Origin of the sequence: Pseudomonas sp. NFACC41-3 (assembly GCF_900109505.1) — a bacterium.
Classification (GTDB): Bacteria; Pseudomonadota; Gammaproteobacteria; order Pseudomonadales; family Pseudomonadaceae; genus Aquipseudomonas; species Aquipseudomonas chlororaphis.
On the sequence record NZ_FOAE01000002.1, the window covers coordinates 843336 to 900817 of the forward strand.

At 54.6% G+C, this 57482-nt stretch carries 51 protein-coding genes (1 of these 51 only partly in view); 43 read left to right on the forward strand and 8 right to left on the reverse strand.

The window, feature by feature from the left end:
• The 27 genes from serC to BMY68_RS13480 form a co-directional block, all read left to right on the forward strand.
• On the forward strand, positions 1-90 hold the end of the coding sequence (gene serC, locus BMY68_RS13345; RefSeq protein WP_029527103.1) for a 3-phosphoserine/phosphohydroxythreonine transaminase. 996 nt of this gene lie to the left of the window's left edge; 90 of the gene's 1086 nt are visible here — the last part of the coding sequence; its start codon lies off the left edge, out of view; it ends in the stop codon at positions 88-90.
• Positions 90-1184, forward strand: coding sequence for a prephenate dehydratase (gene pheA, locus BMY68_RS13350; protein WP_009045010.1), 1095 nt, complete (start codon positions 90-92; stop codon positions 1182-1184). The genes serC and pheA overlap by 1 nt, the downstream gene beginning before the upstream one ends.
• A gap of 10 nt (positions 1185-1194) precedes the next feature.
• Entirely contained in the window at positions 1195-2307 is a 1113-nt protein-coding gene (hisC, locus tag BMY68_RS13355; RefSeq protein ID WP_009045009.1) for a histidinol-phosphate transaminase, read from the forward strand.
• Between the two features lie 28 nt (positions 2308-2335).
• Positions 2336-4543, forward strand: coding sequence for a bifunctional prephenate dehydrogenase/3-phosphoshikimate 1-carboxyvinyltransferase (locus tag BMY68_RS13360; RefSeq protein ID WP_009045008.1), 2208 nt, complete (start codon positions 2336-2338; stop codon positions 4541-4543).
• On the forward strand, positions 4540-5229 hold the full coding sequence (cmk, locus tag BMY68_RS13365) for a (d)CMP kinase (protein ID WP_009045007.1): 690 nt from the start codon (positions 4540-4542) through the stop codon (positions 5227-5229). Before BMY68_RS13360 ends, cmk begins: the two co-directional genes overlap by 4 nt.
• Before the next feature lie 121 nt (positions 5230-5350).
• The gene (gene rpsA, locus BMY68_RS13370) at positions 5351-7045 is read left to right on the forward strand and encodes a 30S ribosomal protein S1 (RefSeq protein WP_007931318.1); all 1695 of its coding nucleotides are present in this window, start codon (positions 5351-5353) and stop codon (positions 7043-7045) included.
• A gap of 200 nt (positions 7046-7245) precedes the next feature.
• A complete protein-coding gene (locus BMY68_RS13375) occupies positions 7246-7527 on the forward strand; it encodes a hypothetical protein (protein WP_085531769.1) in 282 nt (93 codons plus the stop codon).
• 183 nt (positions 7528-7710) lie between these two features.
• The gene (gene ihfB / locus BMY68_RS13380; protein WP_038577089.1) at positions 7711-8004 is read left to right on the forward strand and encodes an integration host factor subunit beta; all 294 of its coding nucleotides are present in this window, start codon (positions 7711-7713) and stop codon (positions 8002-8004) included.
• A 24-nt stretch (positions 8005-8028) separates the two neighbouring features.
• On the forward strand, positions 8029-8268 hold the full coding sequence (locus BMY68_RS13385; protein ID WP_085531767.1) for a lipopolysaccharide assembly protein LapA domain-containing protein: 240 nt from the start codon (positions 8029-8031) through the stop codon (positions 8266-8268).
• Between the two features lie 682 nt (positions 8269-8950).
• Entirely contained in the window at positions 8951-10393 is a 1443-nt protein-coding gene (locus tag BMY68_RS13390) for a mannose-1-phosphate guanylyltransferase/mannose-6-phosphate isomerase (RefSeq protein WP_085531765.1), read from the forward strand.
• 139 nt (positions 10394-10532) lie between these two features.
• On the forward strand, positions 10533-11924 hold the full coding sequence (locus BMY68_RS13395; protein ID WP_085531763.1) for a phosphohexomutase domain-containing protein: 1392 nt from the start codon (positions 10533-10535) through the stop codon (positions 11922-11924).
• Positions 11925-12109: 185 nt separating this feature from the next.
• On the forward strand, positions 12110-12700 hold the full coding sequence (cysC, locus tag BMY68_RS13400; RefSeq protein WP_085531761.1) for an adenylyl-sulfate kinase: 591 nt from the start codon (positions 12110-12112) through the stop codon (positions 12698-12700).
• The gene (locus tag BMY68_RS13405; RefSeq protein WP_085531759.1) at positions 12701-14083 is read left to right on the forward strand and encodes an FAD/NAD(P)-binding protein; all 1383 of its coding nucleotides are present in this window, start codon (positions 12701-12703) and stop codon (positions 14081-14083) included. It abuts the gene before it with no gap.
• A 99-nt stretch (positions 14084-14182) separates the two neighbouring features.
• Complete coding sequence (locus BMY68_RS13410; protein ID WP_085531757.1) at positions 14183-14980, forward strand: ABC transporter permease; 798 nt, start codon at positions 14183-14185, stop codon at positions 14978-14980.
• On the forward strand, positions 14977-16224 hold the full coding sequence (locus BMY68_RS13415; RefSeq protein ID WP_085531756.1) for an ABC transporter ATP-binding protein: 1248 nt from the start codon (positions 14977-14979) through the stop codon (positions 16222-16224). Before BMY68_RS13410 ends, BMY68_RS13415 begins: the two co-directional genes overlap by 4 nt.
• Positions 16221-17645, forward strand: a complete 1425-nt coding sequence (locus tag BMY68_RS29630) for a hypothetical protein (protein WP_139214887.1) — start codon at positions 16221-16223, stop codon at positions 17643-17645. The genes BMY68_RS13415 and BMY68_RS29630 overlap by 4 nt, the downstream gene beginning before the upstream one ends.
• 134 nt (positions 17646-17779) lie before the next feature.
• On the forward strand, positions 17780-20770 hold the full coding sequence (locus BMY68_RS13430; protein ID WP_085531750.1) for a glycosyltransferase: 2991 nt from the start codon (positions 17780-17782) through the stop codon (positions 20768-20770).
• Entirely contained in the window at positions 20767-21663 is an 897-nt protein-coding gene (locus BMY68_RS13435) for an NAD-dependent epimerase/dehydratase family protein (protein WP_085531748.1), read from the forward strand. Before BMY68_RS13430 ends, BMY68_RS13435 begins: the two co-directional genes overlap by 4 nt.
• Positions 21664-21672: 9 nt before the next feature.
• Positions 21673-22839 (forward strand): acyltransferase family protein, encoded by a 1167-nt coding sequence (locus tag BMY68_RS13440; protein WP_085531747.1) that lies wholly within the window; start codon positions 21673-21675, stop codon positions 22837-22839.
• Positions 22840-22869: 30 nt separating this feature from the next.
• Positions 22870-23904 carry a GDP-mannose 4,6-dehydratase gene (gene gmd / locus BMY68_RS13445; RefSeq protein WP_085531745.1) on the forward strand — a complete coding sequence of 345 codons (1035 nt, stop codon included), beginning with the start codon at positions 22870-22872 and terminating at the stop codon, positions 23902-23904.
• Positions 23905-23966: 62 nt separating this feature from the next.
• Positions 23967-25112, forward strand: coding sequence for a glycosyltransferase family 4 protein (locus BMY68_RS13450; RefSeq protein ID WP_085531743.1), 1146 nt, complete (start codon positions 23967-23969; stop codon positions 25110-25112).
• Complete coding sequence (locus BMY68_RS13455) at positions 25109-26233, forward strand: glycosyltransferase family 4 protein (RefSeq protein ID WP_085531741.1); 1125 nt, start codon at positions 25109-25111, stop codon at positions 26231-26233. The genes BMY68_RS13450 and BMY68_RS13455 overlap by 4 nt, the downstream gene beginning before the upstream one ends.
• Before the next feature lie 59 nt (positions 26234-26292).
• Positions 26293-27267: a UDP-glucose 4-epimerase family protein gene (locus BMY68_RS13460; protein ID WP_085531739.1), complete on the forward strand. Its 975-nt coding sequence runs from the start codon at positions 26293-26295 to the stop codon at positions 27265-27267.
• Positions 27264-28298, forward strand: a complete 1035-nt coding sequence (locus BMY68_RS13465) for an MraY family glycosyltransferase (RefSeq protein WP_085531737.1) — start codon at positions 27264-27266, stop codon at positions 28296-28298. Before BMY68_RS13460 ends, BMY68_RS13465 begins: the two co-directional genes overlap by 4 nt.
• A gap of 80 nt (positions 28299-28378) precedes the next feature.
• Entirely contained in the window at positions 28379-30373 is a 1995-nt protein-coding gene (locus BMY68_RS13470) for a polysaccharide biosynthesis protein (RefSeq protein WP_085531735.1), read from the forward strand.
• Between the two features lie 112 nt (positions 30374-30485).
• Positions 30486-30818, forward strand: coding sequence for a ComEA family DNA-binding protein (locus tag BMY68_RS13475; protein ID WP_053262183.1), 333 nt, complete (start codon positions 30486-30488; stop codon positions 30816-30818).
• Between the two features lie 211 nt (positions 30819-31029).
• A complete protein-coding gene (locus tag BMY68_RS13480) occupies positions 31030-31824 on the forward strand; it encodes an SDR family NAD(P)-dependent oxidoreductase (RefSeq protein ID WP_085531733.1) in 795 nt (264 codons plus the stop codon).
• A gap of 28 nt (positions 31825-31852) precedes the next feature.
• On the opposite strand, the gene BMY68_RS13485 is transcribed toward BMY68_RS13480, so the two are convergent.
• Complete coding sequence (locus BMY68_RS13485) at positions 31853-32419, reverse strand: TetR/AcrR family transcriptional regulator (RefSeq protein WP_085531731.1); 567 nt, start codon at positions 32417-32419, stop codon at positions 31853-31855.
• A gap of 196 nt (positions 32420-32615) precedes the next feature.
• Here BMY68_RS13485 and BMY68_RS13490 point away from each other — a divergent pair, with 196 nt between their 5' ends.
• Positions 32616-33269: a GntR family transcriptional regulator gene (locus BMY68_RS13490; RefSeq protein ID WP_085532515.1), complete on the forward strand. Its 654-nt coding sequence runs from the start codon at positions 32616-32618 to the stop codon at positions 33267-33269.
• 15 nt (positions 33270-33284) lie between these two features.
• Complete coding sequence (locus BMY68_RS13495) at positions 33285-34136, forward strand: urea carboxylase-associated family protein (protein ID WP_085531729.1); 852 nt, start codon at positions 33285-33287, stop codon at positions 34134-34136.
• A 76-nt stretch (positions 34137-34212) separates the two neighbouring features.
• On the opposite strand, the gene BMY68_RS13500 is transcribed toward BMY68_RS13495, so the two are convergent.
• Positions 34213-34380, reverse strand: coding sequence for a DUF2897 family protein (locus BMY68_RS13500; RefSeq protein ID WP_008006000.1), 168 nt, complete (start codon positions 34378-34380; stop codon positions 34213-34215).
• Between the two features lie 167 nt (positions 34381-34547).
• Positions 34548-35933, reverse strand: a complete 1386-nt coding sequence (gene eat, locus BMY68_RS13505; protein ID WP_085532513.1) for an ethanolamine permease — start codon at positions 35931-35933, stop codon at positions 34548-34550.
• Positions 35934-36348: 415 nt separating this feature from the next.
• Between eat and kdpF the strand changes: the two genes are divergently transcribed.
• The 6 genes from kdpF to BMY68_RS13535 all read left to right on the forward strand — a co-directional run bounded on the left by kdpF (position 36349) and on the right by BMY68_RS13535 (position 44461).
• Complete coding sequence (gene kdpF / locus BMY68_RS13510; RefSeq protein ID WP_007899818.1) at positions 36349-36438, forward strand: K(+)-transporting ATPase subunit F; 90 nt, start codon at positions 36349-36351, stop codon at positions 36436-36438.
• Positions 36439-36446: 8 nt separating this feature from the next.
• Positions 36447-38156 (forward strand): potassium-transporting ATPase subunit KdpA, encoded by a 1710-nt coding sequence (kdpA, locus tag BMY68_RS13515; RefSeq protein WP_085531727.1) that lies wholly within the window; start codon positions 36447-36449, stop codon positions 38154-38156.
• A 10-nt stretch (positions 38157-38166) separates the two neighbouring features.
• Positions 38167-40266 carry a potassium-transporting ATPase subunit KdpB gene (gene kdpB, locus BMY68_RS13520; protein ID WP_085532511.1) on the forward strand — a complete coding sequence of 700 codons (2100 nt, stop codon included), beginning with the start codon at positions 38167-38169 and terminating at the stop codon, positions 40264-40266.
• A gap of 129 nt (positions 40267-40395) precedes the next feature.
• Positions 40396-40947 (forward strand): potassium-transporting ATPase subunit KdpC, encoded by a 552-nt coding sequence (gene kdpC / locus BMY68_RS13525; RefSeq protein ID WP_085532509.1) that lies wholly within the window; start codon positions 40396-40398, stop codon positions 40945-40947.
• A 52-nt stretch (positions 40948-40999) separates the two neighbouring features.
• Entirely contained in the window at positions 41000-43651 is a 2652-nt protein-coding gene (locus BMY68_RS13530) for a sensor histidine kinase (RefSeq protein ID WP_085531726.1), read from the forward strand.
• Between the two features lie 114 nt (positions 43652-43765).
• Entirely contained in the window at positions 43766-44461 is a 696-nt protein-coding gene (locus BMY68_RS13535) for a response regulator (protein ID WP_085531724.1), read from the forward strand.
• A 19-nt stretch (positions 44462-44480) separates the two neighbouring features.
• On the opposite strand, the gene BMY68_RS13540 is transcribed toward BMY68_RS13535, so the two are convergent.
• Positions 44481-45521, reverse strand: coding sequence for a patatin-like phospholipase family protein (locus BMY68_RS13540; protein ID WP_085531722.1), 1041 nt, complete (start codon positions 45519-45521; stop codon positions 44481-44483).
• 263 nt (positions 45522-45784) lie between these two features.
• Here BMY68_RS13540 and BMY68_RS13545 point away from each other — a divergent pair, with 263 nt between their 5' ends.
• From BMY68_RS13545 to BMY68_RS13555, 3 genes are all read left to right on the forward strand, one after another.
• Complete coding sequence (locus BMY68_RS13545; protein WP_007931360.1) at positions 45785-46063, forward strand: hypothetical protein; 279 nt, start codon at positions 45785-45787, stop codon at positions 46061-46063.
• Positions 46064-46207: 144 nt separating this feature from the next.
• A complete protein-coding gene (locus BMY68_RS13550; RefSeq protein ID WP_009044975.1) occupies positions 46208-46975 on the forward strand; it encodes a CHAD domain-containing protein in 768 nt (255 codons plus the stop codon).
• Positions 46976-47082: 107 nt separating this feature from the next.
• The gene (locus BMY68_RS13555; RefSeq protein ID WP_085531720.1) at positions 47083-47880 is read left to right on the forward strand and encodes an acyl-CoA thioesterase; all 798 of its coding nucleotides are present in this window, start codon (positions 47083-47085) and stop codon (positions 47878-47880) included.
• 7 nt (positions 47881-47887) lie between these two features.
• Here BMY68_RS13555 and BMY68_RS13560 read toward each other — a convergent pair whose 3' ends face one another.
• From BMY68_RS13560 to BMY68_RS13570, 3 genes are all read right to left on the reverse strand, one after another.
• Positions 47888-48250 (reverse strand): Mpo1-like protein, encoded by a 363-nt coding sequence (locus tag BMY68_RS13560; protein WP_007931363.1) that lies wholly within the window; start codon positions 48248-48250, stop codon positions 47888-47890.
• A gap of 150 nt (positions 48251-48400) precedes the next feature.
• Positions 48401-49882: a methyl-accepting chemotaxis protein gene (locus BMY68_RS13565; protein ID WP_085531718.1), complete on the reverse strand. Its 1482-nt coding sequence runs from the start codon at positions 49880-49882 to the stop codon at positions 48401-48403.
• A gap of 85 nt (positions 49883-49967) precedes the next feature.
• The gene (locus tag BMY68_RS13570) at positions 49968-50774 is read right to left on the reverse strand and encodes a TatD family hydrolase (protein ID WP_085531716.1); all 807 of its coding nucleotides are present in this window, start codon (positions 50772-50774) and stop codon (positions 49968-49970) included.
• Between the two features lie 236 nt (positions 50775-51010).
• Here BMY68_RS13570 and BMY68_RS13575 point away from each other — a divergent pair, with 236 nt between their 5' ends.
• The 3 genes from BMY68_RS13575 (at position 51011) to BMY68_RS13585 (ending at position 53535) form a co-directional block, all read left to right on the forward strand.
• The gene (locus tag BMY68_RS13575) at positions 51011-52432 is read left to right on the forward strand and encodes an MltF family protein (protein WP_062825074.1); all 1422 of its coding nucleotides are present in this window, start codon (positions 51011-51013) and stop codon (positions 52430-52432) included.
• Positions 52433-52534: 102 nt separating this feature from the next.
• Positions 52535-52969 (forward strand): DoxX family protein, encoded by a 435-nt coding sequence (locus BMY68_RS13580; RefSeq protein WP_007931371.1) that lies wholly within the window; start codon positions 52535-52537, stop codon positions 52967-52969.
• Between the two features lie 257 nt (positions 52970-53226).
• Complete coding sequence (locus BMY68_RS13585; protein WP_037035956.1) at positions 53227-53535, forward strand: hypothetical protein; 309 nt, start codon at positions 53227-53229, stop codon at positions 53533-53535.
• Between the two features lie 84 nt (positions 53536-53619).
• On the opposite strand, the gene BMY68_RS13590 is transcribed toward BMY68_RS13585, so the two are convergent.
• On the reverse strand, positions 53620-54249 hold the full coding sequence (locus tag BMY68_RS13590; RefSeq protein ID WP_007931372.1) for a response regulator transcription factor: 630 nt from the start codon (positions 54247-54249) through the stop codon (positions 53620-53622).
• 627 nt (positions 54250-54876) lie between these two features.
• On the opposite strand from BMY68_RS13590, the gene BMY68_RS13595 reads away from it, so the two are divergent.
• Complete coding sequence (locus BMY68_RS13595) at positions 54877-56619, forward strand: hypothetical protein (RefSeq protein ID WP_085531714.1); 1743 nt, start codon at positions 54877-54879, stop codon at positions 56617-56619.
• Between the two features lie 379 nt (positions 56620-56998).
• The gene (greB, locus tag BMY68_RS13600) at positions 56999-57472 is read left to right on the forward strand and encodes a transcription elongation factor GreB (RefSeq protein ID WP_009044968.1); all 474 of its coding nucleotides are present in this window, start codon (positions 56999-57001) and stop codon (positions 57470-57472) included.
• Positions 57473-57482: the final 10 nt, after the last annotated feature.

The following is a 57482-nucleotide window of genomic DNA, read 5'->3' on the forward strand; positions in this document are numbered from 1 at the left end:
ATGCGCGCCTCCATCTACAACGCCGTCGACATCAATGCGGTCAACGCGCTGGTGGCCTACATGGCAGAGTTCGAGAAGGAACACGGCTAATGTCTGAGCAAGAACTCAAGGCACTTCGCCTGCGCATCGACGCTCTGGACGAGAAAGTCCTGGAGCTGATCAGTGAGCGCGCGCGCTGCGCCCAGGAAGTCGCGCGAGTAAAGATGGCCTCGCTGGCCGAAGGCGAAGTGCCGGTGTTCTATCGTCCTGAGCGTGAAGCTCAGGTGCTCAAGCGGGTGATGGAGCGCAATCAGGGGCCGTTGGGCAACGAGGAGATGGCGCGGCTGTTCCGTGAAATCATGTCGTCCTGCCTGGCGCTCGAGCAGCCGCTGAAAGTGGCTTACCTCGGTCCGGAAGGCACCTTCACCCAGGCCGCGGCCATGAAGCACTTCGGTCACGCGGTGATCAGCAAGCCAATGGCGGCGATCGACGAAGTGTTCCGTGAGGTGGCGGCGGGAGCGGTGAACTTTGGCGTGGTGCCTGTGGAAAACTCCACCGAGGGTGCGGTCAACCACACCCTCGACAGTTTCCTGGAGCACGACATGGTGATCTGCGGCGAGGTCGAGCTGCGTATCCACCATCATCTGCTGGTCGGTGAAAACACCAAGACCGACAGCATCAGCCGCATCTACTCCCATGCCCAGTCCCTGGCGCAGTGCCGCAAGTGGCTGGATGCCCATTATCCGAATGTCGAGCGGGTGGCGGTTTCCAGCAACGCCGAGGCGGCCAAGCGGGTCAAGGGCGAGTGGAACTCGGCGGCCATCGCCGGCGATATGGCAGCGAGCCTGTATGGCTTGACCCGTCTGGCCGAGAAAATCGAGGATCGCCCGGACAACTCCACGCGCTTCCTGATGATCGGCAACCAGGAAGTGCCGCCGACCGGCGACGACAAGACCTCGATCATCGTTTCCATGAGCAACAAGCCCGGCGCTCTGCATGAGCTGCTGGTGCCGTTCCATGACAACGGTATCGATCTGACGCGTATCGAAACCCGGCCTTCGCGCAGCGGCAAGTGGACCTATGTGTTCTTCATCGACTTCGTCGGCCACCATCGCGATCCATTGATCAAGGGTGTGCTGGAAAAGATCAGTCAGGAAGCAGTGGCACTCAAGGTGCTGGGTTCCTACCCGAAAGCGGTTCTCTGAGGCTTTAACAATGAGTGGCGACTTCCTCGCTCTGGCACAGCCGGGCGTGCAACAACTTTCGCCTTACGTTCCGGGCAAGCCCGTGGACGAACTGGCACGCGAGCTGGATATCGATCCGGCGAAAATCGTCAAGCTGGCGAGTAACGAAAACCCGCTGGGCGCCAGTCCCAAGGCGCTGGCGGCGATTCGCGAAGAGCTGGCCGAGCTGACCCGCTATCCGGATGGAAATGGTTTTGCGCTCAAGACCCTGCTGGCCGAGCGCTGTGGCGTCGAGCTGGCGCAGGTCACCCTGGGCAATGGTTCCAACGACATCCTGGAGCTGGTCGCCCGCGCCTATCTGGCGCCTGGCCTGAATGCGGTGTTCAGCGAACACGCCTTTGCGGTCTATCCGATCGTTACCCAGGCCGTGGGCGCCGAAGCTCGAGTGATTCCGGCCAAGGACTGGGGTCATGACTTGCCGGCCATGCTGCAGGCTATCGATGCCGATACCCGAGTGGTCTTTATCGCCAACCCGAACAATCCGACCGGCACCTGGTTCAGCGCCGAGGCGCTGGACGAGTTCCTCCAGGACGTACCGGCGCATGTGCTGGTGGTGCTGGACGAGGCTTACATCGAATACGCCGAAGGCAGCGACCTGCCGGATGGCCTGGATTTCCTGGCCGCCTATCCGAACCTGCTGGTTTCGCGAACCTTCTCCAAGGCCTACGGCCTGGCTGCGTTGCGCGTGGGTTATGGCTTGTCGACTCCGACCGTTGCCGATGTGCTCAATCGCGTTCGCCAGCCCTTCAACGTCAATAGCCTGGCCCTGGCGGCGGCGTGTGCGGCGCTGGAGGATACCGATTACCTGGCCGAGAGCCGTCGCTTGAACGAGGCGGGCATGCAGCAGCTGGAAGCCGGCTTCCGGGAGCTGGGCCTGAGCTGGATCGCTTCCAGGGGCAACTTCATTGCGGTGGATGTCGGGCGGGTTGCCGCGCCGGTGTTCCAGGGCTTGTTGCGTGAAGGGGTGATCGTGCGTCCGGTGGCCAACTACGGCATGCCGAATCACCTGCGCGTGACCATTGGCCTGCCGGCTGAAAACACCTGTTTCCTCGAGGCTTTGGCCAAGGTTCTGGCTCGTGGTTGATGTCATTCCAGTGCAACCTGCGGTGCCTATGATCGGTCGCCTGGTGGTGGTCGGTCTGGGACTGATCGGCGGTTCCTTTGCCAAGGGCCTGCGTGAAAGTGGCGTATGTCGCGAAGTGGTCGGTGTCGATCTCGATCCGCAATCGCGCAAGCTGGCCGTTGAGTTGGGTGTGGTGGATCGCTGTGAAGAAGACCTGGCGCTGGCGTGCCAGGGCGCTGACGTGATCCAGCTGGCGGTGCCGATTCTGGCCATGGAAAAACTGCTGGCGATTCTGGCTGGCATGGATCTGGGGCAGGCGATCCTGACCGATGTCGGCAGCGCCAAGGGCAATGTGGTGCGGGCGGCGACCGAGGCCTTTGGTGGCATGCCGCCGCGCTTCGTTCCGGGGCATCCGATCGCCGGTTCCGAACAAAGCGGGGTGGAAGCCGCCAATGGCCAGTTGTTCCGTCGCCACAAAGTGATCCTGACGCCGCTGGAGCAGACCGACCCGGCAGCGCTGGCGGTGGTCGACAAACTCTGGCGGGAACTGGGGGCGGATGTCGAGCATATGCAGGTCGAGCGCCACGATGAGGTGCTGGCCGCGACCAGTCATCTGCCGCACTTGCTGGCGTTTGGTCTGGTCGATTCGTTGGCCAAGCGCAGTGAAAATCTGGACATCTTCCGCTACGCTGCGGGCGGTTTCCGTGATTTCACGAGAATCGCCGGTAGTGACCCGGTCATGTGGCACGACATCTTCCTCGCCAATCGCGAAGCTGTCCTGCGCACACTCGATACATTTCGCAATGACCTCGACGCCTTGCGCGACGCGGTCGATGCAGGGGATGGGCACCAGTTGTTGGGCGTATTCACTCGCGCCCGGGTTGCTCGCGAGCATTTCAGTAAAATCCTGGCCCGTCGGGCCTATGTGGACGCTATGAACTCCAATAACCTGATTTTCCTGGCAAATCCTGGTGGCCGCCTGACTGGGCGGATTCGTGTACCAGGCGACAAGTCGATTTCTCACCGTTCGATCATGCTCGGCTCCCTGGCTGAAGGTACTACCGAAGTCGAAGGCTTCCTCGAGGGCGAGGACGCCCTGGCGACGCTGCAGGCTTTCCGTGACATGGGTGTGGTGATCGAAGGTCCGCACCATGGTCGCGTGACCATCCATGGCGTCGGCCTGCATGGCTTGAAGCCGGCTCCGGGCCCAATCTACCTGGGCAACTCCGGCACCTCGATGCGCCTGCTGTCCGGTCTGCTGGCCGCGCAGAGTTTCGATAGTGTGCTGACAGGCGACGCGTCGCTATCCAAGCGTCCGATGAATCGCGTAGCCAATCCGCTGCGCGAGATGGGGGCGGTCATTGAAACCGCAGCGGAAGGGCGTCCGCCGATGACCATCCGTGGTGGCCACAAGCTCAAGGGGCTGACTTACACCATGCCAATGGCCAGTGCCCAGGTTAAGTCCTGCCTGCTGTTGGCTGGCCTGTACGCCGAAGGCAAGACCACTGTGACTGAGCCTGCGCCAACCCGCGATCACACCGAGCGCATGCTGCGCGGTTTCGGTTACCCGGTGGCGGTCGACGGCGCCACGGCCTCGGTCGAGTCCGGCGGCAAGCTGCAGGCGACCCATATCGAAGTGCCTGCGGATATCTCCTCGGCGGCCTTCTTCCTGGTGGCTGCGTCCATCGCCGAAGGTTCCGAGCTGGTGCTCGAGCATGTTGGTATCAACCCGACTCGCACCGGGGTAATCGATATCCTGCGCCTGATGGGGGCTGATATCAGCCTGGAAAACCAGCGTGAGGTCGGCGGCGAGCCTGTGGCGGACCTGCGGGTTCGCGCGGCGAAGCTCAAGGGGATCGAGATTCCGGAAGAGCTGGTCCCGCTGGCGATCGACGAATTCCCGGTGCTGTTCGTTGCCGCAGCCTGCGCCGAAGGGCGTACCGTGCTGCGTGGCGCCGAAGAGCTGCGGGTCAAGGAGTCCGACCGCATCCAGGTGATGGCCGATGGTTTGCTGGCCCTGGGCGTCAAGTGCGAGCCGACGCCGGACGGTATCATCATCGATGGCAGCCAGATTGGCGGCGGCGAAGTGCACGGGCATGGCGATCACCGTATCGCCATGGCTTTCAGCGTGGCTTCATTGCGTGCCAATGCGCCAATCCGCATCCATGACTGCGCCAACGTTGCCACGTCCTTCCCGAACTTCCTTGCGCTATGTGCACAAGTCGGCATTCGTGTTGCGCAAGAGGCCCAGTCGTGAACATCAAGGCGCCAGTCATCACCATCGATGGGCCAAGCGGCTCGGGCAAGGGCACCATTGCCGGGATTCTGGCCAAGCGCCTGGGCTGGTGCCTGCTGGATTCCGGTGCCTTGTACCGCTTGCTGGCTTTTGCCGCGCGCAATCATGGTGTCGACCTGACCAATGAGGAGTCGCTGAAGCTGCTGGCGGCTCATCTGGATGTGCAATTCGTCGGAGCGACCGAAGGTCATCCGCAACGCATCATTCTGGAAGGTGATGACGTCACCGACGATTTGCGCAACGAGCAGGTCGGTGCCTGGGCCTCCCAGGTTGCGGCGCTGCCGGCCGTGCGCGATGCGCTGTTGCAGCGTCAGCGGGCTTTTCAGGAGCCGCCGGGGCTGGTGGCCGATGGGCGCGACATGGGGACAGTGGTATTTCCCGATGCGCCTCTGAAGATATTCCTCACCGCAAGTGCCGAGGAGCGCGCGCGCCGTCGCTACTTGCAGTTGAAGGGAAAAGTCGATGGTGTTAGTCTGTCGAGTCTGCTAGATGAGATTCGTGCGCGCGATGAGCGCGACACCCAGCGAGCAGTCGCCCCGCTCAAACCGGCGGTTGACGCTATACAGCTGGATTCCACGGAGTTGTCCATCGAGCAGGTGCTGGAACGCATCTTGAGCGAAATCGCCATTCGCGATATCACCGGGTGACCAAGGAGGAGCGCAGGGGACCAGTCATAGTCCTGCGGTCCTTCTTTTATATGAACGTAACCCACATTGTCTGGGGTGTGGCAGATGGGCGTATTCTTCGCCCTTATCAACAGGAATTAAAATGAGCGAAAGCTTTGCGGAACTCTTTGAAGAAAGCCTAAAAACCCTGAACCTTCAGGCAGGCTCCATCATCACCGGTGTTATCGTCGACATCGACTACCAAGCGCGTTGGGTAACCGTTCACGCTGGTCTGAAGTCTGAAGCGCTGATCCCGCTTGAGCAGTTCTACAACGATGCTGGCGAACTGTCCATCAATGTTGGTGATGAAGTTCACGTTGCTCTGGATTCGGTTGAAGACGGCTTTGGTGAAACCAAGCTGTCCCGTGAAAAAGCCAAGCGCGCTGAATGCTGGATCGTTCTGGAAGCAGCCTTCGCAGCCGAAGAAGTGGTCAAGGGCGTTATCAACGGTAAGGTTAAAGGCGGCTTCACTGTCGACGTTAACGGCATCCGTGCGTTCCTGCCAGGTTCTCTGGTTGACGTCCGTCCAGTGCGCGACACTACGCACCTGGAAGGCAAAGAGCTCGAGTTTAAAGTCATCAAACTCGACCAGAAGCGCAACAACGTTGTCGTTTCCCGCCGTAGCGTCCTCGAAGCCGAGAACTCCGCTGAGCGTGAAGCTCTGCTGGAGTCCCTGCAGGAAGGTCAGCAAGTCAAAGGTATCGTCAAAAACCTCACCGATTACGGCGCATTCGTCGATCTGGGTGGCGTCGATGGCCTGCTGCACATTACCGACATGGCTTGGAAGCGCATCAAGCATCCTTCCGAAATCGTCAACGTTGGCGACGAGATCGATGTCAAGGTTCTGAAGTACGATCGCGAGCGCAATCGTGTTTCCCTGGGCCTGAAGCAGCTGGGCGAAGATCCATGGGTTGCTATCAAAGCCCGTTACCCAGAAAGCACTCGCGTTACCGCTCGTGTAACCAACCTGACCGACTACGGCTGCTTCGCTGAGCTGGAAGAAGGCGTTGAAGGTCTGGTGCACGTTTCGGAAATGGACTGGACCAACAAGAACATCCATCCTTCGAAAGTCGTACAAGTCGGCGACGAAGTGGAAGTTATGGTTCTGGACATCGACGAAGAGCGTCGTCGTATCTCCCTGGGCATCAAGCAGTGCAAATCTAACCCATGGGAAGATTTCTCTGGCCAGTTCAACAAGGGCGATAAAATCTCCGGCACCATCAAGTCGATCACCGATTTCGGTATCTTCATTGGTCTGGACGGTGGCATCGACGGTCTGGTTCACCTGTCCGACATCTCCTGGAACGAAGTGGGCGAAGAAGCCGTACGCCGCTTCAAGAAGGGCGACGAGCTGGACACCGTTATCCTGTCGGTTGACCCAGAGCGTGAGCGCATCTCCCTGGGTATCAAGCAACTGGAAAGCGATCCGTTCTCCGAGTACGTTCAAGAGAACGACAAGGGTGCAATCGTTAAGGGTGTTGTGAAAGAAGTTGACGCCAAAGGCGCCATCATCACCCTGGCCAACGATATCGAAGCTACTCTGAAAGCCTCCGAAATCAGCCGTGATCGCATCGAAGATGCTCGTAACGTCCTGAAAGAAGGCGAAGAAGTTGAAGCCAAGATCATCAGCGTTGACCGTAAGAGCCGTGTAATCCAGCTCTCGATCAAGTCGAAAGACGTTGAAGACGAGAAAGAAGCTATCCAGAGCCTGCGCGACAAGCCAGCTGCTTCGGATATCGCTGCTGGTCCTACCACTCTGGGCGACCTGCTGCGTGCACAGATGGAAAAGCAGAACTAAGTTCTGTCAGACCATAGAAAAGGGCGACTTCGGTCGCCCTTTTTTGTGCCTGCGATTTGGGTTCTGGCTTGCATCTGTCAAGGAAGGGAAACCAATAGAGTCATTCGGGTGTCTATTTTCTTAAGCGGATCAATAACCTATTCAGGGCTAGGCTTATTTGAGCTGAGTGATGGTGGGCGATTGCCCGTATAAGGAAGTAGATGAAAAATCTCATCGTGATTTTCGCGGTTCTAGTTTTGGTGGGCTGTACGACCAATGCCAAGGTTCATGCGGTCCGTGGTGTCAGCGGCATCGAGATCGACTGCTCCGGTCTTGGGGGTGGATGGGGCAAGTGCTACAAGCGTGCCGAGCGTGAATGCAAGGGGGATGGCTATAAGGTCATCACCAGGTCCAGTGATGCCAAGGACGAGGAGGGTGACTATCCCTTTGGCTGGAATCCTGCGGGTTACCTCACTCGGACCATGCTTGTCATATGCCGCTAGTAGGATGGTGTGGTGGGAGGTCAAATTGCTGCGGAGTTTTCGTTTTAGGCGCTGTTGAATGCCTTCGTTTATGGTGTTTTCGCAAGGGGGGAGATAAGTCAATGCTTAGGCTGTTCAAAATCTCCCGGCCGTGCTAAAACCTTTGAAGCGCTTATCTAGCTGCTTGAAAAAGAAGGGAAAAATATGACGAAGTCGGAGTTGATCGAACGAATTGTCACCCATCAAGGGCTGCTCTCATCCAAGGATGTGGAGCTGGCCATCAAGACCATGCTTGAGCAAATGTCCCAATGCCTGGCAACCGGAGATCGCATTGAGATTCGGGGCTTTGGTAGCTTCTCCCTGCACTATCGTGCGCCGCGCGTAGGTCGCAATCCAAAGACTGGTCAGTCTGTCAGTTTGGATGGAAAATTCGTTCCGCATTTCAAGCCGGGCAAAGAGCTTCGGGATCGTGTGAATGAGGATGAAGAAGGGATTTGATCGTTGTAACCTTAGGAGCGTTTGATGCGTAACCTAAAACGCGTATTTGTTGTAGTGGTTTGTCTATTGTCAGTTTTGGCGATTCTTGCATTCATCCTGGAGAATCAGGAGCCCGTCTCGCTCCTGTTCCTTGGGTGGGCAGGTCCTCAGTTACCTGTTTCGGTTGTTGCAGTCCTGGCGCTGATGATCGGGTTGGTCATCGGTCCTGTCCTTGGCTGGCTTCTGGGGCTGAGAGGTAGGGTGTCACGTAAGAGTCTTGGCTGAAAAGTCTAGCTCTAAAGGGCTGAGGGTGTTGGTCGTGAGGCTACTTGCTTGATGCTCCAAGGCTCTGTTGGCTGGCGACATTGAGGAGAGAAGTGGAACTGCCTCCTGACGGGTCTATGGCTCTGGCTGCGAGAAGTTGTACATGCTTTGATGCTTGAAAGGACCTTGGAGCGTTAATTCGCTATTCTGAGGCCTAATCATTTTCATAGGCTTTTTTGTTGCCTTTGGCTCAATAGTCGACTTGAGTGAAAATTGATCAAAATTATGGTTGATATTGTTTTGATGTCAATTACCTGGAAGGCCCGTTTGTTTTTAGATGATTTTTTGTCTCCTGCCTCTGCATGAGTTATTAATTCGTGGCTCTAGCTGTAGAATAGTCACGAGAATAATCTGACCCCGTTCAGTAATGTATACCTCACTCGCGCGGTCTTTCCTCCTCAAAGAGGGTTTCAGCTTGTCGCAATGTGCTCCCAGAGCAGTCGCTAGGCAGTAATATCCGGCTGCGGCTGTGCGTGAGCCAATCGGGTTGACGCGCTTGGCTGGGGTCGGATCGAAGCCGAGCTGTTATCTGCAGCTGCTTCGAGTAAGGATTTTGCATCGATGACGATGCAGGAATGATCGGAAACATAACTGAGCCCCGTTTCTGGATGCATCTGCCAGAGGGGGATTAAGGATTTAGAGCATGGAACTGATTCCCGTAATTTTGTCTGGTGGAGTGGGTAGTCGTTTGTGGCCCGTTTCTCGAGAGGCCCACCCTAAGCCGTTCATGGATCTACCAGATGGCCAGAATCTAATCCAAAAAACTTTCCTTCGTGCCTCTCGCTTGGATGGGGTTGTGGAGGTTCTTACGGTGACCAACCGTGAGCTCCTGTTCAAGACCGAAGACGAATACGGTGTAGTTAATACGGCTAAGCATGCTCAAGGCTTCATTCTAGAGCCTTTTGGTCGCAATACAGCTGCAGCTGTTGCTGCTGCTGCGCTTCAGTTGGAGGCCACGCATGGTCCTGATGTTCATATGCTGGTGCTGGCTGCGGATCATCTAATAAAAGACGAAAAGGCCTTTGCGGCGGCTGTAGCCAATGCAGTGGCACTAGCTTCTGAAGGTTGGTTGGTAACCTTTGGTATTCAGCCAACCTATCCTGAAACAGGTTTTGGATACATTGAGGCTCAAAAAGAGGCTCCGTTGGAGAAAGGCCTGAAGGTTGCCCGTTTTGTCGAAAAACCTGATCTTGAAACGGCTCAAGGTTATGTGAGTGCCGGCAATTACTACTGGAACTCGGGGATGTTCTGTTTCCGGGTTGGTACGGTGCTTGAGGAGCTTCGGCAGCATGCTCCGGACGTAGTGGCTGCCGTTTGCAAGACCATCGAAAGTTCGCGCCTCACCTCATCAGAGAAATATCGTTGCCTTGCACTAGACGCTGATGCATTCGCAGAGGTTCCGGACATCTCCATCGATTATGCATTGATGGAGCGTTCCTCCAAAGTTGCAACCATCCCATGTGATATCGGTTGGAGCGATATTGGTTCTTGGAATGCTGTCAGCGAGTTGACCGCGCCAGATGAGAACGGTAACCGTTTTGAGGGGGAAGTGCTTTCCCACGGTTCTCGGAACAATTATGTCAGTAGCGAGGGTCGACTCACCGCGTTGGTTGGCGTCGAGGATTTGTTGGTAATCGACACTCCTGATGCGGTGATGATTGCCCATAAAGATCATGCTCAAGATGTAAAACATATAGTCAATCAGCTCAAGGCCTGTAGCCATACGGTTCATTTACTTCACCGTACTGTGCATCGCCCTTGGGGGACTTATACAACGTTAGAGAATGGCGAGCGCTTTAAGATCAAGCGTATTGTGGTGAAGCCCAAGGCGTCTCTGTCTTTGCAGATGCACCACCATAGAAGCGAGCACTGGATTGTCGTTAGCGGGATGGCTGTGGTTGTCAACGACCAGCAAGAGCTGATGCTGAATACCAACGAGTCCACATTTATTCGGGCTGGTCATCAGCACCGCTTGATGAACCCTGGAGTTATAGACCTGGTTCTCATTGAAGTCCAAAGTGGTGATTATCTCGGTGAGGACGACATCGTCCGCTTCGAGGATAAATACGGTCGCGTCGATAAGTAATGATGCTTCCGCGGTTACTAAGCTTTGGTCAGGAGCTTGATTTGACCAAGCTTATTCGCATTTTGTATGAGGCTGATACTTTTTACGTGAGTAGCAGCCTCATCTTCTTTACCTTCACATACCTCGGTAAGAGAGCGGTATGCATACTCCTATCAGCACCCAGTGTTTCAAAGCCTATGATATTCGTGGCCAAGTGCCGTCCGATCTCAATGAGGATGTGGCTTACCGAATAGGGCGAGCCATGGTTACCGAGCTTCAAGGTAAAAGCATTGTACTTGGGCGTGATATGCGTCTTGAGAGTCCGATGCTGGCGGAGGCCATGATACGCGGTTTGTGTGATGCGGGTGCCAATGTCATTGATATAGGTTTGTGTGGCACAGAAGAAGTGTATTTTGCCACGAGTGCGTTGAGCGCAGACGGTGGCGTGATGATTACAGCGAGTCATAATCCCAAGGGCTATAACGGGATGAAGTTGGTCAAATCTGAGTCATGCCCTATCAGTGGTGATACAGGGCTGAATGCAATTCGCGAAAGAGTAGAAAATGGTGATTTGGGGCCGTTAGCTAGTTCTCCGGGTGAAATTCGCTTCGAACTGAGTAAGGTCTCTTATATCAAACACCTGCTTAGCTATGTTGATGTAACAAAACTTAAGCCGCTTAAGATACTTGCTGATCCTGGTAACGGTGCTGCTGGGCCTGTATTGAAAGAGCTAACTAATAAGTTGCCCTTTGAGTGGGTCATCATCAACGAAGAGCCCGATGGTAACTTTCCTAATGGCGTACCGAATCCATTGCTACCAGAGAATCGTGAACTCACTCGGGAAGCACTGCTGGCTAATCATTGTGATCTTGGGTTAGCTTGGGATGGGGATTTCGATCGCTGCTTCTTCTTTGATGCTAATGGGCGCTTCATTGAAGGGTATTACATTGTTGGTCTATTAGCTGAAATGCTACTGAAGCTCTATCCCGGCAGTAAAATCATCCACGATCCGCGTTTGACTTGGAATACTATCGCGCAAGTAAAGCTGGCGGGAGGGATCCCTATACAAAGTAAAACAGGGCACGCTTTTATCAAGGAGCGTATGCGTGCGGAGGATGCGATATATGGTGGCGAAATGAGCGCACATCACTATTTTCGCGATTTTGCATACTGTGATAGTGGAATGATTCCTTGGCTATTGCTGACGGCATTGATGTCTACAAGCGGGAAAAGTCTCTCGGACTTAGTTGATGCGAGAATTAATGATTTTCCTTGTAGTGGAGAAATTAACTATCACGTTGAGAGTGTTCATGATGCCTTAAGTGAGGTTTTGAAACACTTTTCACATAATGCTCTTGACGTGGATACCACCGATGGGATCAGCCTTGATTTTGGAGCGTGGCGATTTAATTTGCGTGGCTCTAATACTGAGCCATTGTTGCGATTGAATGTTGAAACAAAGGGAGACATGGAGCTGCTCAAGATTAAGATTAAGGAGGTAGAGGAGGTCCTCTTTGCATTGGAGCAAAGAAACAGGCCAGATGCCATTTAAGGAAAATCAATGCGAGCGCTTCCGTAATTTCTAAAAACTATTTCGATATTTTATAGATTGACTGTAGGTGTTTTGAGTTAAAGTCCCAAGGTAGTTATGTTTCAGTAATTTAAAAAATTGGTATTTCTCTGAGGTTTAACTCAATACTTTCTAATTTTTTGTTAGCAAACTCTAATAGAGTGATCATGAATAAGAATCTAGTCTCTCACCCCAGTACTGTAAATGCATTGCAGCGATCAGCCCAAAAGGGGCAAAGGCCATTTGTCTTATGGCTGACGGGCCTTAGTGGTGCAGGAAAGTCTACGATTGCCAACGCAGTTGAAAGTGCTCTTGTCAAGCGAGGACAGCATACATACTTGCTTGATGGAGATAATGTGCGTACGGGATTATGTGGCGATTTGGGGTTCAGTGAGGAGGATCGACAAGAAAATATTCGTCGCATTTCAGAGGTTTCAAAACTGTTCCTGGATGCTGGATTGATAGTTATAACTGCATTCATTTCACCCTCTATTCAAGATCGTGCGATGGCGCGCAGGATTATAGGTAAGCAAAAGTTTGTAGAGGTGTTCGTAGATACTCCGCTAGAGGAGTGCGAGCGTCGAGACCCTAAAGGGCTATATATTAAAGCTCGTCAAGGTTTGATAAAGAACTTTACGGGCATTGATGCTGCATATGAGGAGCCTACCAATCCTCAGGTTAGGATAAATACAATGGATGAAACCTTGGAATGTTCCGTTTCTAAGGTTTTAAAATATATCGATGAGCAATCATACTAAATGAGAACCATCGTTATCGTTGGCGCTGGATTTAGCGGAGTAGCGCTCGCCATACAGCTTCTTAGGAGCTTAAATTTTAGAGCTGATATTCTGCTTGTAAATCGCTCGGGGATTATGGCTCGTGGGTTGGCATTCGGTACCACAAGTGAGGATCACTTGTTAAATGTTCCAGCTGGTAATATGTCGGCTATTGTTCAAGAGCCAAATTCATTTGTCGATTTCTGTCGCGAAAACCTTATAAATGTAGACGCTAGTCATTACCTATCACGGAAGGTATATGGTGATTACCTCGACTACCTATTGAGGCAGGCTCAAGCATGTGCTGGTGCTGGTGCTGGTGTCCTGCTCAAGCGTGTAGTAGGGGAGGTTTCGGATGTTTTACCAGATGAAGATGGCGCAATTTTAACCCTGGAGAGTGGGGATAAGATAAAAGCGGATCATGTAGTATTGGCATTTGGGCATTTTAAGCCTAGAGACCCTATTGAGGCGTTATCACGCTTTGATCATTCACAATATCAACGTGATCCATGGCTTCCTCGAGATATTTTTCGAGGGAGTAAAGACTGTAATCTTCTTTTAGTTGGAAGCGGGCTAACAGCATTAGATATGATTTCAAGCTTGCGTCGTGCTGGGCATCGGGGAGTAATCTATATCCTCTCCCGACGCGGACTGTTACCTATCCCGCATCGAGAAGCTCTGCCTCCATCGCAGGACTTTGATGAGTTTTTAGAGTATGTGAAGTCTATAAAGCCTAGTGTATTGGGTTATTTGAGGTGTATTAGGTTCCAAACCCAACTGGTTATGAATAACGGTGGTGATTGGAGAGAAGTGATAAGCGCTTTGAGGCCGATTACACCAGTGTTATGGCAGCGGCTTGATTCAAAGGAAAGAAAAAGGTTTTTGCGCCATGTCAGCGTATATTGGGATGTCCATAGGCATCGTGTGGCCCCAGAACCTTTTTATATGCTGAAGCAAGAGTTGGCAGTGGAGAAGGTTAAAGTCTTAGCAGGAAGAATACGTGGAGCAAAGCGGCATTTAGCTCAGGTTAGGGTTGAGATCGAGCTGCGTGCTGGAAGGCGGATTGAAGTCATTGATTTTGGAAAGGTCATAAATTGTACTGGGCCTAGCACCGATCTACGTTATGTTGATGAGCCGCTTATAAAGCAGTTGCTTGAGAGTAGACTAATACAGCCTGATAGTGAAGGATTGGGTATTAGAGTTGATGAGAATCTGACAGTTACAAGTGGCAAGGGTGCTAATGCTCCCTGGCTTAGTTATATTGGGCCTATGTTGAAGGCTAAGTATTGGGAGGCGACGGCAGTGCCAGAACTCCGCCAGCATGCCAAGAAACTTTCTGATTATATAGCTTTAAAACTGGCCTAGTAATATTGTATAGTTTAATTTTTTTCTTCTGATTTTTATAGCTGTTTCTGGTTTGGCCGATTGGCTTTTTATATAGATCCTGGGAGGTGAGAGCGTAATATGTTTAGCATGCTGAAAAACTTATGGCAATATAGAGCGTTCATCTTCTCTTCTATCGGAAATGAGTTTTCCGTACGTTTTGCAAGAAGTAAGCTTGGAGGTTTATGGATGATTATTCATCCTCTGACTCAGGTAGCTATCTATGCAATGATTTTATCAAGCGTGCTCTCTGCAAAGCTCTCGGGCATCGATAGTAAGTATGCATATGCTATCTATCTAATTGCTGGGATGCTGGCTTGGAGTTTGTTTTCCGAAATTGTCAGTAGGTGCCTGACACTATTTACGGATCAAGGAAACTTGATGAAAAAAATGCGTTTTCCGCGTATTACTTTGCCTGCTATCGTTGTTGGGACCGGACTGGTTAATAACTTTTTTCTATTTGTTGCCGTTTTACTTGTACTTGCGTGTCTAGATAGTTTTCCTGGTGTAGAGGTTTTTTGGTTGATACCTTTGTATCTGCTATTGGTGGCAATGGCGGTTGGTGTTGGTCTCATATTTGGTGTTCTGAACGTATTTGTCAGAGATGTTGGACAAGTAGTTCCTATTATGTTGCAAGTTTTATTCTGGTTCACCCCAATCGTTTATCCGATTAGCATTATTCCTGCTGAGCTTAAAGGATTGGTTGAGTTGAATCCGTTGTATTCTATCGTTACTGGGTTTCATGAGGTTCTTGTATTTCATCGGTTGCCAGTCATTGAGCAGGCTACATTTCTTTTATTCCTATGCTCTTTGGGCTTAATGTTATTAGGTCTGTTTATATTTCGTCGTGCTGCGCCTGAAATGGTTGATTCGCTATGAGCCTTCTTTCTGTAAAAAATCTTGGAAAGTCATACCGTACCTATCGGAGTGAGTGGCAGCGTTTTGCTCGTTGGTTCGGTATTTCGGTTAAACCTCATACAGAGAATTGGGTGCTGCGAGGGGTGGGGTTTGATATCCAGCCTGGTGAGTCTATTGGGGTGTTAGGAAAGAACGGAGCAGGAAAAAGTACTCTGCTAAAGATGATAACTGGGACATTACAGCCTAGCGAAGGCAGTATTATTTTAAATGGCAGAATTGCAGCCATTCTTGAGCTTGGTATGGGGTTCAATCCCGAACTTACAGGTAGGCAGAATGTCATTCATGCTGCTGGCTTAATGGGATATACCCACGATCTTATTGAAAAGGTTATGCCGGATATTGAAGCATTTAGCGATGTTGGTGAGTATTTCGATCAGGCGGTTAGAACATACTCTAGTGGTATGCAGTCAAGAGTTTCTTTTGCCGTGGCCACAGCATTTAAAACAGATATTCTTATCGTTGACGAGTCGCTAGCCGTCGGAGATGCGGCATTTCAGCGCAAGTGTTTTCGTCGCTTGGAAAGTATGATTGAGGAAGGAACCACCTTATTATTTGTCAGTCATGATATTGAAAGTGTAAAAAAGATATGTAAAACCGCTCTTTATATCGACAAAGGTGGAGTGGTTGAGTTTGGGGAGGCGAAGGCGGTTTGTGATATCTATGAGCGAGCACTATTCAGTAAAAATAACATTTCGCTGATAGAGCAGGTCCCTGATGCTAGCCTCGATTTAGGGCTTAAGAGCGATTGTGAGATTAGCTATGGTAGTGGTGGTGCGGTTATTCAGGATCTGCAAATCAAAAACGCTCAAGGTGGCTTGGCCAATGTTATAAAAAATAATGATGTAATGAGGCTTTGTTTTAAGGTTGAGTTTTTTAAGTCCGTAAAAAGCCCGGTTTTTACGTATCTGATTAAGACTAAAGAAGGTATAGCGATTTCAGGGACTGATTCTTTTTTTCTTAGTGAAGATGTTGGTTCTGTCGAAAGTGGTAGTATTGTAAATGTTGAGTTTTCTTTTAATGCCTCGTTGGTTCCAGGTATATACTATATAAACTGCGGTGTCAGAGAGTCTACGGGGGAAGAAATTGATTTTCTTCATCGTCGCGTTGATGCCGCGATATTTCGCGTTGTAAGTAGTTCTGGTACAACCGCATTGGCTGGACTAGCTGATTTTCATACAGCGGTGAAGCTGAGTTCTTTATTATGAATTTAAATCCTATTTTTGTTCATTCTTTATTTCGCTCAGGTAGTACTTACCTGTTTAACGTCTTTCGTCGCGCTAATGATAAGTATTGGTGTTACCAAGAGCCCGAAAATGAATGGCTTCTTGAGTTGGATGAACGGCCTGAACTGGTGTTGGCTGTAGGGGCATCTGACGCAAAAAATGTAAATCACCCAGATATAGGTCTGCCTTATTTTTGGGAGTTTTTGCAGATAAAGGACTCGTTGGTAGGGTTGTTTAAAAAGGAAATTAGTTTTCAGGATATATTTCTTGAAGACTTGACCACCGAACAGCATGTTTATTTTTCTACTCTGATAAGTGAAGCAAAAAATAAACCGGTCTTACAGCTTTGCCGCAGTTTTGGTAGGGCTGCTGCATTAAAAAAGTCATTCGGGGGCGTACATTTACATCTGTGGCGAGAGCCTCGTAGTCAGTGGTGGTCTTTTAAGATAAATGATTACTTTGATGCGGCGACGCAGCTGATTTTTATGGGGGGGGCTGTTCCAGATGTGCTTCGTAAGGTTTATAGGCACGTCGAACTGCAAGATATAAGTCTTGCACAAATAGATCGGGCTCGAGTTTTTGCCGAGAGTAATCCACTGGATTGGCGGCGAGGCTATTATTTATTTTTTTCCCTTTGGGTATATTCTAATATTTGCCTAGAGTCTGTCTCTGATATCTCTGTATGTATCGATAATCTCAGTCTGAGCGATGAGTATCGAGCAAAATTTAAAGGGGAGTGTCTGTTATTTGGTTTGGATGATATCAATGTTGATGATTGCAAGATTCCACAGGTCTTTCTCGGTCCCAAAGAAGCAACTGAGTACTCGAAAATTGAGAGTGAGGTTCTAGGGTTATTTAGAGAGTATTATTCTGATCGTGAAATTGATGCATTGATCTCGCGACTTGACAGTTTGCTGCGCGCATCAGGTTCATATGATTTAATTGATCCTCAGTCGGTGCAGGCCAGAAGTATTGCCCTTAGGCTAACAGATCGTTGTGCTTTTATCGCAGAGAAGTCGCGTAACGAAATAGCTGTTCTACATAAGCGCCTGATGGAAGTAGATGAATATACTAAAGGCTTGGTCAATGCTGTAGATATTAAGCAGTTTCATATTGAGAAAGTCGAGAGTCATAATCAAGACCTGGCTAATGCTATTGCAATAAAAGATGATCATATCATGAGGGTGGAGGGTCTTTTTCACGATTTAACAGCAGTTGTAGAGCTCAAAGAGAAGGAAATTGCGAGCCTTAGGCGTGAAGTAGAATATCTGAGTGGCGAGATGAGTTTGGCTTGTGAGAGGGCTGCGATTTTAGAGTCGCGCTTGACCGAGTTCTCGACTGGCTTGGATATTCAAAATGGCATTCTGCAGTCAGAAAAAAAAGATAGTGAGAGTGGCGTTTAGATTAAGTGAAATTGACCAAAAGCTGATCAGTTGTTAGCTTGTAGTGTTTTCTGCTTGTAAATGATAATGTATGCTAGGTGTTGATCTCTGCGTCGGCGCTTACGTTGCTTAGTCAAGCATACTGATAGATCGTCATGAATTTTGAACGGATAATTGAATTGAATAACAGAACTATTTGGGTAGACATTACGACCTCTCAGCAGTGGCCGGGAGGAGTGGTGGGAATCGTTCGAGCAGAGTTGGAAGTTGCTGCTGCGCTGAACAAGCACTATCCTGATGTTCGCTTCAGTAAATTTGATAATGGAAGTTTTTTTGAGGTAAATAAAAGCGACTTGCCGTGGCTTGGTAAGGACGTAAATATCGCAGAAGCGTACCTCGAAGGAAGAGGTAAGGCTCATGCCTTTCCGGTGACAGAGAAGTCGATATCAAAAGTTGAAAAGTATTTGCGTAGGCTGGCAGCTGAAATTCCTAGTCGCTCTCGCCGCTTTCAACATTCGTTGTTATTAACCGTCAGTTCAATGCCTGTTCGCTGGCAAAAGCTGGGGATGTACCTGACCTGGTTGCCAAGAAAGATACTAGACGCAGCGATTTGTGTTCGGCTTCTTTTTCCCAAGGCAGTAGAAGAGTCTGCTAGCAACTCACTATTCTCAGCAAGCGGTTCTCTATCATATCCGTATAAGAACGGCGATATGGTTGTCAGCTTGGGGTGGCTTGATAGTGGTAAAGAAAACTATTATACAAAGGTCAAAGAGCGAGATCCAAATATAGAGCTAGTCTATATGGTTTACGATACCATACTAGTAGGTGAGTCTACTCACCATTTGTATCGCCCGCAGGAGGAAGACGGCTTTAGAAAATACTTCGAGTGGATATCTAAAACCTGCGACTATATTTTATATGCTGGTAATAGCCCTCAGGTAGATGGTATCGCTTATCAGGAAAAGCATAGTTGGCCTGTTCCTCCTAGTCTGTCGATACCATTTGGTGGTACCGACCTTTCAAAAAATAATGACTCTTTTAACGATCAAGAGATTTTGAGTTCTCTTGGGGTTGTTGGTCCATATATTCTTACTGTTGGTACGATTGAGGTAAGAAAGAATCATGACACTCTGTACAAGGCTTATGTTTCGCTGATTGAAAGTGGTGACGAAAATATTCCGCAATTAGTATTTGCAGGAAAGCCAGGCTGGCGGACTGGTGATCTTATTGACACAATTGAGCGTGATCCTCGCGTTGCTGGTAAGTTACTGTTGCTTTCCCCTTCGGATATAGAGTTGACGGCTCTATATCGTAATTGTCGCTTTACCCTTCTGCCTAGCTTCTATGAAGGTTGGAGTTTGCCTATGCCGGAGGGGTTAAGTTATGGGAAGCTTTGCTTAGCTTCGGACGTAACACCTTTAAGGGAGATTGGGCAAGAGTTTCCTGTATATATTCATCCATTGGATGTCATGGGGTGGGCGGATAAAATTAAGTTCTATAGCCACAATGACGATGCACTTCTTGCAAAAGAAAATAATATTAAAAATAATTGGAAGGCAACGTCATGGGAAAAATGTGGTGAGGATGTTTTAGTTGCTATCAAGGATTTCGCCAGTCGCAAGGTTGGCCAAAAAGAAACACTGAACTTGTGGTTCGATTTGACGCTTTCCTACGCTGTTTGGCGTGGAGGTGTAAGTGGTATTATTCGTAGTGAGTTGATTCTTGCTCACTATATGGAAAAGCTGGTGCCTGGAGTTAAGTTTTTTGGTTTCTATGAAGGAAAGTTCTTCGAAATTCCTCGCGATCGGTTGATTTGGCTTTTTGCTTCTACAGATGTTAACCGCCAATATGCGACCTTTCAAAAGTTTTGGAATGAGGCCGAGGCGAAGGGAGAAGGGCATAGAATCCCAATTTTCAATGGATCAAAAGAACCTGTGATCCAAGCGTCATTGATTTCTGAGCTTGAGCATGTGGCACCTTTTGTACTTTCTCGAAATGAAAGAATTAGAAATTCGGCTGGCTACTTTCTAAGTGCTTTACCTAGCGTATTGCAAAAGCTACTTGTCAATATGGCGTTGCGAACTGGGCTTATTAAGAAGTTTTCCAGTGCTGGTGTTTTAAATACTGCGGACTTTTCACCTCATAAAAATGAGGAGGGGCTTCCACAATACTTTGAGAAACTTCTAGAAGGAAGTGCTCAGGATCTACCATTTTCTAAGAATGATATGGTTTTTTCTGCTGGGATTAACTGGGATCAGCAGCCTCTAATAGAACTGATTAAGGCAAAACGGAAGTCGCCGTTCAATTTTGCTCAAATAATTTATGATATGACACCACTAATAACCCCACACTTGCATGCGAAAGAAGCGTTCAATTGGTATCAGCGGTTTTTTTATTTGTCAGGCTTGGCGAGTAACAAAATTATCTATGGCGGCGAAACGGCCATGCGAGATGGCGTGAAATGGCAAGCTGAGCATAATTGGTCAACTATTCCAGGACTTCCAGTGAAGTTTGGTGCGGATATCGCTCCTCAAACGGATCATTCAAAAGACTCTGAAATGCTTCTGGAAATGGGGGTTACAGGTCCCTTCATTCTTTCTGTAGGCACTTTAGAAATTAGAAAAAACCATGAAACGCTTTACAAGGCATATCTAAAGTTATTGGAGGATGGTGTTAAAGACATCCCTCAGATGGTATTTGTTGGTGGCGCTGGATGGAAGGCGCAGGATCTTTTTGAAATTATCACGAGAGATAAGCGCGTTTCAGGAAAAATACTCATTTTGCGGACGTCGGATCCGCAGCTAGATGTGCTTTACCGACACTGCCAATTTACTTTGTTGTCCAGCCTTTATGAGGGGTGGAGCCTTACTCTTCCTGAGAGTTTAGGTTACGGTAAGTTTTGCCTCACATCGGATGTAGATCCTTTGCGTGAAACGGGTAGGGATCTTGTTGATTACATCCATCCTTGGGATGTTGTCGGTTGGGCGGAGAAAATTAAATTCTACTCCCATCATCCAGAAGCTCTTGCAGCTCGTGAGGCTCGCATTCTAGAAGAGTGGAAAACTATTACTTGGGAAAAATGTGCGGAGGAGCTTATAGGTTCCTTTAAATCGATTGTTAAAGAGCAACAGGAGCGCCAACAATGAAAGATACTCGTGTTTTAATTACTGGGGGCAGTGGATTTATTGGTCGCTATCTCACAGAAGAATTAAAACTGCGTGGTGCGAATGTTCTCGGCACCTGTATTGATCAGCCTTCAGACGGAATGGTGTCGGTGTCTCTTACCGACAAGGACAAGCTTACGAGTATTATCGAACAGTTCTCTCCTGACTGGATTGTTCACTTGGCAGCTATAGCGCTGGTAACGCATGGTGATGCCCAACAAATTTACGGGGTGAATGTCCTTGGCTCGGAAAACTTATTTAATGCCGTAATTGATGCCAAAATTAAGCGTCCTACAATATTGTTGGCAAGTACAGCTGGTGTATATGGTAATCAAAATATAGAGTTTCTCCACGAGGGCTTGGAGTATAAACCGGCTAACCATTATTCATACAGTAAGATGGTAATGGAGATGCTTGCTAAACAATATTCTGATGATATAAGAATACATGTTGTGCGTCCATTCAACATTATAGGACCTGGTCAATCAGAATCCTTCCTTATTCCAAAAATTGTAAGGCATTTTGTAGACCGCGCACCCACATTGAAGCTGGGGAATATTAGCTCTGTTCGCGATTATGTTGAAGTGCATCGCTGTGCGTGGATGCTTGCTGAGCTAATGTCTAAAGAACATGATACCCCCTTTACAGTCAACCTCTGTTCTGGTCGTGGCTGGACTGGTTACGATGTGCTAGATCGGTTAACGGAAATTAGCGGCTATCGTCCGGAAATTGAGGTTGCTGACCAATATGTTAGGAAGAATGAGGTTTGGCGATTGGTAGGGGACTCTCATAATCTTCATAAGCTACTTGGGACTGATCCTGCTTTGCCGGACCTGGCCCAGATACTTAAATCCATGTACACCTCCATGAAATAAGGGTGGGGTATGGGTAAGGAGCTTTTTTACTATGTTTTGGTTGCCGCTTTATTTGTAGTAGGATGCCTTTATCTTTCTGTTGTTTGTCGAAAAGTTGGCATTCAGCAGTCTGAGCAGGTGGGGTTTTCGGGCTCGCTAGAATCCTTGCGTGGTATTGCTGCTTTTTTGGTATTTGGTGCTCATTCGACGATGTACTTCGGATTTGCCCCCAAACAAGTGGCTGCTGCATCTATGGGTGAAATTGGTGTATTGTTGTTTTTCATGTTGACAGGGCACTTGTTCTGGGGGCAGATCAAGGCAGGCAAGTTTGACGGGAATACTTTTTTTATAAAAAGGATTCGTCGCCTTGTTCCGATTATGATGGTGGTAATTGCAACATTTCTTCTTCTTGATTGGGTTCGCGCCGGTTTTCCGGTGCCTTCAATCAGTCAGTTGATAGCTGGTTTTCGGAATTTTGGCTTTGGGTTTGGTAAAGTTTTGAATAGCACAGGAGATGTTAATGACGTTTTTAGCAAGGATATGTATCTTCGAATAAATACAATCTGGACATTACGCTGGGAGTGGATGTTCTATTTGTTCATGCCACTTCTTGCTACCTTGGGTAGCCTTCCGAAGGTTACGGCATTGGCAGTTACCATTATCCTGATGTTTATGGATCCATTCTCTATAATGCAGGGGGGGACGGATGCCGTTTTTATCATGGCTTTCTGGCTGGGCGCCCTATCCCGCTCTATGGAAGACTATCGTAACGGTGTGTTATCATTCCTATTCAGTAGGCATGTGAGTAGCTGTCTCCTTCTTCTGGGGGTGCTAGCAACCGGTGTTTATCTGTTTGGCGGCGAGCTATCACAAAAAAATGTGAGGGTTCCGATCATGATACTTACAGTATTTCCGGTGTTCTTCTATTTTGTCGCCAGTAAATACCACCCTGATCGGCTCACTTGGAGACCTCTGCAGCAAGCGGGTAAAGTCAGTTACTCATTTTACCTATGGCATTTAGGGGTTAACTACTATGTGGTGAGGGGGCTTTCATTGCTTTTTGATCAGCCTCAATCGCTCATTTGTTTTGTAGTTAGCTGCACGGTGATGATGCTTATTGGATTGACTCTGTCTGCGATTTCTTATCGATATGTAGAAGAACCATTTCTCAAGAAAAGTACTCATATCACCACTTGACATAGATTATATAAGAGACAGGCTAGGACCATGAAAACAGCAATTATTACAGGGATTACAGGTCAGGATGGTGCTTATCTGGCTGAGCTGCTTCTTGAGAAAGGATATCTTGTATACGGTACCTTTCGTCGCACCAGTTCCGTAAATTTTTGGCGAATTGAAGAGCTTGGTATTACCAATCACCCTAACCTTCAGCTGATTGAGTACGACCTGACAGATCTGTCTTCCAGTATTCGTCTCTTGCAAACAGCAAAACCAGATGAAGTTTATAACCTAGCGGCGCAAAGTTTTGTAGGCGTTTCTTTTGATCAACCTATCACCACCGCCGAGATTACTGGGGTTGGTGTTGTAAACCTGCTTGAGGCCATTCGGATCGTCAATCCGAACATTCGTTTTTATCAAGCATCGACTTCAGAAATGTTTGGTAAAGTACAAGCTATTCCTCAAAAAGAGGATACGCCGTTCTATCCTCGTAGTCCCTACGGTGTTGCGAAACTGTATGCCCATTGGATTACAATCAACTATCGTGAAAGTTACGATATATTTGGCTGCAGTGGAATCTTGTTTAACCATGAATCGCCACTGCGCGGTCGTGAGTTTGTGACTCGTAAGATTACCGACTCTGTAGCCAAGATCAAGCTGGGGAAACTGGATGTTCTTGAGTTGGGGAACCTGGATGCCAAGCGCGATTGGGGTTTTGCTAAAGAGTATGTAGAGGGTATGTGGCGCATGCTTCAGGCCGACAAGCCAGATACTTATGTTCTTGCTACTAATCGTACTGAGACGGTTCGCGATTTTGTTTCTATGGCTTTTAAAGCTGTGGGGATATCTATTAAGTTTGAGGGATCTGAGGAAAATGAAGTTGGATTGGACTCGGAAACGGGTAAGGTGCTCGTTCGCATAAATCCAAAGTTTTATCGCCCTGCAGAAGTCGAGTTGCTTATCGGTGATCCAGCACATGCTTCCAAAGTGCTGGGCTGGGAGCCTAAAACCAGTCTTGAGGAACTTTGCAAGATGATGGTTGAAGCAGATCTACGTCGTAACGAAATCGGCTTTTCGTTTTGATTTCTTAGCGCACTTTCAGAAGTGAAAGTGCGCTTCTCTATATTGTGTTATAAAAATACTATATGAATATAATCTTATCGGTCGATCCTGTTAAGTTTCCACTTACCGGGATTGGCCGGTATGCATACGAACTAGCTAGAAGGCTACAAGAAACACCAGAAGTTGAGTCGTTAAAGTTCTTTTCTGGTACTAATTTTTTGTCTGTATTGCCTGCGCCTTCAGATGGTGCGGGAAAACAGCACAGTCTAAAACGGGCGGTGCAAAAGAGTTATATTGCTGTCGAAGCATATCGTTTGTTAATGCCTTATTTTCGATCTAGGGCATTGAGGGAGTATGATAATTTTCTTTACCATAGTCCCAACTATTACCTGCCGCCTTTCGCTGGATATAGTATCGCAACATTTCATGATCTTTCCCCTTTTACTTGGCCCCATTGCCATGCACCGCAGCTTGCCCGCTATTTGCGGAAGGAGCTCAAGACTACGCTCCTCAGGGCTGACGCACTGATTACGGACTCAGAGTACACTCGGCGAGAGTTGGCTGAATATTTTTCCTGGCCGATTGAAAAAATTTACACTGTGCCCTTAGCTAGTTCTATCGAATTTTACCCTCGCGACCTTGAGACTTTAAGAGAGCCTCTTTCTCGATACGGCCTCGAGGCTGATGGGTACAGTTTATTTGTCGGCACAATCGAGCCACGAAAGAATATCGAAACCTTGCTTGATGCCTATTCACAGTTACCTATAGAGCTGCGTAAGCGATGGCCCTTGATTTTAACGGGCTACCACGGTTGGCAAAATGAACGTATTCACGAGCGCCTCGAGAATGCCAAACGTGAGGGATGGGCCTGTTATTTGGGGTTTGTGCCAAGTGAAGACTTGCCCTTTTTGTTTGCAGGGGCAAGGCTGTTTACCTTCCCTTCGTTATATGAAGGATTCGGTTTGCCAGTCTTGGAAGCAATGAGTTCGGGCGTGCCGGTAGTATGTTCCAGCAGTTCATCACTACCAGAAGTAGCTGGTGGCGCGGCGTTGATGTGCGAAGCGATGGATGTTGATGCGTTGGCGGAGCTTATTCATAAAGGTCTTGTGGATGAAGTTTGGCGTTCTATTGCAATCGAGAGAGGTATACAGCATGCATCTGCTTTTTCCTGGGATCGCTGTGCGATGGAAACAGTCCAAGTTTATCGTCAGGTGATCAAAGGTAGATGATCAAGGTTCTGCACTTCTTCAAGACATACTACCCGGAAACTATGGGAGGGATCGAACAGGTTATCTTTCAGATTGCTGAAGGCTGTGTCAGTCATGGTTTTGAGTCCGAGGTGCTTTACCTCAGTGATTGTGGGGCTGCACGTAACGAAGTCGTAGGCCATCATTTGACCCATCGTTCCAAGCTCGATTTGCATGTCGCTTCGACAGGCTTTTCGCTTTCGGCATTCAAGGATTTTGCCGAATTAGCCAGGCAAGCCGATATTGTTCACTACCATTTCCCTTGGCCTTACATGGACCTGGTGCATTTCGCCAGCCGCTTGCGTAAGCCCACGGTTGTGAGCTATCACTCCGATATCGTCAAGCAAAAGTTTTTGCTCAAGCTGTATCAACCATTGATGAATCGCTTTCTTTCCAGTGTCGATTCTATTGTGGCTTCCTCGCCCAATTACGCCCAAAGCAGCCCGGTGCTGACGCGTTTTGAGGACAAGGTACGGATCATTCCCTATGGTTTGGATCGGGAGACCTACCCGACGCCATCACCCGCAAAGCTTGAGTATTGGCGTGGCCTGCTGGGCTCCCGATTTTTTCTATTCGTTGGCGCCCTGCGCTATTACAAAGGCTTGGATTATTTGCTGGAGGCGGCCAAACGTACTCAACTGCCGGTGGTCATCCTTGGTGGAGGCCACCTTGAAGCTGAGTTAAAGGCCCAAGCGGCTCAACTCGGACTGAGTAATGTGCATTTCCTTGGTGGATTGCCAGACGAGGATAAGGCCGCTTTGCTGCAGTTATGCTATGCCTTTGTATTTCCCTCTCATCTGCGTTCGGAATCATTTGGTATTTCACTGCTGGAAGGTGCGATGTATGGCAAACCAATGATTTCCTGCGAAATAGGGTCCGGGACGACTTTCATCAATATTGCCGATGAGACTGGCCTAGTAGTGCCTCCTTGTGACGCGGTGGCGCTTGCGCACGCGATGATGACCTTGTGGCAGAGTCCTGAACAGGCCAATCAGATGGGGCAGCGTGCGATGTACCGTTATGAGCAGATATTCTCCTCTCGCTCCATGGCTAGCGCATACGCCGATTTATATCGGGAGTTGCTCAAGCGTCCGGAAGGCTGATCGAGCACGAGGCTAACGCTATCATCGGTTCTTTCCTCTAATATATTCGGACGAATGTAATGCACTCCCGATCAATCCTCCTGACTGGAGGTTCCGGTTTTTTGGGTTCCGCGCTGTTAGGGCATTTGACCCGCACCGAAACGTTCACTGTTGTTGCAGCATTGCGGTCTACCCATCGGGCACTTGCTTCGAATGTGCGTATTTTTCCAATCGATAACCTGAATGCCACAACTCAGTGGGCTTCCGCGTTTGAGACGCCCATTGATGTGGTCATACACGCAGCCGCACGTGTGCATGTGATGTCAGAAGTCGCTGCTGATCCATTGGCTGAATTCCGCAAGGTCAATGTTGAGGGTACGCTCAACTTGGCTCGACAAGCGGCAGCATCAGGGGTGAGTCGTTTCATTTTCATCAGTTCGGTTAAGGTGAATGGAGAAAATACTGATTCGGGTTTGGCATTCAAAGCGGATGATATTGCTGAGCCATCGGATCCTTACGGTGTTTCGAAGTGGGAAGCTGAAATGGGGTTGCGTGCTTTGACCGCTGAAACGGGAATGGAAGTCGTGATCATTCGCCCTGTGCTGGTTTATGGTCCGGGCGTCAAGGCAAATTTTCTGTCGATGATGCGTTGGCTCGATAGAGGTTTCCCGCTGCCTTTAGGTTCGATTAACAATAAGCGGAGTTTAGTATCGCTTGATAACCTGATCGACCTGATCGCTACCTGCATGGACCATCCGAATGCTGCTAATCAAACATTTTTGGTCAGTGACGGTGATGATGTCTCGACTCCGGATCTTTTACGTCGTCTTGGTTGGGCTATGGGCAAGCCTGCCCGGCTGCTATCGGTACCGCGTTGGATGATGGAGGCAGGTGCCGCGGTATTGGGCAAGTCGGCCATGGTGCAGCGCCTGTTTGGCTCCTTGCAGGTCGACATTAGTAAAAACTACGAGCTACTTGGCTGGCGCCCGGTAGTCACCATGGATGATGCACTTCGCGCCACAGCCAAAAAATTTCTGGAGTCTCAGAAACGATGAATGTCTGGTGGTTGTTGCTGCTGGTAGTCGGCTTTTCGTTCTTTCTCACTGCCGTTTTACGTCGCTATGCATTGGCACGCAGCATGATGGACGTGCCCAACGAGCGTAGTTCCCATTCGGTACCGACACCGCGAGGTGGCGGTGTTGCCATAGTCATTACGTTTCTCTTTTCCCTGATTTACTTGTGCTGGACCGGTTGGATTGATATGGCATTCTTTATCGGCGCTTTTGGTACGGGAGCCATAGTAGCCGTCATAGGTTTTATGGATGATCATGGTCATATCGCTGCACGTTGGCGTCTGCTCGGACATTTTGTTGCGGGAGGATGGGCGTTGTTTTGGCTTGGCGGGCTGCCAGAGCTTGAAGCGGCAGGTGTTGCTTTGCATTTGGGCTGGATTGGTGGAGCTTTTGCACTTTTCTATCTGGTCTGGATGCTCAATCTCTATAACTTCATGGATGGGATCGATGGCATTGCCAGCGTCGAGGCCGTTTGTGCTTGCCTTGGGGTCTGCATACTCTATGGCGTCGGTGGGCACCAGGCTTTGATCTGGGCCCCATTGTTTATGGCTGCTGCTGTGGCAGGTTTCCTCATCTGGAATTTTCCGCCGGCAAAAATCTTTATGGGCGATGCTGGCAGCGGTTTCCTCGGGATCATGTTAGGTGTGTTTTCGCTGCAGGCTGCTAATGTTGATTCACGTCTATTCTGGGTATGGATCATTCTTTTGGGTGTATTCATTGTTGATGCAACCTTTACTCTACTGCGTCGTCTGGCCCGCGGAGACAAGGTCTATGAAGCCCACCGCAGCCATGCCTATCAGTATGCCTCCCGTCAGTATGGTCGGCACTTACCGGTCACTATGACGGTCCTATTGATCAATATGCTGTGGTTGTTGCCCATTGCCTTTTCAGTTATCCATTTTAATGTGGATGGGGTATTGGCCACTATCGTTGCCTATGTGCCTTTATTAGTGATGGCGTTGAAATATCATGCAGGCGAGCTTGAACCTAAGGTTATTAGCGCCAAACGCTAGTTGGATTTAAGTCGACCATGTGTTGTTTCCGTGCAATGCCAGTAGCTTTTGAAAGGGATAGGACCAACCGGTTGAGGTATATGGATAAGATACGTACCTATTTGCTAGGTTTGCCAAGAGGCAAAAAAAGACTGATTCAAGTCACCACGGACATTTTTTTGGTTTGGGGGGCATTGTGGTTGGCGTTCATTGTTCGCCTGGGCATCGAAGACATGTATAACCCCTTCAGGGTTCACGTCTGGCTCTTTGTTTGTGCCCCAATCGTTGCCATCCCGCTATTTATCCGTTTCGGTATGTATCGTGCCGTGATGCGCTATTTTGGTAATGATGCGCTCCTTGCCATCGTGAAAGCAGTTAGTCTTTCTTCCTTGATTTTGGCAGTGTTGGTCTATTGGTACAGTAACCATGAGGCGGTGGTCCCTCGATCCATCGTTTTCAACTACTGGTGGCTCAGCCTTGTGATCATTGGTGGCCTGCGCCTCTGCATGCGCCAATACTTCATGGGCGACTGGTTCACTGCAGCGCAGCATGTGCCATTCACCAGTCGCGATGACGGCTTGACCAAGGTCGCCATTTACGGCGCTGGCGTTGCAGGTAACCAGTTGGTGGCGGCGCTGCGTATGGGGCGGGTAATGCGTCCCGTGGCTTTTGTCGATGATGATCCGAGCATTGCGGACCGCTCTATTTCCGGTCTGCAGGTTTACAAGCCCAAACACATCCAACAGATGATTGAGGTAACCGGCGCTCAGGAGATTCTTTTGGCATTGCCGTCGTCGACTCGTGCACGGCGTCGTGAAATCCTCAATCTGCTTGAGGGCTTTCCTCTCCATGTGCGCAGTGTTCCGAACTTCACCGACCTGGCCAGCGGACGTGTGAAGGTCGACGATATTCAGGAAGTCGATATCGCAGACTTGCTGGGGCGCGACGCTGTACCTGCTCAGCCCGACCTGCTGGCTCGTTGTATCAAGGGCAAGACGGTCCTGGTGACTGGCGCAGGCGGCTCGATCGGGGCCGAGCTCTGCCGTCAGATCTTTTCGTTGGGGCCGACCACGCTTCTGTTGTTCGATCACAGTGAGTTCAATCTCTATAACATCCTGTCGGAGCTTGAGCAGCGTCTCTCTCGCGAGTCATCACCTGTTCGGTTGCTGCCCATTCTTGGCTCGATCCGCAATCCGCATAAGCTGTTGGATGTGATGAAGACTTGGAATGTCGATACGGTCTATCACGCGGCGGCTTACAAGCATGTACCGATGGTCGAGCACAATATTTCCGAAGGTGTCCTGAACAACGTGATGGGTACGCTCAACACTGCTCAGGCTGCATTACAGGCCGGTGTGGCCAATTTTGTGCTGATTTCTACCGACAAGGCGGTACGCCCAACCAATGTGATGGGGAGCACCAAACGTCTCGCTGAATTGACCCTGCAGGCTCTGAGTCGTGAAATCGCACCGGTTCTGTTCGGCGACAAGGCCAACGTATCTCGCGTCAACAAAACCCGTTTCACCATGGTGCGTTTTGGCAATGTGCTGGGGTCCTCTGGCTCGGTGATTCCGTTGTTCCACAGCCAGATCAAGTCGGGTGGTCCTCTGACCGTTACCCATCCAAAGATCACCCGTTACTTCATGACCATTCCCGAGGCAGCGCAATTGGTGATTCAGGCCGGCTCCATGGGGCAGGGCGGCGATGTATTCGTGCTGGACATGGGCGAGCCGGTGAGGATTGTCGAGCTGGCCGAGAAGATGATTCATCTCTCCGGATTGAGTATTCGTTCGGAGAGGAACCCCCAAGGCGACATCGCCATCGAGTTCACTGGCTTGCGCCCGGGTGAAAAGCTTTACGAAGAGTTGCTGATTGGCGACAACGTTTCTGCCACTCAGCACCCGATGATCATGAGTGCCAATGAGGATCATCTGTCTTGGGACTTGCTCAAAGCCAAGCTGGCGGAATTGCTCGCAGCCGTTGAGGAGGATGACTATTCCAAGGTTCGGCAACTGCTGCGTGAGACTGTCAGCGGTTACACCCCGGACGGCGATATTGTCGACTGGATTTACCAGCAGCGTCGCCTCGAACCCTGAGCTTACACACGTTGTAACCCAGTCGCTTTTGACTTGCCCGTGGCACCACCTAGGTTTGGAGAGCAGCTTTGGAAAAGTTGCTCTCCCTAATCGATGTCATGGAGTGTCACTTATGCGTATCGCTTATTTTCCCTCTCTGGTCTTCGCTCTGATGGCCAGCCTTTCTTCCATTACCTACGCAGCACCTGCGGTCAATGCCGAGACCAAGACTTCGGCAGTGGCGCAGGTGGTCTCTTCGGAGCAGGCAGGCAAGATCGATCTGAACACTGCCGATGCGGCGGCCTTGCAGCGCGAGCTGTCCGGCGTTGGTGCGGTCAAGGCGCAGGCGATCGTTAAATATCGTGAAAGCAATGGACCTTTCGCCTCGGTGGACGAACTGCTCGAGGTCAAGGGAATCGGCAAGGCGATTCTGGAAAGCAATCGGGAAAAATTGAAGGTCAACTGACGCTTCAATTCATGCGCAAGGCCGATCACTGATCGGCCTTGCGTTTTTCGGGCCCACCATAAGCAAGGTTGTGCCATTCAATGTTGTCTATCGTATCGATAGAATTATGATCGTAATATTTTATTGAATTATGACTATAATCAAACCGCTTCCCAAGCAGCGCATCAATTCCTTGTCTTTCCCTTCTCAAGCACTTTTCTGGAGAGCCGTTATGAATTCGATTTCCCCCAAGGGGCTGGCACTTGTCACCGGTGCTTCATCTGGCATCGGTGCGGTTTATGCCGAGCGGCTGGCCGCTCGTGGTTACGACCTGTTGCTGGTTGCACGCGATGAGCAGCGCCTGCAAACCGCCGCGACCCGGTTACGGGCCGAGTACAAGGTGCAGGTTGAAGTGTTGAAGGCCGATCTGACGCTCCAGGTCGATATGCTGAAGGTCGAGCAGCGCTTGCGCTCTGACTCGAGCATCAGTCTGTTGCTGAACAATGCCGGTATCGCGGCTGACGGGAGCCTGGCCGTTGCCGACACGGATCAGTTGGAGGCAATGATCCAGTTGAATGTGGTAGCGGTCACTCGTCTGGCTGCTGCGGCCGCCGCCAGCTTTTCGGCGGCGGGAAGAGGAGCGATCATCAATATCGCTTCGGTGGTGGCGCTGATTCCCGAGCGTTTTAATGCGACCTACAGCGCGACCAAGGCCTATGTCCTGAGCCTGACTCAGTCGCTTGCTGCGGAATTGGACGGTAAGGGTGTGCAGGTCCAGGCGGTATTGCCTGGGGTGACCCGCACTGAGATCTGGGAGCGCTCGGGCATCGACGCGCAAGGGATTCCAGCCGAGATGATCATGGAAGCCACCGAGATGGTGGATGCGGCTCTGGCCGGTTTTGATCAGGGGGAGTTGATCACCATCCCCTCGCTACCCGACTCGGCAGATTGGGACTCCTTCGTAGCTGCGCGTTTTGCCCTGGGGCCAAACTTGTCGAAAAGCAGTGCGGCTGCTCGCTACAAATAACGGTTTCGAGGCTGGAGGTTGGTGCGGATCACTCCGCCTGACCATCCTGTTTTTTCAGATGCTCGCGTGTTACCTCCAGTATCCGTTTGGCCAGGTCGGGGTTCTCGACACTGCGCGACAGCACCAGGGCCCCGACCAGGGTCGACATGATCACCAGGCTCTGGTCGGCGGCATTTTCTCCTTCGAGATTGGCCTCTACCTGCGCGAGTCGGGCATTGAGCACCGCATCAGTGGTGGGACTGGCTTGCCCGCGCAGGCCCAGTTCCGAAGACATTGTGGGCAGCGGGCAGCCTTCACTTGGGGAGGTCTGATGCCACTCGGACAGATAGCTGTCGATAAAGGCCGGCAGGGGTTGTTCCTGGGCAAATAGCGTGGCGCAGTGCGCATCGAGTTCTTCCGCCGCGGCCTGCAGGGCTTTTTCGACCAGTTCGTCCTTGGATTTGAAATGCGAGTAAAAACCGCCATGGGTCAGGCCCAGGGCTTTCATCAGTGGTTGCAGGCCTGTCGCCCCGATACCGTCGCGCCGAAAGCGCTCGGCGGCCTCCTTGATGATGCGTTGATGAGTTTGGGCTTTATGGTCGTGCGAGTAACGCATCGGGGAAGTCTCCACAGCTAGGGAGCCATCTTACCCAAGGTTGACGGAAGGGGGATTGCACTATTAACCCCGGAAACCTCATTTTTCTCACTGAATAGCTAGAAAAGCATGATTCGTCAGTGAGCCAAGTATCGGTTGGCATGAATAGTGACTATTGGATATCCATAGATTGTTCAACAATCGCAAGGCGATATTCATGAGCAACGTACTCTCCCTGGCCGATCAGATAACCCTCGAATTACGTGCCGATATCATCGGCGGTCGCTTGCTGCCGGGCATGGCCCTGGTGGAAAGCGATCTGGTGTCCGCCTACAACGCCTCGCGCAACACCATTCGCGAGGCCTTGCATCGCCTGGGACAGGAAGGCCTGACCCGCTACGTACGCAATAAAGGTGTCACGGTGCGCAGGCTGGGCATCGATGAAGTGCGTGATCTGTTCCAGGTGCGCCGTACCCTGGAGTTGCAGGCCATTACCTCCAGCAAACCGCTGCGCGACTACCAGTCCGACCGGATGCTCGAGGCTATCGAGGCCAGCGAACTCGCCCGCGAGCGCGAGGACTGGCGCTCGGTGGGCACCCACAGCCTGGCCTTTCATCAACATATCGTCGGACTGATGCGCAGCCCCTTGTTCGATGAGTTCTTCACCAACGTCGTGGCGCAGATGCGCCTGGTGTTTTGTGCCGCCCCTGACGAGCAGCATTTTCAATCGCCCTGGCTGGCCCGAGACCGGCAGATCCATGACTTGCTCGCCGCTGGCGACAAGCAGGCCGCCAGCGAAACCCTGGCGGTTTACCTGGATGATTCCGAACGGCTGCTGCTCGACATCCTTAGCCACTCTTCCCGCCACTGATCGAGGATTTCAACCATGTACAAAGACTATCCCGCGGCTTATCAGGTCAGCAAAGGTTCGGCACTGCAGGTGGACACGGTCTTTTATGAGCGGGTCCGTGACAGCAAGGACCAGCGCACCTTGATCGAACAATTCGAAGTGCCGATCCGTACCGGGCGCGCCTGGCATGTGCCGGCTGGGCACGTGTTCCGGGTGACCACGCCGGCCGGCCCGCAGGTCGGGGACTTCAACGTCTGGAATGCCAACGATCCGCGGGAGCGTCTGTGGGCGGCGCGTACCCGGCAGTTGCAGGGCGCGCATGTCAGTACCCATGACCGGTTGTGGTCGAACCTGCCGTTTTTGCGGCCATTGGTGACCATCACCGATGACAGCCTGGCCGGTTACGGGATCGACGAGCATGGCGGGCGCTTGCACGACCTGCTCGGCACGCGCTGCGATCCTTATGTGAACCGCATGCTCACCGGGGAGGACTTCCATCACCATTGCCATTCCAACCTGACGCGCGCGGTCCTGCCTCACGGCCTGACCGAGTTCGATGTGCATGACGTGCTGAACATCTTCCAGTGCACCGGGCTCAATCATGACGACATGTATTTCATGAAGGCCTGCCCCGCGCAGAAGGGCGATTACCTGGAGTTCTTTGCCGAAATCGATCTGTTGTGCGCGCTGTCGACCTGCCCGGGCGGCGATCTGTCGCTGCCCATGTGGGGGCCGGAGGCTCAGGACCCGCTCAGTGTCTGTCGGCCGTTGGGCGTGGAGATCTATCGGCTCGACGAGGCATTGCTCGAAGGTTGGAGCCAGCCTGAGCGGGCAGCCTACAAAGGTTTGCATGGCCTGCACATCGCCAAGGCTGCTTGGGAGAAATAGCGCTGCCGACCGCAGGGGCGGATAAAAAAGCCCCGCCATTTCGAGAAGGGCGGGGCTGTTCGATTGGGTTATCCAGTCAGCGGTCCTGCGCGTCCTTGGCGTCCGCTTCCGCGTTGCGCTCAGCAACGCGTTTGCGTTGCTCTTCGGTCAGTTCCACCTTGTTGGCGGTGTCGCGCAACATCATCAGACCGCCAACGATCGAGCCGATTGCAACGATCAGAATCAACCAGGCATACCAGGGCATAGGGCTCTCCTTGAGGGCATACCGGCGGGCGAGGAGTTTCGCCCGTCAAGCTGCCATACCACTTCGAGTTACAGCGTTTCGCAGTGGTTCCATTGTAGGCCTGATCTGCCCCGGTAACCTCTCTTGCATCAATCTTCTCGAAGGTTGCATTCGGCCATGCAAGCCAACTACAGAGAGATGCCATCCCCTCGGAGCCCGGTCAGCATTGCATCCGCCGGCGCATCGGCGCGCAGTTGCGCGGTCAGTTGGAAGTAGATGAAGCCGGCCACCATGAAACCGAGGAAGATCAGGCCGATCAGGCTGTTGAACCAGGCCATCGCCACCAGGCAGACCACGGCCAGTGCCAGGGCAATGGCGGGGACCAGCGGGTAGCCCGGTGCGCGGAAGGTGCGTTCCAGGTGCGGCTCGGCCTTACGCAACTTGAACAGGCTGAGCATGCTCATGATGTACATCACGATGGCGCCGAATACGGCCATGGTGATCATCGCCGCGGTCAGGGTCATGCCGCCCAGGTTGATCAGGCCATCGCTGTAGATGGCGGCGATGCCGATCAGGCCGCCGGCGATGATGGCGCGGTGTGGCGTCTGGAAGCGTGACAGCTTGGCCAGCGACGCCGGCAGATAGCCGGCGCGGGCGAGGGCGAAGAACTGCCGCGAGTAGCCGAGAATGATGCCGTGGAAGCTCGCCACCAGGCCGAACAGGCCGATCCACACCAGCATGTGCAGCCAGCCGGAGTTGTCCCCGACCACGGCTTTCATCGCCTGGGGCAGCGGGTCGTTGATGTTCGACAGGGTGCGCCAGTCGCCCACGCCGCCGGCGAAGAACATCACGCCCATGGCCAGCAGCACCAGGGTCAGAATGCCGCTGATGTAGGCCTTGGGGATGGTGCGTTTCGGGTCCTTGGCTTCTTCGGCGGCCATGGCCGCGCCTTCGATGGCGAGGAAGAACCAGATGGCGAATGGAATCGCCGCGAACATCCCGGCAATCGCCGGCGCGCCGAAGGTGTCCGAGCCCGCCCAGCCGTTGAGGGCGAAGTGGCTGAAGCTGAAGGCCGGCGCGACCACGCCCATGAACACCAGCAGTTCCGCCACCGCCAGTACGCAGACCACCAGCTCGAAGGTGGCGGCGAGTTTGACCCCGAGGATGTTCAGCCCCATGAACACGATATAGGCGCCGACCGCCGCATGCTTCGGGTCCAGGGCCGGGAACTGCACATTCAGGTAGGCACCGATCGCCAGGGCGATGGCCGGTGGCGCGAAGACGAATTCGATCAGGGTCGCCAGCCCGGCGATCAGCCCGCCTTTTTCACCAAAGGCCCGGCGGCTGTAGGCAAAAGGCCCGCCGGCATGGGGAATGGCGGTGGTCAGTTCGGTGAAGCTGAAGATGAAACAGGTGTACATGGCCGCGACCATCAGCGAGGTCAGCAGAAAGCCCAGGGTGCCGGCGACGCCCCAGCCATAACTCCAGCCGAAGTATTCCCCGGAGATCACCAGCCCGACCGCGATCCCCCATAAATGCAGCGTGCCCAGCGTTGGTTTGAGTTGTGTGTTCATGCGTGGCTCCCGGAACGGAATGAAATGCTCGGGACTGCTCATTGCACCGCTCATGCCAGAGCGAAAACGGCCGTCGTAAAGCGCAAAAAGCTGTCGTATCGAGGATGTTTCCAGTTGTTTCGGGGCCGAAGGCACCTGGGTTGGTGCACAGCCGTGCAACAGAGGAGGGCGGTGGAGCCTGGAGGCGCGCGATCGCGAGCAGGCTCGTTTCTACGTGCATCGGGATTTTCCGGTGCAGCAGCAAACCAGCTGGCGATCCCTTCCCCTGGCCACGCCGATGGCCGGTGTAAATCCCGCGTAAAGCCTTTCTTTACGCTTTCTTTATGCGTCGCCCACGCCCTCGATCTCGTTCCTTTACAGCCTCCCTGCGGACAATGCCCCACACGCGGCGATTGCCGTACGACGGAGAGATTCCATGAGCGTTCTGGACGGGGTGTCCCTGCTGCTGGCAGTGGGGCTGTTCATCTATCTACTGGTTGCGCTGTTGCGCGCGGATCGGAACTAGGAGCGGCTATGCACAGTTATGACTATTGGCTGATCCTCGGCTTCTTTGCCTTGGTGCTGCTGCCCGCGCCTTTCCTGGGGCGGTTCTACTACAAGGTAATGGAGGGCCAGCGCACCTGGCTGACGCCGCTGTTGGGGCCGGTCGAACGCGCTTGTTACCGGCTTTCGGGCGTCGATGCGCAAAGCGAACAGAGCTGGCAGAAATACACCCTGGCCCTGCTTGCGTTCAACCTGGCCGGCTTCCTGTTGCTGTTCACGATTCTGTTGTTCCAGGACCATCTGCCGCTCAACCCGCAGAACCTGCCGGGGCAGGAGTGGACGCTGGCGTTCAACACTGCGGTCAGCTTCATGACCAACACCAACTGGCAGTCCTACAGCGGTGAAGCCTCCCTGAGCTACCTGAGCCAGATGATCGGCCTGACCGTGCAGAACTTCGTCAGCGCCGCCACCGGTTTGGCGGTGCTGGTTGCACTGTGTCGTGGCATCGGCCGCAAGTCGACCAAGACCCTGGGCAACTTCTGGGTCGACATGACCCGTGCCACCCTCTACGGCCTGCTGCCGCTGTGCCTGCTGCTGGCACTGTTCCTGGTGTGGCAGGGCGTCCCGCAAACCTTCGCCCAGTATGTCCACGCCGTGACCCTGCAAGGCGTCGATCAGGTGATTCCATTGGGCCCGGCCGCCAGCCAGATCGCCATCAAGCAACTGGGCACCAACGGCGGAGGCTTCTTTGGCGTCAACTCGGCGCATCCGTTCGAGAACCCGACGGCCTGGAGCAACCTGTTCGAGGTGGCCTCGATCATCCTGATCCCGGTGGCCCTGGTGTTCACTTTCGGCCACTACGTCAAGGACCTGCGCCAGAGCCGGGCGATCATCGCCTGCATGCTGGCGTTGTTCCTGATCGGTGGCGCGACCTCGCTGTGGGCCGAGTACCAGCCCAACCCGACCCTGAACAACGTCGCGGTCGAACAGACCGCACCGCTCGAGGGCAAGGAAGCGCGCTTCGGGACCACTGCCACCGTGCTCTGGTCGGTGACCACCACCGCGGCCTCCAACGGTTCGGTCAACGGCATGCATGACAGCCTCAGCCCGCTGAGCGGCATGGTCGCGCTGATCAACATGATGGTCGGCGAGGTGATCTTCGGCGGCGTCGGCGCGGGCCTCTACGGCATGTTGCTGAACGTGCTGATCGCGGTCTTCCTCGCCGGCCTGATGATCGGGCGCACCCCGGAATACCTGGGCAAGAAGCTGCAGGCCAGGGAAGTACAGTTGCTGGTGGTGACGCTGATGGTGATGCCGGTCGGCGTGCTGGTACTGAGCGCCATCGCCGCGAGCCTGCCGGGGCCGGTGGCGGCGGTGAGCAACCCTGGCGCCCACGGTTTCAGCCAGTTGCTGTACGCCTACACCTCGGCCAGCGCCAACAACGGCTCAGCCTTCGCCGGCCTGGGCGCCAACACCCCGTTCCACAACCTGATGCTGGGCCTGGGCATGTTGATCGGCCGCTTCGGCTACATCCTGCCGGTGCTGGCCCTGGCCGGCAGCCTGGCGCTGAAAAAGACCGCGCCGATCAGCCAGAACAGCTTCCCGACCCATGGTCCGCTGTTCGTCACGCTGCTGACCATGACCATTTTGCTGGTGGGCGGCCTGACCTTTTTGCCGACCCTGGCGCTGGGCCCGATTGCCGAACACTTGAGCTTGGCTGCCTTTGGAATGAAGGGCTGAGGACTTAATGATGAATATGCATGTTCCTGCTTCCAAGAAGGCTGTAACCGAAATGCCCGGTGCCAAAACCGCGGCCTCGAAACACACTGTTGCCGAACAACAGAAAACCTCGATCGCAGCCCTGTGGCGTCCGGCGCTGGTACAGGCCTTCGTCAAACTCGACCCACGCCAGTTGCAACGTTCGCCGGTGATGCTGGTGGTCGAACTGACCGCGATCCTGACCACGGTACTGTGCCTTGTGCCGGATACCGCAGTACCGACCTTCGTCGCCGCGCAGATCGCCCTCTGGCTGTGGTTCACCGTGCTGTTCGCCAACTTCGCCGAGGCCCTGGCCGAAGGGCGTGGCAAGGCCCGCGCCGACAGTCTCAAGGCCGGCAGCGAGGGCCTGAGTGCACGCCTGAAAAAGGCCAATGGCAGCTTCCAGGTGATACCTGCCGCCAATCTGCGCAAGGGCGATGTGGTGCGGGTCGAGGCCGGGGAGATGATCCCCGGTGACGGTGAAGTCATCGAAGGCATTGCCGCGGTCAACGAAGCGGCGATCACCGGCGAGTCGGCACCGGTCATCCGCGAATCCGGCGGCGATCGCTCGGCGGTGACCGGCAATACCCGGCTGGTGTCCGACTGGTTGCTGGTGCGTATTACCAGCAATCCGGGCGAATCGACTCTCGATCGCATGATTGCCCTGGTGGAAGGCGCCAAGCGCCAGAAGACCCCCAACGAAGTGGCCCTGGACATCCTGCTGATCGGCCTGACCCTGATCTTCCTGATCGTGGTCGTGACCCTGCAGCCGTTCGCCCACTTTGCCAATGGCAGCCTGCCGCTGGTGTTCCTGGTGGCGTTGCTGGTGACCCTGATTCCGACCACCATCGGTGGCCTGCTGTCGGCTATCGGGATCGCCGGGATGGACCGCCTGGTGCGGCTGAACGTGATCGCCAAATCCGGTCGCGCCGTGGAAGCGGCGGGTGACGTGCATGTCCTGCTGCTGGACAAGACCGGCACCATCACTTTCGGTAACCGTCGTTGCGCGGCCATCCACGCGGCGCCTGGGGTCAACCACCAGGAAATGGCCGAGGCCACCTTGCTGGCCTCGCTGGCGGACGACACGGCGGAAGGCAAGTCCATCGTCGAATACCTGCGCGGGCTTTATCCACAGTCTGAGCCGGGCGCCGATGCGCTGACCGCCGTGCCCTTCAGTGCTGAAACCCGGCTGTCCGGTGTCGACTATCAGGGGCGGGTCTATCGCAAGGGCGCGGTGGATTCGGTGCTGGCCTTCGTTGGCCTGCAACGTGGCGAGCTGGCCCCGGCGCTGTCCCGGGAAATCGACAAGATTGCCCAGAGTGGCGGCACGCCGCTGCTGGTGTGCGCCGAGGGCAAGCTGCTCGGCGCCATTCACCTCAAGGACGTGGTCAAGCCCGGTATCCGCGAGCGTTTCGCCGAGTTGCGCAAGCTGGGGATCCGCACCGTGATGGTGACCGGCGACAACCCGCTGACCGCCGCCGCCATTGCCGCGGAGGCCGGGGTGGATGACGTGCTGGCTGAAGCCACGCCGGAGAAAAAGCTGGCGCGCATTCGCCACGAACAGAACGACGGTCGCCTGGTGGCCATGTGTGGCGACGGCGCCAACGACGCTCCGGCGCTGGCCCAGGCCGACGTCGGCATGGCGATGAACGATGGTACCCAGGCGGCGCGCGAAGCGGCGAACATGGTCGACCTCGACAGCGATCCGACCAAGCTGCTGGACGTGGTGCAGATCGGCAAGGAGCTGCTGGTGACCCGTGGCGCCCTGACCACCTTTTCCATTGCCAACGACATCGCCAAGTACTTTGCGATCCTGCCGGCGCTGTTCGCGGCGATTTATCCACAGCTCGGCGTGCTCAATGTCATGCAACTGAGCAGCCCGCAGAGCGCGATCCTCTCGGCGATCGTGTTCAACGCCCTGATCATCGTCGTGCTGATTCCGCTGGCCCTGCGCGGGGTGCGGGTGCAGGCGGCCAGCGCGGCCCATCTGCTGCGCCGCAACCTGCTGATCTATGGCCTGGGCGGGATCCTGGTGCCGTTCCTGGGCATCAAGCTGATCGACATGCTGCTGACGGCTTTGCATCTGGTGTAACCCCGCGACCCTGTAGGAGCCAGCTTGCTGGCGATGGCGTCAACCCAGTGCGCCAGACGCACCGCATCGCTAGCAAGCGGGTTCCTACGGAGTCCGGGTAAACCCGTTAACCGAATCGAGGATTTGATGATGTCCACTGTATTGCGTCCGGCCTTGAGCCTGATTGTGTTGATGACCCTGATCACTGGTGTGGCCTATCCGCTGGTGGTCACCGGCGTGGCCCAGGTGGCGTTCCCGAAACAGGCCAATGGCAGCCTGGTGCTCGATGGCGTGGGCCAGGTCCGTGGTTCGGCCCTGATCGCCCAGGATTTCAGCGGCGACAGCTGGTTCCACCCGCGTCCATCGGCCGGGGCTTTTGCCACGGTGTCCAGCAGCGCGAGCAACCTGGCGCCGAGCAACCCGGCGCTGGCCAGCCGTGTGATCGATGACGCCAACAAGCTGGCGGTGCCAGGGCAGGGGCCGGTACCGCTGGCGTTGCTGACGACTTCGGGCAGCGGCCTGGATCCGCACTTGCCACCGGCGGCGATTAACTATCAACTGGCGCGGGTCGCGGCGGCGCGCAACCTGCCGGTCGCCACGTTGCAGCAACTGGTGGATGCCCATGTCGAGCAGCCTCTGGTCGGCCCGCCGGTGGTGAATGTGCTGGCCTTGAACCGGGCGCTGGAAAAGCTCGCCCTGTAGCCAGCTGCTACAAGTTTGTATGTCGATGATTTGAGTCCAGAGAGAACAATGCATGAGTGATTCCGGCCGCGCCGACGCCCTGTTAGCCGATCTGTCCCATGACGGCCGCGGCCGGCTCAAGGTCTTCCTTGGCGCCGCCCCGGGCGTCGGCAAGACCTACGCCATGTTGCAGGCGGCGCACACGCAATTGCGCCAGGGGGTGAAGATCCTGGCCGGGGTGGTGGAAACCCATGGTCGGGCGGAAACCGAAGCCTTGCTCGGTGGCTTGCCGCAACAGCCGCTGGTGCGTTCCGAATACCGCGGGGTCATGCTCGAAGAGATGGACCTCGACGGCCTGCTCAAGGCCAAACCCAAGCTGGTATTGGTGGATGAACTGGCCCATACCAACGCCCCCGGCAGCCGGCACGCCAAGCGCTGGCAAGATGTTCAGGAACTGCTGGCGGCCGGTATCGACGTCTTCACGACGGTCAACGTGCAGCATCTGGAAAGCCTCAACGATCAGGTCCGCGGCATTACCGGGGTGCAGGTCCGCGAGACCCTGCCCGACTGGGTGCTGCAGGAAGCCTACGAGTTGCTGCTGGTGGACCTGCCGCCGCGAGAACTGCTGGAGCGCCTGCGCGAAGGCAAGGTGTATGTGCCGGAGCAGGCCAGGGCGGCGATCGATGCGTTCTTCACCCAGACCAACCTCACCGCGCTGCGTGAGCTGGCGATGCAGGCCGCGGCGGCGCAGGTCGACGACGATCTGGCCCAGGGGTATCGCAAGCTCGGGCAGGCCGCGCCGGCGGTGCGCGGACGCTTGCTGGTAGGGGTCGATGGCGACGCCCAGGCCGAGCGCCTGGTGCGTCATGCCAGCCATGTCGCCCGGCGGCGGCATCTGCCCTGGAGCCTGGTGCATGTGGATGACGGCCGGGTGCCTGACGAGCAAGCTCGCCAGCGCCTGCAAAGTGCCCAGCAACTGGCCGAGCGCCTGGGCGGCGAGGTGGTCCTGCTGCGGGCCGGCGAAGTGGCCAAGACCCTGATCCAGCATGCCGCGGAGCGGCGCGCCAGCCTGGTGCTGGTGGGGCAGTCACGCAAACGCCTGCGCCGCCGTTTGTTCGGCGGCGGCCTGGCGGCGCGCCTGCTGCGCAACGCCCAGGGCCTGGAAATCAACGTGCTCGACAGCGAGGACGAACCCGGCCAGCCGCGCCTGCGGGTGGAGCGTTCGCTGGTCTGGTTCGACTACGCCCTGGCGGTCCTGGCGACGGTCCTGGCTTCGGGGCTGTCATGGGCGGTGGCGAGCGTGCTGGCGTTGCCGAACATCTCCCTGGTGTTCCTCGCCGCAGTGCTGCTGGTGGCGGTGCGCAGCAGTCTCGGGCCGGCGCTGGTGTGCGCGGCGTTGTCGTTCCTGACCTACGATTTCCTGTTCATTCCGCCGACGTTCTCCTTCGCCATCCAGCGCGAGGAGGACGTGTTGACGCTGCTGTTCTTCCTGTTGATGGCGGCCCTGACCGGCAACCTGGCGGCGCGCCAGCGTCGGCAGTTGCAGGCATTGCGCGACACCCAGGAAGAAACCAGCGAACTGCTGGACCTGTCGCGCAAACTCACCGCCGCCACCGACCGGCAGGCGGTGGTCAGCGCCGCGGCGCAGCACCTCAATGGCTGGAAGGAATTGCAGCTGTGCCTGCTCAATCGCGACGGGCAGGGTGGCTGGAAGGTCGAGACGGGTGGGCCCTTGCAGTTTTCCGAGTCCGAACGGGCCGCCGCCGACTGGGCCTGGCAACACGATCAACCGGCCGGGATGGGTACCGGGACCCTGCCTTTCGGGCGCTGGTGGTGGTGGCCGTTATCCGTCGACGAGGGCCCGCTGGGCTTGCTTGGAGTCTGTCCGAAAGAAGGCGAGGAGCTCAACGCTCAGCGTCGTCGCCTGTTGAGTGCCTTGAGCCAGCCCCTGGCCCAGGCCTTGGCCCGGGCACAGTTGGCCGAGGATCTGGAAGCGGCGCGCCTGCACGGCGAAACCGAGCAATTGCGCAGTGCGCTGCTGGCCTCGGTGTCCCATGACCTGCGTACCCCCTTGACCTCGATGCGCGGCAGCATCGACAGCCTGCTGGCGCTGGGGGAGGCGATCCCCCTGGAAGACCGTCGCGAACTGCTCGAAGGCACGCGGGATGAGGCCGAGCGCCTGGATCGCTACATTCAGAATCTGCTGGACATGACCCGTCTCGGCCATGGCTCGTTGAAGCTGGCGCGAGACTGGGTGGCGCCGGCCGATATCGTTGGCAGCGCGCTGAATCGCCTGCGAGTGGTGCTGGCGCCGCTGCGGGTCAGCACCGAATTGCCGGCCGAACTGCCGTTGCTGTTCGTGCATGCGGCGCTGATCGAACAGGCGCTGATCAATGTCCTGGAAAACGCCGCGCGCTTTTCACCGGCCAACGGCCGTTTGCAACTGAGTGTCGGGACCCGCGATACCGAGCTGCTGTTTGCCGTGAGCGACGAGGGGCCGGGAATTCCGGTGGAAGATCGGCCGCGGATTTTCGACATGTTCTACACCGCGGCACGGGGCGATCGCGGTGGGCAGGGCACCGGCCTGGGGCTGGCGATCTGTCAGGGCATGGTCGGTGCCCATGGCGGGCGCATCACGGTGGGTGAAGGGATCGACGGGCGTGGTACCTGCATCACCTTGTGCCTGCCGCTGCAGGTGCAACCCGAGCTTGAAGGAGAGGCCTGAGTGCCGGTAAAAAAGCGTCAACCCAACGAGGCCAGGAGGGCCGCACATGTTCTTTACGATCCAGAGCCACGCCTGCGCTACTCTTGCGCCACTTATTTGTCTTGAAGCGAAACCATGAGCCAGACCGCGACCATCCTGGTCATCGATGACGAGCCGCAGATCCGTAAATTCCTGCGCATCAGCCTGGTGTCCCAGGGCTACAAAGTGCTTGAAGCCGGCACCGGCAACGAAGGCCTGGCCCAGGCGGCGCTGAACAAACCGGACTTGCTGGTGCTCGACCTCGGCCTGCCGGATATGGACGGCCAGCAGGTGCTGCGTGAGTTTCGCGAGTGGTCGGGCGTACCGGTGCTGGTGTTGTCGGTGCGGGCCAGCGAAGGGCAGAAGGTCGAAGCGCTGGACGGTGGCGCCAACGACTACGTGACCAAGCCCTTTGGCATCCAGGAGTTCCTGGCGCGTATTCGTGCGTTGTTGCGCCAGGCACCCGCCGGCGAAGCGCAGGAAGCAGCCCTGGATTTCGGCCCGCTGACCGTGGACCTGGCGTATCGCCGGGTACTGCTCGACGGTGCCGAAGTGGCGTTGACGCGCAAGGAATACGCCGTGCTGGCGCAACTGGCGCGGCACCCGGGGCGGGTGATCACCCAGCAGCAACTGCTCAAGGATATCTGGGGGCCGACGCACACCGAGGACAGTCACTACCTGCGTATCGTGGTCGGGCATCTGCGGCAGAAGCTGGCGGACGATCCGACCCGGCCACGCTTTATCGTGACCGAGGCCGGGGTGGGATACCGCTTGCTGGGGGCGCAGGAGTGAGCGGGCTCGCGGCCCTCTTTCAGTTCAGTTCGTTCTCGTAGCGGTCCAGGGTGTCGCTGGCAATTTCCCGCCCCAGTGCGATCAGCTCCGGAGCCTTGTAGAACTCGAAGAAACGGCACACCCGCTTGGGCACGTTGATCAGGATGTCCGGCGGGTAGCCGGCGATCTTGTACTGGGCCAGCGAGGTCTGCATGACCTCGAAGCTCTGGTTGATCAGGTCCAGCAGGGAAGCGGGGCCTACGTTATCGATAATGAACGAGCCGGTGGCCGATTTCGGGGCGCCATCGGTTTCCGGAGCGGCGGCCGGTTGCTGGGCCTCGGGCTCGGCGGATTCGATCCAGGGGTTGCCGATGTCGGCTGCTTCGCTGCGCAGCGCTTCCTGTTCGAGCAGCAGCAGTTGTTCGGCTTGCTTGCGGCGAAAGGGCAGGTGCGAGCCCAGGGAGTTGATCAGGTTGTCGAAGCGGCTCTTGAAGGCGGCGGGGCGCTGGATCACCGGCAACTGGTAACGACGCTGGTTGGTCGAGTTGAGGTTGACGGCGATGATCAGGTCGCAGTGGCTGGAGACCACCGGCACGATGGGCAGCGGGTTGAGCAAGCCGCCGTCCACCAGCATGCGATTGCCTTGCATGACCGGGGTGAAGAGGCTGGGGATCGCCGCCGAAGCCCGCATGGCCTGGTGCAGGCAGCCTTCCTGGAACCAGATTTCCTGCTGGTTGGTCAGGTCGGTGGCCACGGCGGTGTAAGGGATGCGCAGGTCTTCGATGTTGATTTCGCCGACGATCTTGCGGATCTGGCCGAATACTTTCTCCCCGCGTATCGCCCCCAGGCGAAAGCTGACATCTACCAGCCGCAGCACATCCAGATAGTCCAGGCTTTCGATCCAGCTGCGGTAGTCGTCCAGTTTGCCGGCGGCGTAGATACCACCGACTACCGCGCCCATGGAACAGCCCGCGACACAGGCGATGTCGTAACCACGTCTTTCGATTTCCTCAATCACCCCGATGTGGGCGTAACCCCGGGCACCACCAGAGCCCAGGACCAGTGCGACACGCTTTTTCATGACTCGATCCTTCGCCAGACAGGTTTCCACAATGCACCCATCGAGGGTTTCGGTTCAATCACTGACTGCCGCCGAGGGCCTTGGACAAAGGGATTTTTTCCAGTGTCTTGCCGCATGGGGTTATGCTCGCGCGGCTATATTTTCCCTGACGAGCCAAGGCACTTTTAGTGGCGGCGATCGTCTTACGTTCACGATTGTTTTTATTGTTCGCAATTGCTTCTTATCGTTCACGACTGTTTCCCCCCTACTTTGAGGTGTCATTGATGAAAGCCTGGATCTGTCTACCGTTGATTGCATTGGTACTCGGTGGTTGTGCTGGCAAGACCGCCTATCGCGACAGCTGCGGTACGCAACTGGATGCGGCCTGGCATGAACTGGACCTGGCCAAGGCCGAAGGTTTCGCTGGCACAGTCAGCTATTCCAAGGCCCTGTCGCTGCTGACCGGGGCCAAGACCCAGCAGCAATTCGAAGCCTTCGAGGGCTGCACCAAAAAAGCCGAGAAAGCCCGTTTCTATATTCGTGAGTCGCGCGCCGGCCGCTGATCGCAAGGCTGTCGTTTGCCGCTAGACTGAAGAGCGCTCTTCAGTTTCCGTCTTGCAGGCGTCGTGAGTGCGCCTGCCAGTCATGCCAGGGCCCGGCCGCAGTCTTTGTGCTGCGAGCCGGGTCATTCGTTTCGGGAGTCAATGATGTCTGCCTTGGTTGATCGGTTGGTGGCACAGGTGTTGGGGCTGGAGGTGCGCTTGCTGGCGTGCCAGGCGCGTTTGCAGGCGGTGACCGACCCCGAGGCGCTGCACGATCTGCGTACCACGGTGCGCCGCTTGCGCAGCCTGTTGCGAGCGCTGCGCGGCTTGCCTGGTGTCGAGCAACTGGAAGCGGCCGCTTCGGCAGTCGGGCAACTGACGACGCCGTTACGCGACCGTGAGGTCCTGGCTGCGTACCTGCATCAGCATGACTACCATCAGGCCGCGGAACGCCGTACCGCGGGGCTGGCGGATGAATACCGGACCGTGGCGACGGGCTCCGAACTCCAGCAACTGCTGCTGGTGCTGGATGCCTTCCCGCGTTTCCTGCGGGCGGCGCAACGTCAGGAACTGTTGCGCGGCTTGCGCAAGCGCATCGAAAAGCGCCTGTCCAAGCAATGGAAGGCACTGGACGAGGCCCTGCACGATCCGGCTCATGATCGGCACCGTTTGCGCCTGCTGATCAAGCGTGTGCGCTACGCCGCCGAGGCTTATCCCGAACTTGCCGAACTGTCTCCCAAGGCGGTCTCTCGCTTGAAGGCCGCTCAGGGCGCGCTGGGCGACTGGCATGATTGCTGGCAATGGCTGGCCCAGGCCGAACGGCAGGCGGACCTGTTGCCTTGTGTTCCGGTCTGGCACGCCACCATGCACAAGGCCGAGGGACGTGCCGATCGGGTGCTCGACAAGCTGAGCGCTGCCTGTTTCCGTAGCTGACTCCCGGCTGGCGGCTTATCTGTCAGTCTTTTTGGCGGGAACAAGTGCTTTACGCGTGTGCGCTGCTGGTTAAGATCCTCGAACCCTTTTCTTGATCAGAGGTGCTCATGCGCTTTTGCGATTTGCTCGATGCCGTCCGCCACCAACCGTTGGAACTGTCGATTCCAACCGAATGGGCGCAGGGACGGGCCAGTTTCGGCGGATTGGTGGCGGCTTTGCAGTATGAAGCCATGCGCGCAAAAGTCCCCGCCGAACGTCCGGTGCGTTCACTGGCGATCACCTTTGTCGGTCCGGTCACCCCCGATGTGCCGGTCAGCTTTGAAGTCGAGGTGCTGCGCGAGGGCAGGGCCGTCAGCCAGGTGCTGGGACGTGCGGTGCAGAACGGTCAGGTAGTGACCCTGGTACAGGGCAGTTTCGGTGCCTCTCGGCCGTCCGAGGTGACGGTTGTCGCCGAGGAAGCGCCCAGCATGAAACATTGGGACGAGTGCCCGGAACTGCCTTACGTCAAGGGCGTGACGCCGGAGTTCATGCGCCATCTGGCAATGCGCTGGAGCATCGGTGGCATGCCGTTCACCGGCAACAAGTCGCGGGACATGGGCGGTTGGGTGCGCCTACGGGGCGACGTGAAGGAAGAGCCCATGACCGAGGCGCATATCCTCGCATTGGTGGACGCCTGGCCGCCGGCCTTGTTACCACACCTGACCAGCCCGGCCCCCGGCAGTACCCTGACCTGGACCATTGAATTCGTGCAGCCACTGCTGGCGTTGAGCACACTGGACTGGTGCAAGTACCGGGTGAATATCGAACATGCCCGTGACGGTTACGGGCATGCGGCCGCGGCACTCTGGAGTACCGAAGGCCGGTTGATCGCGCTCAGCCGGCAGACGGTCACCATCTTCGGTTGAATCCCTCTCAATGCCGGTGGCGCTTGCGCCATGCACGCCACCAGGCGCCGCTGAGGACGAAGCGTGGAAAGGTCACGAATTGTTCTACCAGCAGGCGCTGGACCGCATCTTTACGGTCACTGAACGGCTCGGCGGCTTGGGCCTCCAGGCTATGGCCGTGACGCTGCAGGCCCAAAGCGGCGAGCAGGCCGACCACGCCGATGGCGACGTTGGTGAAGCTCAAGCCGAATACTCCTGAAACCAGCAACAGAAAGCCGACGATGAACAGCGGCACTGCAATCAGGTGCAACACCAGGTTGGTCGGGTTGCGGTGGTTATGCGGGTAGGAGCGCCATTGCCAGGCGGGGAGATTGGGGTGACGTTTACCCATGACAGTGATCCTTGATTCGTAGAAAGCTATGTATCAAGGATAGGTCTCGCGTGGGGCTTCGGCGAATCAAGGCTGGCTATGGGGGCGATAGCTTGGCAAGGGTTTCGCCACGGCAGGGAGGCTGATCCTGCTGCAACGAAACTCGTGGTTTTAAAGCTTCAACTGACCGATGGCCTTGCTCAACTCTCCGGCCAGGGTCGCCAGTTCGTTGCTGGTGGTCGCCGAGTCGACGGTCTGTTGCACGGTGTTTTCGGTGACGTCGCGAATACTCACCACGGCGCGATTCATTTCTTCCGCCACCTGGCTTTGCTGCTCGGCTGCCACCGCAATCTGGGTATTGCTCTCACGCATCTGCGCCACGGCCGCGGTGATTTCCGCCAGCGCCGCTCCGGCTTCCTGGGCCTGCTGTACGCAATCGTCCGCCTTGAACGAGCTTTCCTGCATGAAGTCCACTGCGTCGCGGGTACCGGCCTGCAGGTCGGAGACCATCCGGGTGATTTCGTCGGTGGAGGTCTGCACCCGCTTGGCGAGGTTGCGTACTTCATCGGCGACCACCGCGAACCCCCGGCCCATTTCACCGGCGCGCGCCGCTTCGATCGCGGCATTGAGCGCCAGCAGGTTGGTTTGTTCGGCAATGCTGTGGATCACGTTGACCACGCCATTGATCTTCTGACTGTCCTCGGCCAGGCGCTGGATCATTTCGGCGGTCTGTTGCACGCCGCTGGAGAGCCCGGAAATGGACTTCTGCACGCGGCTGACCACTTCCTGGCCGCTGCCGGCGAGGACATCGGCGGCCTGGGAGCGATCCCGGGTGGCGCCGGCGTGCTGGGCGATGTGATAGACGGTGGCGGACATTTCGTTGATCGCTGTCGCGGCCTGATCGGTTTCGCTTTGCTGGCCCAGCATGCCGTGACGCACATCGTTCATGCTCGATGCCAGGCGCGCGGCGCCGATATCCAGTTGCCGGGCGGTGTTGGCGACGGTGTTGACCACCCGCTGGTAACCCGCCTGCATCGCATTGAAGGCGCTGGCCATCTGGCCGACCTCGTCGGTGCACGACAGGGGCACGCGGGCTGACAGGTCGCCGGTTTTCTCCACATGCAGCATCACATCCTTGAGGGTGTTCAGCTGGCTGAGCAGGAAACGGATCAACAGTTGCGAAGCACCGAGCATCGCCAGCATCAGAATGAACACGGCCACCGCGTACTGGCTGAAGCGTTCGCTGAACACCTGATGCAGGCTTGGCCCATGGGCAAGCACTGCAACCCGTTGGCCATCGGCCCGGGGCAGCACCAGCGCGCCGATCAGAGGGTTTTCACCGAACAGCGGCATTTCGTCGAAGGCCACCCATCCATTGGCGTTGCTCAACTGCGGCAGGGGGCGTTGGTCGAGGCTGGGGATCTGGCCGGCCGCGAAGCTCAGCAGATTCTCGGCATTGGGCAGCGCTTTCCCGGAGGGCCATGCGCCGAGCAGGCTCGCCTGGGCCCTGGCGTTGTGTTGTGAGGCCTGGCTACGCGCTTGCTGCTCCAGCTGGACGGCGTACAGGACCAGTAGCAGGGTGGTCACGAAGGCGACCGCATTGACCGCCCAGAACTTGTATTTCAATGAGATATTGCTGAGCCAGGCACCCATGGAAGGTCTTCTCTGATTAAGCGGAACAGTATTGGCAAGGTGCCATTATTGTGCCGCTATGCAGAGAGTCGAATCTTGATATGCGTCAAGCAATCTCGGGCAAGGCGAAGAAGGCACGGGCGCTGGCGGTACTGTGGGCCGCCAGCTCTTCCTGGCTCTCGCCGCGGTGCAGGGCCACCTCGCGCAACACTTCAGTCAGGTAGGCCGGTTCGTTGCGACCGTTCTTCGGCTTGGGGCGCAGGCTGCGTGGCAACAGATAGGGGGCGTCGCTTTCGAGCATCAGGCGACCGCGGGGAATCTCTCGTACCAGCGGGTGCAAGTGAGTGCCACGACGCTCGTCGCAGATCCACCCGGTGATGCCAATGTGCAGGTCAAGGTCCAGATAGTTGAACAGCGCGCGCTGTTCGCCGGTGAAGCAATGCACCACCGCGGCCGGCAAGCGGTCACGAAAGTCGCGGACTATTTCCAGCAGGCGCTGGCTGGCGTCGCGTTCGTGGAGGAAGACCGGCAGTTGCAGTTCAACGGCCAGGGCCAGGTGTTCCTCCAGCACTTTTTCCTGTTGCCCTCGGGGGGAGAAGTCCCGATTGAAGTCCAGGCCGCATTCGCCCACGGCCTTGACGCTGCTTTCCTTGAGCAGGCTGCGCAAGCGCTGTGCGCTGTCGGCATTCCAGTCGCTGGCGCAATGCGGATGAACCCCTGCGGTAGAGAACAGTTGGCGGCCACTTTCGTCCAGTTGCCGCGACAGCTCGAGCGCCTGTTCGCTGCCCTCGACACTGGTGCCAGTGAGCACCAGCTGGCAGACGCCGGCGGCATAGGCACGGTCCAGTACTGCGTGATGTTTTTCGGCGAAACTCGGATTGGTCAGGTTGACGCCGATATCGATGAGTTGCATGGTGCTATCTCCGCCTGCGGCCGGAAAGCATATCAGAGCTGTAGATTTATAAGAAAAGCCAAGAACTACAACGAGTTGAAGCTGTCTCTTGATGCCGGAAGAAAGGCAGCGGTTGGTTTGCCAGCCGTGGTTGTGCCAGTCTTTCGCATCTTGTCAGCGCTCTAGGCGCTCTGTTTCTGTCGCCCGCGTTTTCGCCATTGCTCGAAAACTCGGACAGTATTCTTCCCGGAGAGCGGATGACGCGACCCTCGGTTTTGCTAGCGTTGTGCTTGTCGTTGCTGCTGCCCCTGCCGGCGGTAGCACGCTTGGCTGGCCCTCCGGAGGCGGCCGTAGCGGGCAAGGTCCGCGACCTGGCGGACATTCGCAGCAGCCGGGTCTTGCGTGTGCTGGTCAACCAGAGTCGCAATAGTTCCGGTGAAGTCCAGGGCCAGGCCATCGGTGTCGAATACCACCGTCTGCGCGCCTTTGAGCAGTACCTCAATGGTCACGCTCGCGACGGTCAGGAAATCAGTCTCAAGATCATTCCCAAAGCCAAGGATCAATTGCTCGGTGCGCTGCAGCGTGGCGAGGGGGATCTGGTCGCTCCGGGAGAGTTGTTGGAGGCGCTACCGGGACAAGCGGTAAGCCCCAGTGAACCGGTCGCCAGCAACGTGCCGTTGCTGCTGGTGGGAATCAAGGGCGAGCGGCGCTACACCCGGCCTGAACAGCTCTCCGGCAAGACCCTGGCGCTGACCACAGGCAGTGCTGCCGGGGATGCGGTGAGCCAGATCAATCAGAGGCTGGCGCTGCATAAGCTGGCGCCGGTCAAGGTCGAGTGGGTCGATCCGAGCCTGGCCGTCGAAGATGTCCTGGAAATGGTCCAGGGCGGGATCTTTCACCTGACCATCGTCGAGAAGCCCATTGCCGAGCGCTGGGGCAAAGTCCTGCCGAAGCTGCGTTTTGATCGGCAACTGGTCATCAGCGAGCCTGGCGAGGAGCACTGGTTCGTGCGGCGGGACGCCTCGATGCTGCGGGCGAGCATCGATCGTTTCCTGAAGGTCTATAAGGCTCCGGCGGATCAGGATGTTGCGTTCTTGCGCATCTATCGACGCCTGTATCAGGTGCATAACCCTTTGACCCGGGCCGATCGCCAGCGCCTGGAAAAGTTGCGCCCGGTATTACAGAAGCATGCCGATGCCCAGAACATGGACTGGTTGAACCTGGCGGCGCTGGCTTTCAAGGAGTCGTCGTTGCAGCCCTCTGCCAGAAGCGGCAGCGGCCCGACCGGCCTGATGCAGATCACCCCGTCAGCCGCCCAGCGGGTAGGGGTCAATAACATCCAGACCCTCGATAACAACGTGCTGGCGGGAGCCAAGTACCTGGCGTTGATCCGGCGCAAGTTCTTTTCCAGTCCCAAGCTCAACGAGCGCGAGCGTATGGCATTTGTCCTGGCGGCCTACAACATGGGGCCGGAGCGAGTGCAGGGTATGCGGACCGAAGCCCGGCGACGCGGATTGAACCCCAATCAGTGGTTTTTCCAGGTCGAGCGCATTGCCATGGAACAGGTCGGAATGGGCGCCGTCAGCTATGTTAATAGCGTCAACAAATACTATTTGGCCTTTGACCGGGAACGCGAATCGTTGGAGCCGCAAGCGCGTAAGGTCGTCTCAAGGAAGTAATCGATAAAGTTGATTGTTATCTTGCTATTTTTGCACTTTTAACATGAGATTTTGTGATTAATATAGCGACCCATTACCCAACACTACAAAGGACTACACAGCATGAGCACACTGATCAAAACCGTACTGAACACCCGTGCAGGCTACGGCCTGACCGTCCTGCGAGTTTTTGTCGGCATCATTTTCGCCGCTCACGGCGCGCAAAAGCTTTTCGGCCTGTTTGGCGGTTATGGATTGGCAGGTACGGCACAGTGGATGGAGAGCATCGGCCTGGCACCAGGACACCTGATGGCGCTGTTAGCGGGCGGTACCGAGTTCTTCGGCGGTCTGGCGCTGATTATCGGTCTGTTGGCACGTCCTGCCGCGTTGGGGTTGAGCTTCACCTTGCTGGTGGCGATTTTCTCCGTGCACATCAGCAATGGCCTGTTCATGGCGAACAATGGTTATGAGTTCGCCCTGGCTCTGCTCGGTGGCACCATTGCGGTTCTGATCGAAGGCGCAGGCAAATTGTCACTCGATGCGGCGATTGCCAAGTAACTTCCGGGAAACACCCAAGGCCCGCTTGTAGCGGGCCTTTTTCGTTGCTGATTTCGTTATTGGGGATTCTTGACACTACCCCGTCGGCTTCTCTAGGATTGTTGCCCATGCGCCGATTTAAACAGCTACTTGCGGGGCGCCAGGTGATTCGGAATATCACCGACAGAAGCTCTACCGGCTTCGAAATACCGCTAAAGCGCTGGTTCGGTGTTGCCTCTCACCTGCCCGGCAGAAAATTGAGGCAGAGACACGACACGATGAATGCACTCCACCCTCCTGTACGTCTTGCGCCAATCACGGCAAATCTTGTTCAGCGCAATCCAAAAATTCTTCTTGGCGGCACACACCAGCCGACATTGCTGCGTTATCTCGATGGCTGGCCACGTCGTAGCACAGGCCCTTCGGCCTTTCTCATCCAGTTCATCGAAGACGGCGAGTCCTTGGCACGTTTTGCCAACGACAGTTTTGATCTTGCGGTGATACAGGCGCCCAGCTCGGAAAATGCTGCGGAAGTCATCCGGCATCTGACCCGTGTGGCTCGACAGGGGCTGATCACCCGTAGGTAAGTACCGTAGGTGATCAACCCGGCAGTCGAGGTGGGGGACCGATGTTTCTGAATTCCTGCTACAGGCTGCATCGATATCAGGGGTTCAAACTACGGAGTTGCGTTTGGCCAGCTCCGCCAGCGCTACCAGATTGGAAACGTTGAACCGCTTTAGCAGCCTGACCTTATAGGTGCTCACCGTCTTGTGGCTGATCAGCAACGCATCCGCGATTTTCTGATTATTCAGACCGCTTGCCAGCAGTTTCAGGACGGTGATTTCCCGGTCGGTCAGTTGGGCAATCAAGACACTTTCCTGGCAGGCGGCGTTTGTATTCTGTTGCAAGGTGCTGATTGTATCCTCGGGGAAGTAGCTATACCCCGAGAGTATGGCTTTTACCGCATTAGCCAGTTCGTTCAGATTATCGTTCTTGCACAGAAAACCAGCCGCACCGGCCTGCAAACAGCGCAAGGCGAAGTTCTTGGAGTTGCTGGACGTCAGCACCAGTGTCTTTATCGGCAGTCCAGCGGACTTGATATGGGAGATAACGGAGAACCCATCCAGGTTGGGTATGTTCAAGTCCAGGATGAGCAGGTCCGGAAGATGCTTGCGTACCAACTGGACAGCGTCCGCGCCATTATCGGCTTCGGCGACGATGTTGTGTTCATGAGGCTCCAGAACGGTTCTTATTGCGAGTCGAATCAACGGATGGTCGTCGACGATGATGATACTTCCCATGCAAGGCATCTCGATATTTAGGGGGAGGGTGCTTTTCGTATTTTATCCGAGCACTCTGAAAACTAAATCAGACGAATCTGATAGTTGTCATTGTGTGGCTAAGTTATGGTTTAGCCCCCTTTTGATCTGGCCAAGCCACCCGTTCTCTATGCGTATTATTATCTTTAGACCGACCTCTCACCTGAAAGGCTCTTGGTTATTCAACATGCTTCTACGTCTTGATCGTGTTATCTACTGGTTCGCTCCTTCTCTGTCTATGTTAATGGGGGTGGCTGGTGTCGCGCTGTGTTTTTTTGGCTGGCAGCAACGACTAATATTGACAGGAGGGGCTGGAGTAGTACTGCTACTGCTGGCAGGAGGATTAATCATGCTATGGTCGAATTATGACTGGTGGTTGTTCAAGCTCAGCCCGCAGAGGGGCTTGAATATTCCTCTTAAGTGAGGTCACAGCTGTCAATGCTATCGGTGATAGTAGGATAAATCGAAAGAATTGATTTTCTGGTAGTGAGTTGTCGGATAATTCCACCTAGAAAATAGGAGTTATCCAGTTGCTGGCATGTGTTGTTAGGAGGTACTTTTTACTCCGTGCTACATATTTTTAGATGCATAATGGAGTCTAAACCGGCGATGCTGCTACGAACTATTTCCATCAAAAACGCAGAGCAGGAAGTTCTGAACGGTGCGGTGCTCTGTAGTTTTGCAATTCCTATGCTGAGCCGCAATTTTCTTGCCTATAGCTTAAATGAGGGGGCTGAGGTCGGAGAATCGCGAGTTTATTTGGCGATGCTAAATAAGGCAGGGCAGAGTTATTCACTGAGCTCGATCGAGGCCGAAGAAGATTGGCGTCAGGTTATTCAAGTCTTCAAGGAAATAGTCACCCATGCGAGCCTGCCTGAGGGGCGACAGCAAGGTGCTGGTGGTAGTGCTGATATTCCTTACCATCTGATTGACCTTAAGAATTGTGTGATACCGACAGGGAATCTATCGGATCATCGTTCACTCACCATCAAGAAAAATCTGGTGATGAAGCTCATCTCGTCAGAGGCCTCGGTTGCCTGCCTGCCTGCAATTGACAGCGCTGAACTCGGAGTCCCTGAGTTCGATGTCTCTATTTCCATGGTTTCTCAAGATACTCCTGCGGCACAGGCTGTCGCGGAGCACATGGATGAGGTTTCTGATTCGAATGAGCATCGCTCGCCGGGAGCCGTTGAGGATCTTGAAGGCGATGTATTCGATGGTGCTCCATCCGGATTTGCTCCGATTGGAGATCCAGAGGAGCTCTCTCAAAAGCCAGGAAAAGTTGAGACGGATATAGAGAAGGTTCTTACTGATGCTTCATTATTTACCGAGAGTTTTCAATACGATATGACTGAAATGCCGACTACGAATGCCGAAAAACATGTCGACTCATCTGAAATTGATGCTCCCTTGTCTGGCCATTTGACACCTGAGGTTATCGCTGACCCGTCTGCCAACTCGGAGACCGACATTGGGCGCCTGTCCCAAGGTATACAGAACACATTGGCTGGCTTGGCGGAAGTAGTTCGCGATTTGTCTTCGGAGGAAACGGTGAAGTTGATCCAGAGTGAAGAGTACGACCTGTCGATATTTGACAGTGTTCCAACTTTGATGGATAGGCAGGTTCAGGCTACCGCAGATATCGATCAATCCGCTCAAGTTGCTGGGGATGTAACACCGGATGAGGTGGCTGATTGCCCAATTCCCTTAGAGAACTCATTGGATGAAACGCAGTTTCTGATGGCGACGCTTCCTGAGGCTGAAGCTGCACTTCAGGGGGCGGATACCGATCACCTACTTCTTGATGTGGAAAGCACTTTGTCTAATCTTGCACTTATGGCGCAGGAGTTGACACAGCAAAAGTTGGTTGCAGTGAAGCAACAGGAAGCTTTGGAGCTTTTGAAGGAACAGTTGCAAGAGCGAGAGCGTAAACTTCATGAAAAAGAAGAACACCTGCGCCAGGTACAAAGTCAGCTTCAGCAAGAGAAAATCACGATCGATAAGTCCGCTGAGCATAATTCCCGAGTGATTGCGGAACGCAGTGCTGCGCTTCAACAGCTGGCTGAAAGTGTAGAGTCCAGAGAGCGAAGTGTTGCCCGGCGCTCTGAACTAATGCAGCTTGAGCAGCAACGCCTTGATGAAATTTCCGCTAAGCAAAGTATCCGCGCAGTCGAACTGGAAAAGAGAGACGCCGGAATCCAGCAAAAAAATACAGAGCTAGTGGAAAGGTTAGCGCAGTTGTCCAGCACCCGTAAGAAGCTCAGCAATATTGTAAAAGGCTTCAATGAGACGGTGACCTTCAATAACAGCCTGCATAGCATATCCAGTACATTGCTCAGCGATGATGAGTAAAGCGCTCCTGCTAGAATTACAGTTCTCTTTTTCAGTGTATTGGGTATTTCAATAAAGCCGTATTTGGCCTGTGTGAAAAGACGGAGAATGCAGTCAGACGGCTCAAGCTGGAGAGAACTGATGGGGTGTATCCGGTTTTAGATATGTGCATTCTGATGTGGATTCGCACGTGGGTTTGATGCCCCATTGACCTATCACGACCGCTTTTTCGTACAAAACCCAAGCGGTAGTGTTATCGGCCTGTTCACTCTGGATAGGGCATCCCCGTGAGGAGGTGTGCTGCAGGTGGATCTATCTCGCTTAGCATTGGTTCTCAAGGTCTCGATTCAACCATAATGCTGAACTGGCTCATAAGGCTCTGCATGGGGGATTTAACCAATTGAGTACCAAGCTCATTACGCAGGAAGGTTTCGAGGCTCTGAAAAACGAGCTGGATTACCTGTGGCGGGAGAAGCGTCCGGATGTGACGCAGAAAGTCACTTGGGCGGCCTCCCTGGGGGATAGAAGTGAAAACGCCGATTATCAATACAACAAGAAACTCCTGAGGGAAATTGATCGCCGGGTTCGCTACTTGCGCAAGCGACTCGAAGACATGAAGGTCGTGTCTTATTCGCCGGAGCAGGAGGGTCGGGTTTTCTTCGGCGCCTGGGTCGATATCGAGAATGAAGAGGGTGAAACCAAGCGTTTCCGTATCGTTGGCTATGACGAGATATACGGGCAGAAGGATTACATCTCTATCGATTCGCCCATGGCCCGGGCGCTCTTGAAGAAAGAAGTCGGCGACGAGGCGATAGTGCAGACGCCCGGTGGAGAAATGTGCTGGTGGATCAATCAGATCGAATACGTGAAATGAACTGCCTGCG

Coding starts and splice junctions, on each gene's coding strand:
- BMY68_RS13415 (WP_085531756.1), top strand. CDS start 14,977: ATGAGCCTTCTTTCTGTAAAAAATCTTGGAAAGTCATACCGTACCTAT.
- BMY68_RS13375 (WP_085531769.1), top strand. CDS start 7,246: ATGAAAAATCTCATCGTGATTTTCGCGGTTCTAGTTTTGGTGGGCTGT.
- BMY68_RS13455 (WP_085531741.1), top strand. CDS start 25,109: ATGATCAAGGTTCTGCACTTCTTCAAGACATACTACCCGGAAACTATG.
- BMY68_RS13585 (WP_037035956.1), top strand. CDS start 53,227: ATGAATGCACTCCACCCTCCTGTACGTCTTGCGCCAATCACGGCAAAT.
- BMY68_RS13500 (WP_008006000.1), bottom strand. CDS start 34,380: ATGCCCTGGTATGCCTGGTTGATTCTGATCGTTGCAATCGGCTCGATC.
- BMY68_RS13360 (WP_009045008.1), top strand. CDS start 2,336: ATGATCGGTCGCCTGGTGGTGGTCGGTCTGGGACTGATCGGCGGTTCC.
- BMY68_RS13390 (WP_085531765.1), top strand. CDS start 8,951: ATGGAACTGATTCCCGTAATTTTGTCTGGTGGAGTGGGTAGTCGTTTG.
- hisC (WP_009045009.1), top strand. CDS start 1,195: ATGAGTGGCGACTTCCTCGCTCTGGCACAGCCGGGCGTGCAACAACTT.
- BMY68_RS13550 (WP_009044975.1), top strand. CDS start 46,208: ATGTCTGCCTTGGTTGATCGGTTGGTGGCACAGGTGTTGGGGCTGGAG.
- BMY68_RS13385 (WP_085531767.1), top strand. CDS start 8,029: ATGCGTAACCTAAAACGCGTATTTGTTGTAGTGGTTTGTCTATTGTCA.
- BMY68_RS13535 (WP_085531724.1), top strand. CDS start 43,766: ATGAGCCAGACCGCGACCATCCTGGTCATCGATGACGAGCCGCAGATC.
- BMY68_RS13450 (WP_085531743.1), top strand. CDS start 23,967: ATGAATATAATCTTATCGGTCGATCCTGTTAAGTTTCCACTTACCGGG.
- BMY68_RS13460 (WP_085531739.1), top strand. CDS start 26,293: ATGCACTCCCGATCAATCCTCCTGACTGGAGGTTCCGGTTTTTTGGGT.
- BMY68_RS13575 (WP_062825074.1), top strand. CDS start 51,011: ATGACGCGACCCTCGGTTTTGCTAGCGTTGTGCTTGTCGTTGCTGCTG.
- BMY68_RS13490 (WP_085532515.1), top strand. CDS start 32,616: ATGAGCAACGTACTCTCCCTGGCCGATCAGATAACCCTCGAATTACGT.
- BMY68_RS13565 (WP_085531718.1), bottom strand. CDS start 49,882: ATGGGTGCCTGGCTCAGCAATATCTCATTGAAATACAAGTTCTGGGCG.
- BMY68_RS13405 (WP_085531759.1), top strand. CDS start 12,701: ATGAGAACCATCGTTATCGTTGGCGCTGGATTTAGCGGAGTAGCGCTC.
- BMY68_RS13540 (WP_085531722.1), bottom strand. CDS start 45,521: ATGAAAAAGCGTGTCGCACTGGTCCTGGGCTCTGGTGGTGCCCGGGGT.
- BMY68_RS13545 (WP_007931360.1), top strand. CDS start 45,785: ATGAAAGCCTGGATCTGTCTACCGTTGATTGCATTGGTACTCGGTGGT.
- BMY68_RS13530 (WP_085531726.1), top strand. CDS start 41,000: ATGAGTGATTCCGGCCGCGCCGACGCCCTGTTAGCCGATCTGTCCCAT.
- eat (WP_085532513.1), bottom strand. CDS start 35,933: ATGAACACACAACTCAAACCAACGCTGGGCACGCTGCATTTATGGGGG.
- kdpF (WP_007899818.1), top strand. CDS start 36,349: ATGAGCGTTCTGGACGGGGTGTCCCTGCTGCTGGCAGTGGGGCTGTTC.
- BMY68_RS13410 (WP_085531757.1), top strand. CDS start 14,183: ATGTTTAGCATGCTGAAAAACTTATGGCAATATAGAGCGTTCATCTTC.
- BMY68_RS13560 (WP_007931363.1), bottom strand. CDS start 48,250: ATGGGTAAACGTCACCCCAATCTCCCCGCCTGGCAATGGCGCTCCTAC.
- cysC (WP_085531761.1), top strand. CDS start 12,110: ATGAATAAGAATCTAGTCTCTCACCCCAGTACTGTAAATGCATTGCAG.
- BMY68_RS13475 (WP_053262183.1), top strand. CDS start 30,486: ATGCGTATCGCTTATTTTCCCTCTCTGGTCTTCGCTCTGATGGCCAGC.
- BMY68_RS13570 (WP_085531716.1), bottom strand. CDS start 50,774: ATGCAACTCATCGATATCGGCGTCAACCTGACCAATCCGAGTTTCGCC.
- kdpA (WP_085531727.1), top strand. CDS start 36,447: ATGCACAGTTATGACTATTGGCTGATCCTCGGCTTCTTTGCCTTGGTG.
- BMY68_RS13395 (WP_085531763.1), top strand. CDS start 10,533: ATGCATACTCCTATCAGCACCCAGTGTTTCAAAGCCTATGATATTCGT.
- BMY68_RS13595 (WP_085531714.1), top strand. CDS start 54,877: ATGCTGCTACGAACTATTTCCATCAAAAACGCAGAGCAGGAAGTTCTG.
- BMY68_RS13590 (WP_007931372.1), bottom strand. CDS start 54,249: ATGGGAAGTATCATCATCGTCGACGACCATCCGTTGATTCGACTCGCA.
- BMY68_RS29630 (WP_139214887.1), top strand. CDS start 16,221: ATGAATTTAAATCCTATTTTTGTTCATTCTTTATTTCGCTCAGGTAGT.
- BMY68_RS13580 (WP_007931371.1), top strand. CDS start 52,535: ATGAGCACACTGATCAAAACCGTACTGAACACCCGTGCAGGCTACGGC.
- BMY68_RS13470 (WP_085531735.1), top strand. CDS start 28,379: ATGGATAAGATACGTACCTATTTGCTAGGTTTGCCAAGAGGCAAAAAA.
- BMY68_RS13480 (WP_085531733.1), top strand. CDS start 31,030: ATGAATTCGATTTCCCCCAAGGGGCTGGCACTTGTCACCGGTGCTTCA.
- gmd (WP_085531745.1), top strand. CDS start 22,870: ATGAAAACAGCAATTATTACAGGGATTACAGGTCAGGATGGTGCTTAT.
- BMY68_RS13465 (WP_085531737.1), top strand. CDS start 27,264: ATGAATGTCTGGTGGTTGTTGCTGCTGGTAGTCGGCTTTTCGTTCTTT.
- BMY68_RS13440 (WP_085531747.1), top strand. CDS start 21,673: ATGGGTAAGGAGCTTTTTTACTATGTTTTGGTTGCCGCTTTATTTGTA.
- BMY68_RS13485 (WP_085531731.1), bottom strand. CDS start 32,419: ATGCGTTACTCGCACGACCATAAAGCCCAAACTCATCAACGCATCATC.
- BMY68_RS13555 (WP_085531720.1), top strand. CDS start 47,083: ATGCGCTTTTGCGATTTGCTCGATGCCGTCCGCCACCAACCGTTGGAA.
- BMY68_RS13430 (WP_085531750.1), top strand. CDS start 17,780: ATGAATTTTGAACGGATAATTGAATTGAATAACAGAACTATTTGGGTA.
- BMY68_RS13435 (WP_085531748.1), top strand. CDS start 20,767: ATGAAAGATACTCGTGTTTTAATTACTGGGGGCAGTGGATTTATTGGT.
- kdpC (WP_085532509.1), top strand. CDS start 40,396: ATGTCCACTGTATTGCGTCCGGCCTTGAGCCTGATTGTGTTGATGACC.
- BMY68_RS13495 (WP_085531729.1), top strand. CDS start 33,285: ATGTACAAAGACTATCCCGCGGCTTATCAGGTCAGCAAAGGTTCGGCA.
- ihfB (WP_038577089.1), top strand. CDS start 7,711: ATGACGAAGTCGGAGTTGATCGAACGAATTGTCACCCATCAAGGGCTG.
- pheA (WP_009045010.1), top strand. CDS start 90: ATGTCTGAGCAAGAACTCAAGGCACTTCGCCTGCGCATCGACGCTCTG.
- kdpB (WP_085532511.1), top strand. CDS start 38,167: ATGAATATGCATGTTCCTGCTTCCAAGAAGGCTGTAACCGAAATGCCC.
- rpsA (WP_007931318.1), top strand. CDS start 5,351: ATGAGCGAAAGCTTTGCGGAACTCTTTGAAGAAAGCCTAAAAACCCTG.